We start from the raw sequence: 46,093 nt of genomic DNA, 5'->3' as shown, positions 1-46,093 counted from the left end.
CCGCGGGCCCCTGGCCCCCCCCCCCCGCCCCCGCCCGCGGACGATCCCGGCCGGCGCCGGGCGCCAGCGCGTCGTGCTGGTCCTGCAGGGCGCCGCCACGCCGTTCCAGCGGCGCCTGGCGGCGGCGCTGGAGGCCGAGGGCGCCCGGATCGTCAAGATCAACATCTGCGGCGGCGACGTGGTGTTCTGGCGCCGCCCGGCCATCGCCTTCCGCGGCCGGTTCGAGGATTGGCGCGGCTTCGTCGCCAATGTCCTCGACCGCGAGGGCGTCACCGACCTGGTGCTGTTCGGCGACTGCCGGCCGCACCATGCGGTGGCGGTCGACCTCGCCCGCCGCCGCGGCCTCAAGCTGCATTTGTTCGAGGAGGGCTATCTGCGCCCCGGCTGGGTCACCTGCGAGGCCTGGGGCGTGAACGGCCATTCCGACCTGCCGCGCAGCGCGGCGATGTTCCAGGCCCTGGCGCGGGCGGCCGAGCCACAGCCGCCGGCGGCGCCGGTGCCGTCCTATTTCCTGCACCGGGCGGTGTGGGACGTGCTGTGGACCGTCGGTCTGGTGGCGCTGATGCCGGCCTTCCCGCACTACCGCCACCACGCGCTCGACCACCCGCTGGTGGAATACGCCGGTTGGCTCGGCCGCTGCCTCCGCGCTCCATCGGTCCGGCGGCAGGCACAGCGAGTGATGCAGGGGCTGGCCGGGCAGCGCTACTACCTGCATCCGCTGCAGCTCGACACCGATTTCCAGATCCGCACCCATTCGCCGTTCCGCGACACGGTCGCGGCGGCGGATGAGGTGATCGCCTCCTTCGCCCGCAACGCCGATCCGGGCACCCGGCTGGTGGTGAAGCTGCACCCGCTGGACTTCCGCCCGGTCGCCAAGCGCCGGCAGATCGCGGCGCTGGCGGCGCGGCACGGCGTTGCCGGCAGGGTCGACTTCATCGATGGCGGCGACCTGCAGCAGTTGGTGGACGGCGCCATCGGCGTGGTCGTGGTCAATTCCACCGTCGGCCTGTTCGCGCTCGAGCGCGGCAAGCCGCTGCAGACGCTGGGCACCGCCGTGTTCGACCTGCCGGGCCTCAGCTTCCAGGGCGGGCTCGACCGTTTCTGGGCCGAAGGGCAGCCGCCGCGCGCCGAGCTGCTGGAGGCGTTCCGCCGGGTCGTGGTGGCGCGGACCCAGATCCGCGGCAGCTTCTTCTCGCTCTCCGGCATCGACCTCGCGGTCGACGGCGCCCGCCGCCGCATCCTCGACGGCGGGGTGCAGCCGCTGCGCGAGGCTGCCTGGGCGGCGCAGGCGGGAGAGTGAGCGTGACCGCGCCCACGGCGGTCGTCGTGACCGGCGCGTCGCACGGTCTCGGCGCGGCTTTGGCCCGGCACTATGCGGCGCCGGGCGTGGCGCTGGCCCTGATCGGTCGCAACGCCACCCGCCTGGCCGAGGTCGCAGCGACCTGCCGGCAGCGCGGCGCAGTGGTGGAGACGGCGGAGATCGACGTCCGCGACGGCGCCCGGCTCGGCGAGATCCTGCGCGGCTTCGACGCCCGCCATCCGGTGGCGGTGGTGATCGCCAATGCCGGGGTCGAGGCCGGGCTGGCGCCGGGCCGCGGCTGCGAGCCGGAGGATTCGGTCACGGCGCAGCTGCGCATCAACCTCGAAGGCGCGATCGCCACGGTGTCGCCGCTGATCGAGCCGATGCGCGCCCGCCGCTTCGGCCGCATTGTCCTGATCTCGTCGCTGGCGGCGCTGATGCCGTTGGCCGACCAGCCGGCCTATTCCGCCTCCAAGGCCGGGCTTATGGCCTGGGGCGAGGCGCTGCTGGCCTGGCTGCGGCCGGACGGCATCCGCGTCACCATCGCCTGCCCCGGCTTCATCGCCACCGGCATGAGCGACCGCTACCGCGGCGCCCGGCCATTCCAGTGGAGCGCCGAGCGCGCGGCGAAGCACATCGCCGGCTGTGCCGCCCGCGGTCGCGCCATGGTGGCCTTCCCCTGGCCGCTGGTCTGGCTGATCCGGCTGGGCCGCCTGGCGCCGCGCCCGGTCCGCGCCGCCTTCATCGACCGCTTCCTGCGCTTCGAAATCGACGCCCCGGCAGCTCTCTAGCCTCGGGCTGCAGCGCTCAGCCGTTTGGCGACCGGCGCCTCGTGCAGCAGCTTCTCCCGCTCCTCGGCGATGACCGCGACGGCGCGGTCGATCTGGTCGTGGGTGTGCTCGGAGGTGACGAAGCAGCGCAGCCGGGCGGATTTCTCCGGCACCGCCGGATGCACGATCGGCGAGACGTTGACGCCGCGCTCCAGCAGCCGGTTCGACAGCAGCACCGCCTGCAGCGAATCCCCGAGGATGATCGGGATGATCGCATGGCCCTGGGCCAGGCCGGTGTCCAGCCCGGCGGCCCGGGCCTGCTCCAGGAAATACCGGGAATTGGCCTGCAGCCGTGCCACCCGCCCGTCCGTGTCGGCGATCAGCAGCTCCAGCGCCGTCAGCGCCGCCATGGTCGCCGGCGCCGGCATGCCGACGCTGTAGACGAAGCCCGACGCCATCACCTTCAGATACTCGACCAGGGCCGCCGGGCCGGCGATGTAGCCGCCGCAGGAGGCGAGCGTCTTCGACATCGTGCCCATCCAGATGTCGACCTGCCGCGGGTCGATGCCGCTGGCCTCGGCGATGCCGCGCCCGGTCGGGCCCAGCACGCCCAGCCCATGCGCCTCGTCGACCATCAGCCAGGCGCCAAAGCGCTGCTTGATCGCCACCAGCCGGGGCAGGTCGATGGTGTCGCCGTCCATTGAATACAGGCTCTCGACCACGATCAGCACGCGCTGCCAGCGGTCGCGCTCGGCCGTCAGGATCGACTCCAACGAGTCCAGGTCGTTGTGCGGGAAGGACCGCCGCTGCGCGCCGGACAGCTGGGCGCCGGTGATCACGCTGCTGTGGATCAGCCCGTCATGCACAATCAGGTCGGCCGGCCCGGTGATCTGGCCGATGGCGGCGACATTCGTGGCGTGGCCGCTGACGAAGGCGACCGCGTCCTCGACACCGTGCAACTCGGCCAGGCGCCGTTCCAGCGCCGCGTGGAACGGCCGCTCGCCCGCCACCAGCCGACTGGCCGAGACCGAGGTGCCGAACTCGTCGACCGCCGCCTTCGCCGCCGCGGCCACGGCCGGGTGGCCGTTCAGCCCGAGATAGTCGTAGGAGGCGAAGTTGATCACCTCCCGCCCGGCAATCCGCGACACCGCCCCGGCCCGCTGCTCATGGGTCCGGAAGAACGGGCTGGCGACGCCCAGCAGGTCGGCCGCAGCGCGCTGCATCCGCAAGGTCTCATAGCCCGGCAGGGTCTCGAAGGCAGTGTCGTAGGATCGCGGCTCCGGCGCCACCGGCACCGCGGCCGGGGCCTTGCCGCGCACCTCGGAGATCAGCGACCGCAGCGCGGCGTCCGACAGGCGTCCCTTACTCATCGCAACTCATCCCAGAACCCGGCGGGTGGTCTTGGCCCGGTCGCGGACGGCCTCGCGCACCAGCACGGCGGTGCCCGCCTCCAGATCGGCCTCGACATGCTTGGCGATCAACTGCGCCGCCTCGCCCGGCGGCTGCGCCTCGGGGCTTGCGGCCGGAGCGCCGCCGCGCAGCTTGGCGACGATCCGCGTGCTCAGCTCGCTCAGGGTCAGCCCGGCGCCGATCGACAGGAAGGGCAGGTCGATGCCGTAGCGGTTCTGCATCGCCGCATCCAGCTCCAGCCCCATCAGCGAATCCATGCCCAGCTCGGCGAAGGCGCGGTCGGGGTCGATATCGGCCGGCGGCATGCGCAGAATCCGCCCGATCTCGGCCAGCATGGTCTCGGTCACGATCGCTTGGGCCTCCGCATCGGTCCGCCCGGCGATCATGGCGGCCAGGTCGATCTCGGCCTCGGTGGTCTCGGCCCGGCGGCCGTCGGCCATCCCGGCCAGCCGCGGCGTGGCCAGGATCGGCAGCTCGCGGGTCGCCGCCTGCCAGTCGATCCGGGCGCAGGCCACCACCGCCTCGGTCTCCGCCGGCCGGGCCAGCAGCCGGCCCAGCTGCGCCAGCGCCTCGGCCGCCTTCAGCGACGACCGGCCGATCCGGCGCTTCAGTGCGTCGCCCTTGGCCGCGTCGCGGGCCAGCACCCCGGCATCGGCGATGGCGCCCCAGGACACGGCCAGCGCCGGCAGCCCCTGGGTCCGCCGGGTCCGCGCCAGCGCCTCGAGATAGGCGTTGGCGGCGACGTAGTTGGCCTGGCCGGGATTGCCGATCAGCGTGGTGGCGGAGGAGAACAGCACGAAATAATCCGGCGCCCGGGTGCGGCTGACCAGGTCGAGATGGATGGCGCCCTTGATCTTCGGCGCCAGCACCCGCTCGATCCGCGCCGAATCCAGGTCGCGCAGCAGCCCGTCATCCAGCACCATGGCGGCGTGGATGATGCCGCGCAGCGGGCCGTGCCGGCGCTCCAGCGCCGCCAGCAGCTTCTCGCAGGCGGCCCGGTCGGTGACGTCCAGCCGCTCCGCCGCCAGGGTGACGCCCTGCGCGGCCAGCCGCTCGGCCTCGGCCTTCTCCGTGGGCCCGAGCGTGCCCCGGCGGGAGGCGACGACGATCGTCTTCGCCCCGTGCTCCGCCAGCCACAGCGCAGTGGCGAAGCCGAAGCCGCCGGTGCCGCCGGTGACAAGGTGGAAGCCGGTGTTCTGGGCCTGGAACGGGGCCTCGGCGGCTGGCGCCGCCGGGATCTCGCGCGGCGGGGTGACCACGATCTTGCCGATATGGCCGGCGCCCTGCATCAGCCGGAACGCCTCCTCCGCCTGGTCGGCCGGGAACACCCGGTGCGGCAGCGGGGTCAGGCGGCGCTGCGCGAACAGCCGGTCCAGGTCGCGCAGCAGGCGTCTGGTCAGCCCCGGCTGGGCGTTCAGCAGCTGGTCGGCATCGACCCCGAAATAGGACACGTTGCGGGCGAAGGCGCGCAAGCCCACCGCGGTGTCGGCGACGAAGTCGCGCTTGCCCAGCTCGACGAAGCGGCCGAACGGCTTCAGCGCCCGCAGGCTGCGGCGCATGGCGTCGCCGGACAGCGAGTTCAGCACCACGTCGACGCCGCCCAGCTTCCAGCGGATCTCGTCGGCGAAGGCCAGCGACCGGGAATCCAGCACCAGGTCGGCGCCCAGCAGCTGGGCCAAAGCGCGCTTGTCCTCGTTGCCGGCCGTGGCCACCACCGTGGCGCCGCGCAGCTTGGCGATCTGCAGCGCGGCGAGGCCGACGCCGCCGGCGGCGCCGTGGATCAGCACGCTCTCGCCGCGACCCAGCCGGGCCTGGTGCACCAGCGCGTACCAGGCGGTGATGAAGGCGACCGGCATGGTCGCCGCTGCGGCGAAGTCGACCCCCTCCGGCACCCGCATCGCCACCTGGGCCGGCACCGTGACATGGGTGGCGAAGGCGGCCGGCGCGAAGGCCATCACCCGATCGCCTTCCTTCAGATCGGTCACCGCCGCACCGACGCGGCGGACCGTGCCGGCGCATTCGAAGCCCAGCGTCGGGCCAGCGAAGCCGTCCTCGAGATAATCGTCCGGCAGCAGGCCCAGCGAGAACATCACGTCGCGGAAGTTCAGGCCGCTGGCCGCCACCTCGATCTCGACCTCCTCCAGTCCGGGCGCCCGGCGCTCGGCCGCGATCCAGCCGATCCGGCCCAGGCTGCCCGGGGCGGCGAGGGCCAAGCGGGCGGCGCGGTCTTCCGACGGGGCGTCCTGCGGCGCCGGCCGCACCGCTGCCACCCGGTTGACGAACAGGCCGTCGCGGTCGATCTCGACCTCGGTCTCGGTCAAGCCCACGGCCTCGGCCGATCCGACCAGCCCGGCCAGCGCCGCCGCCGCGGTGTCGTCGGCCAGCGCCGGGACCAGGGTGGCGAAGCGGATGGTGAGGCCGGAATACTCGTTGGCCAGGGTGCGGGCGAAGGCCGCCAGCGCCTCGGCCAGGCCGCGGCCGCCATCGGCCTTGCCGTTCAGCTTGCCGCAACGGGCGACCAGCCACAGCGTGGCCTTGGCCGGCAGGGCTTCGGCCTCCGCCCGCACCGCCAGGATGGCCTTGGTCAGGAAGGTGACCGGGTCGCGTGCCGTGTCCAGCATCAGCGGCAGCAGCACGGTGTCGCCCTCCGCCGCCGCTGCGGCCGGGTCGATGCGCACCGCATGGCCCCGCTTGCGCAGCCGGTCGGCCAGGTCGGCCAGCAGCTCGGTGTCGGCGGGGCGCATCAGGATCGGCCCGGCCGGTGCGGCCGGCATGTCGGCGGCCGGCCGGTCCCAGACCACCAGCTGCGCCGCCGCGCCTCGGGTGCCGACGCGGTGCCGGGCCGCCGGCCGGAAGCCCGCCAGCCCGTCCTGCGATGTCACGCCCTCCGCCATGCCGTCGAGCAGCATGGCGGTCACGGTGTCCGGGATGGTGTCGATGGTGACGGCGACAGCGCCGGGGCGCAGCAGCCCGGCCACCTGCTGCCCCAGCCGCGCCGGGTCTCCGGCCGTCATGGTGCCGACCGACAGGGCTAGGTCGAAGCGGCCCGGCGGCACGGTGGTCTGCTCGTCCAGGATGCGCAGCCCAGGCAAGCGCGGGGTGCGCGCGGCCAGGCCGGCCAGCGCCTTCGGCTCGGGCCCGGTCACCGCCACGGTCAGGGCGCCGTCGCGGACCAGCGGCAGCAGCGCCGGCACCAGCTCGCCCTCGGGATCGACCAGCAACAGCGCCAGGGGTGCCGCGCGACCGGCAGCGAGCGTCCCGACCAGCGCCGCCGCCAGCGGCAGCAGCGGCGAGGCGGCGCGGGCATGCGCCTCGACGCCCTTGGAGAAGTGCAGCTTCTCCCCGCTGCGCAGCGCCGCGACCAGGTCGCGCGACAGCCGGGCGGCCATCACCGTCTCGGCGCCGCGCTCCGGATGAGCGGCCAGGATCGAGCGCAGGATCGTCTGTGGCGACGGCAGGCGGGCAGGGGCCAAGCGCCAGGCACCGTCCTCCTCCGCCGCCAGCTCGAACTCCGCCAGCACCTTCAGCAGCGCCGCGAAGCGCGGAGCCGCGGCCGGGGCCAGGCGCCCGCCGCGGCACAGCCGCTCGATGGTGAAGCGGGCGGATCCCGCCACCGCCCGCACCGCGCGATGCGCCATCGACCGCGCCCAGGCGGTCAGCAGCAGCCAGTCGTCGCCGGCCTCATGCCGATCCAGGAGCCCGGCGACGGCTTGCTCCAGCTCCGCCGCGGCGACGCCGGCGCGGCCGTCGTCCCAGGGTTGCCGCACCGCGCGGTACAGCAGCCCGTCCCCGGCGGCCAGGCGCAGCGCGCTGCGCTGGAACCGGGCGCCGCGCAGCTCGGCCACCACCATGCCCGCCTCGTCCTCCAGCGCGATGTCGACCAGGATCGACCGCGGCGTGGCGCGACGCAGGTCGAGGCGCGCCCGGACGGCGGAAACCGACCGGTACACCCGCAGCGCGGCGAAGCGCACCGGCAGGAAGGCGCCGCCCTCGCCGCCGCCGAGCCGCTCATACAGCGCGAACAGCCCGTGGAAGGTGGCGTCCAGCGCGGTCGGGTGCAGCGCATGCAGCACGGTGTAGAGGCCGTTATCCGCCACCTCCGGCGACAGGTCGACGGTGATCCGCCGCTCGTCATCGGTGGCGATGGCGGCGGCGCGGCGGAAGGCGGGGCCGTAGTCGATCCCGGCCGACGCGGCCGCGACGTAGATCGTCGCTGGATCGACCGGGCGCAGAATGCTGTCGTCCTTGCCACCGTGGTCCGGCGCGGTGGCGACCGGGCTCGGCCCGACCCGGCCGCGGGCCTGCAGCGTCCACTCCTCGCCGGCCATGCGCTGCCGGCTCAGGATCTCGACAGCGCCGGTGTTTGGCGCCAGCCGCAGCCAGGTCTCGCGCGTCGTGCCCTCGGCGATCACCAGGGCCTGGATGATGTCGAAATCCTCGACCTCGACCGCCTCGGCGCCGAACCATTGCCGGCCGGCGGCGACAGCCATCTCCAGCAGCGCCGCGCCGGGCACCACCACCTCGCCCGCCACCTTGTGGTCGGCCAGGTAGGGCAGCAGCTCGGGGTCCAGGAGGCCGTGCCATTCCGGCGTGCCCTCGCCCAAGCGGGCGCCCAGCAGCGGATGCGCCGGCTTGGCCAGCGACAGGTCGATCCGCTCCGGCGTCGCCGCCTGGCGCAGGTCGCGGCGCTGCCAAGGATAGTGCGGCAGGGCCTGGCGCCGGCCCGCCGGCCGGTCGCCGAGCAGCGGCCGCCGGTCGACCGCGCCGCCGCGCAGCAGCACCTGCAGCACCGCCCGCTCGACCGGGTCCGACCCATCCTCTCCCGCCTTGTCCCCCACCTTGTTGTCGAGCGTCGGAAGGATCGCCGCCTCGCGCTCCGCCGCCTTGGCGATGTCGCGCAGATGGCCGGTCAGCACCGGCCGCGGGCCGATCTCGACGAAGATTCCGGCGCCCAGCTCCAGCGCTGTCCGGGCCGCCGCGGCGAACTCCACCGGCTGGCGGATGTTGCGCCACCAGTAATCCGCATCCAGCGCCGCGCCGCCCAGCGCCCCGCCGGTGACAGCGGAGATGAACGGGATCCGGCCCTCGGCCGCGACCGTGTCGGCCAGCGCCGCCCGCAGCGGTGCCTCGATGGGCGCGGTCAGCGGCGAATGGAACGGGTAGTCGACGCCGACGCGCTGCGCCGCCACCCGGCGCTGCTTGGCCAGCTTCAGCAGCACGTCGATCTCGTCCTTCAGGCCGGAGACGGTGACGCAGACCGGGCTGTTGACCGCGGCGACCACGGTGCCGTCCAGGCCGGCCTCGGCCAGCACCCGTTCGGCCTCGTCGCGCGACAGCATCAGCACCGCCATCGTGCCCAGGCCGCGCAGCTGCTCCTGGCAGCGGCTGCGCCAATGGATGATCCGGACCGCCTGGTCCAGCGTCACCATGCCGGCCGCCAGCGCCGCCGCCACCTCGCCGACGCTGTGGCCGATCACCATGGCGGGCGTCAGGCCCTCGGCGGCCAGCGCCGCGGTCAGCGCCGCCTGCACCGCGAACAGCAGCGGCTGCGCGGTCGAGGTCGCCGACAGCCGCTGTTCCAGCGCCGGGTCCTGCAGCGCCTCCGCCGGCGACCAGCCGGCCAGGGCGGCGTAGCGCGCATCGATCTCGTCGAAGGCGTCGCGGAATGGCCGGCTGGCGCGATAGGCGCGCAGGCCCATGCCGGCGAATTGCGAGCCGTTGCCGGAGAAGGCGAAGCAGATCGCGCCGGCATCCGCCTCGCCGCGGGCCGACACCAGCTGCGCCGCCCGCTCGCCCCCGGCGAAGCGCCGCAGCTCGGCCGCCGCGTCGGCGCCCAGCGGCAGCGCCAGGCGGTGCGGCAGCAATTCCCGTTCGTGGGCGGCATGCCGGGCGATCCGGCCCGCATCCGCCAGCTCCAGCGCCTCGGCATAGCGCCCGGCCAGGCTGCGCAGCGCCTCCTCGCCATGGGCCGACAGCAGCAGCGCGCGGGCCGGCGCCTCGGCCGCTTGCTCCGGTATCTCGTCCGGCCGCGGCGCCCGCAGCACGGCATGGGCGTTGGTGCCGCCGAAGCCGAAGGAGGAGACGCCGGCGATCAGCGGCCCGGCTGGCAGCGCCACCGGGCTGCGCGCCGGCAAAAGGTTCAGCGCCTCGAACGGGATGTCCGGGTTGATGCTGTCGAGATGCAGCGTCGCCGGCAGCAGCCGGTGCTCGATCGCCAGGATCGCCTTGATCATCCCGGCCAGGCCCGAGGCCGGCTCGAGATGGCCGATATTGGACTTGACCGACCCGACCGGCAGCGGCGCGTCCCGCCGTTGGCCCAGGGCCCGGCCGATCGCCTCGGCCTCGGCCGGGTCGCCGACCCGCGTGCCGGTGCCGTGCGCCTCGACGAAGGCGAGGTCGTCCGGGTCGATCCCGGCCTCGCCGTAGAGCTGCTCCAGCAGCCGGCGCTGGGCGTCGGTGGAGGGCAGCGACAGGCCGACGGTGCGGCCGTCGGAATTGACCCCGGTCGCGTCGATCATGACCCGCGGCGGCCGCCCGTTCGACACGGCGGCGTCGAGCCGGCTCAGCACCAGCACGGCGCCGCCCTCGGCCCGGACATAGCCGTCGGCCGCGGCGGCGAAGGGCCGGCACAGCCCGGTCGGCGACAGCATGCCGGCGCGGGAGAAGCCGTAGAAGGCCTGCGGCGCGCCCAGGATGTTGACCCCGGCCACCACGGCGGTGTCGATCTCGCCCCGCGCCAGCGCCCGCACCGCCGCGTCGAGCGCGACGAGGGAGGAGGAGCAGGCGGTGTCGATGGTCAGGCTCGGCCCGCGCAGGTCGTAGATGTAGGAGATCCGGTTGGCGATGATCGAGGCGGTGTTGCCGGTCATGAAATGGGTGTCGATGCCGCCGGCATCGCCGATGATCCGGGTATAGCCGTCGACCGAGGAGGCGCCGACGAACACGCCGACCGGCTGGCCGGCGAGGGTCGAGGGCGGCAGGCCCGCATCCTCCAGCGCTTCCCACACCAGCTCCAGCAGCAGCCGCTGCTGCGGGTCCATCTGCTCGGCCTCGCGCGGCGCGATGCGGAAGGCGCCGGCGTCGAAGCCGTTCGGGTCCGCGATCAGCCCGGCGGCCAGGGTGTAGCTGCGGCCCGGCTCGCCCTTCCGGGGGTGGTAGAACCGCTCGATCGCCCAGCGGTCGCTGCCGATTTCGGAGATGCTGCAGCGTTCCTGCAGCAGCAGCGACCAGTACTTGTCGAGGTCGGCCGCGCCCGGCAGCCGGCAGGCCATGCCGATCACCGCGATGGAGTCCTGGGATCTCAAAGGGCCTGCTGGCATGTCGGTTTTCTTTCAACGATTCGGCATGGGCGGGCGGGAAGCGGACCGCAGCGGCAGCCTACTTTACCGTAGGAATCGAGCTACGAAACCTGCAATCGATGGCGACTTCCATGAGATCATAGATTTTAAATCTAAGAATCGTCCGTAGGAACATTCGCCGGCGCAGGTTCATCCGAACAGCAGCGCGTCGGCCGCTTCCAGCCGGACGACGTCGTCCTCGCCGAGATAGGGTCCGGTGCGGACCTCGATCAGCTCGAGGTCGATCTTGCCGGGGTTCTCGAGCTTGTGGTCGGTGCCGATCGGCAGGTAGACGGCCTCGTTCTCGCGCAGGATGCGGGACTGGCCCTCCATGGTGACGCGGGCGGTGCCGGAGAGCACGACCCAGTGTTCGGAGCGGTGGTAGTGGCGCTGCAGGGCGATGGCCTGGCCGGGATGGATCAGCACGCGCTTGACCTGGAAGCGGTCGCCGGCATGCAGCGACTTGACGGTGCCCCAGGGCCGGTAGATCTCGCGGTGGATCACGGCCTCGGGCCGCTTGGCGGCCTTGAGCCGGTCGGTGATGGCCTTGACGTCCTGGACCTGGTCCTTGGCGGCGACCAGCACGGCGTCGTCGGTGGCGATGACGATGGCGTCGTCGAGGCCGATCACGGCGGTGAGGATGCCGTCGGAGCGGACCAGGCAGTTGCGCGAGGACAGGGTCAGCGCATCGCCCTGGGTCAGGTTGCCGTCGGCGTCGCGGTCGCCGACCTCCCACAAGGACGACCAGGAGCCGACATCGGTCCAGCCGATCGAGGCCGGGACGATGCCGGCGTGGTCGGTCTTCTCCATCACCGCATGGTCGATCGAGATCGACGGGGCCTGGACGAAGGCGGCGGCATCGAGGCGCAGGAAGGTGAGGTCGCGCGAGGCGGCCTTGAGCGCGGCGTCGGCGGCGGCGAGGACCTGGGGCGCGTGGCGGGCGCATTCGGCCAGGTACTGGCCGGCGGTGAACAGGAAGATGCCGGCGTTCCACAGGTGGCGGCCTTCGGCCAGGAAGCGCTCGGCGGTCTCGCGCGGCGGCTTCTCGACGAAGCGGGCGACGGTGCGGGCGCCCGGCGCCTCGGCGATGGCATCGCCGGGCAGGATATAGCCGTAGCCGGTCTCGGGCGCGGTCGGCTGCATGCCGAAGGTCATCAGATGGCCGGCGCGGGCGGCCGGGGCGGCGGTGGCGATGGCGGCGCGGAAGCCCTTCGGATCGGCGATGTGGTGGTCGGCGGGCAGCACCAGCATCAGGGTGTCGGGGTCGCGGTCGGCCAGGAAGCGGGCGGCGACGGCGACGGCGGGCGCCGTGTTGCGGGCCGAGGGCTCGAGGATGATGGCATCGGGGAAGACGCCGATCTGGCGCATCTGCTCGGCGACGATGAAGCGGTGGTCGTCGGCGCAGATGAACACCGGCGGGGCGAAGCCGTCGGCCTCGCCGACCCGGGCCACCGTCTCCTGGATCATGGTGCTGTCCGACACCAGCGGCAGGAACTGCTTGGGATAGCCGGCCCGCGACAGCGGCCACAGCCGCGTCCCCGAACCGCCGGATAACACCACCGGCACCACCGCTTGATCGATCCGACTCATGATCTGCTCCAGATTCCAGGGGCTGAGTTTCTATCAGCCATCGGGCTTGTGAATTCAACACTCACAAACCCATCAAAACCCTCGAAAACTTCCGCGGTTCCGGACTGCCTGAGGCCGCCTCGAGACGGCATCATAGGATATTATGGCGAGAGGGACCTGCGGAACCATTCTCCGGCGTTGGATGGATGGGGTTTCCGCCACTGGATGGACACGAAATCAGGTTTCGTGTCGTTATGATTTGAATTTGGGTGCGCTGCAGCATAGTCTTCGATTCCGAGCGGCGCGTCCAGTCGCCCGTTCGAATCCCAGGTTTCCTCGGTCGAAGGATCGTCGGCAATGAAGATTCAAGCCTTGGTCGCAGCTGTGATTCCTGATGCCCCCGGCTCGGCGATCGATCCCAACGAGCTGCAGGATCTGATCGACGCCGCCGACTGGGACGGCGTCAACGCCCGGTCGGCGGAGTCGCGAGACGGGGTGGTCGGCGCGCCGCAGGCCCGGCGCACCACCCTGCTCGACCGGCTGTACAGCGTGGCCCGGGATGCGGAGGAGGATTTCGACCCCGTGGCCGCGACCAAGGCGGCTGCGGCGCTTTGCCTCTCCCAGCACAACCACGTGCTGTCGCCGCTGGACCAAGCGGCGATCGGCGGCGTCTTCGTCGAGGACGGCATGCTCCATCTCTGGGGCATCAACCAGCTCGATCCGTCCCAGCCGGTCGATCTCGGCCTGGTGGTCGACGGCCGCCGGATCTTCGACGCGCGGACCGACCCGGCCACCGGCCGCATCGCCTTCGCCGCCACCCGCCTGCACGGCCGGCACCGCTCGCTCGGCTTCGAGCTCGACGGCACGGTGGTGTCCGGTCCGGCCTTCACCGCCTTGTCCTTCTGGAAGGACCCGGACGCGCTGAACGAGCTGGCCGACCACCTGGTCGACATGGTCAACCGCACCGGCTATCTCGGGGCGCGCTACACCGCCAAATGCCACCTGCCGAAGACCATGGCCCGGCTCGACGCCGCGGGCGACGACAAGGTCAAGGGCCGCATCCCGGAATTCGTCCGCTACATGGCGAACCGGTACGACTGCGACACCAAGAACCTGGTCGGCTACCAGGGCACGGCGCAGTGGATCATCTCCGACGTCATGGAATATGCCGACCGGCGCAGCATCTTCTGCATGACCAACGAGATCCACGAGGCGCTGTCCGAAGGGGTGTTCAACAAGCGCGCCCTGAAGAACGACGTCTCGCTGGCGCTGTTCTCGTTCTGGCGCCGGCACTACCAGCACATCGACATCTTCAGCGACGAGGGGCTGCGCAAGGTCCAGTACAAGTTCGCCACCGCGCCCTTCATCAGCGACAAGAACAACCAGCTGCTGATCTCCAAGGCGCTGAAGGAGCGGCTGAGCGCGGTGGTCGACGCCTATCGCAGCCGCGCTTTGCCCTGGAGCTGGTACTGGCTGTTCCGGCATGAGGACGAGGGCACCACCCACAAGATGATGGAGGCCGGCTACGCCGTGACCCTGTCGTTCAAGGAGGTGCTGGCCGACCTGATCGAGCAGAACCGCTGCTCCTTCAACCCGCGCAACTGGATGTCCTACTGGGGCTCGACGCCGCAGGAGGTGGCGGGCCACTTCACCCGCTTCGACCTGGCGCTGATCTCGCTCCTGAACGGCCGCGCGGTGCCGGAGGAGCTGATCGCCGAGCGCGGGCCCGAGGTGCTGCGCCGGCAGCTGATCGACCAGGTCTACAGCCGGTCGCCGCGGCTCGCCGCGATCTCGGCGGTGGCGCCCGATCTGGCCTCGGCGCCCGAGGCGGAACCGGAGATCGAGCGCATCGACCTGGTAGTGATCGGCCACGCCAACGCCACCGGCCTCGGCCGCAACCTCAACATGTTCGTCGAGGCGCTGTCGGGCTTCGACCCGCTGGTGTTCAACGCCGATGACGGCCAGTGCGTCAATCCGGAGGGGCGCTGGCGCGAGGACATGAACCTGCGCGCCCGGGTGGTGGTGCTCTGCGTCAACGCCGACCGGGCGCCGGAGATGATCGCCCGCTTCGCCTCGATCTGTGAGGACGCGCACATCATCGGCTTCTACCTGTGGGAGACCGACACGCCGCCGGAGACGCATCTGCTCGGCGCCAATGCGGTGGACGAGATCTGGGCCCCGTCGGATTTCGTCGCCGACGGCTACCGCAAGATAACCTCGACCCCGATCAGCAACATCCGCAAGGGCTTGGCTCATCCGCCGGCCCGGGTGTTCAGCCCGTTCCTCGACCGCTTCCGGCGCAGCCCCAGCGAGCTGATCTTCCTGTCCCTGGCCGAGTTCGGCTCCTCGATCGTGCGCAAGAACCCGCTGTCGGTAGTCAAGGCCTTCCAGCAGGCCTTCGCCGAGGGCGACGAGGAGGTTCGGCTGCTGCTCAAGATGCGCGAGATCGACCCCGGCCACTGGAGCAATTTCGACGGCTACTGGGAAGAGGTGGAGGAGCGGATCACCGGCGACAGCCGGATCGAGATCGTCGAGGGCAACCTGACCGATGCGGAATACTGGTCGCTGATCGACTCCTCGGACGTCTTCGTCGCGCTGCACCGGGCCGAAGGCTTCGGCTACGGCATCGCCGACGCGATGATGCTGGGCAAGCCGGTGATCGTCTCCGACTATTCCGGCACCACCGACTTCTGCGAGGCCGACAACGCCTTCCTGATCGGGGTCGACGTGGTGCCGACGCCGCCGGAGCAGATGCGCAGCAAGTCCTATGTCGGCCATTGGTGCAGCCCGCGGGTCGACCAGGCGGCGGCGGCGATGCGCGCCGTCCTGAGCGACCGCGAGGCCGCGAAAGCCCGGGCGCTTAAGGGCCAGGCGCGGATCTTCGCCGATTACAGCTTCGAGGACTGGCAGAGTGGCCTGTCGACCCGGATCCGCGACCAGCTGGCGCGGCAGCGCTGAACCACGGTCGTCCCGGTTCCTTCTCCCTGTCGGGGAAGGGGCCGGGTCCGGGACAATGTCTTTCCTGATCCTCGCGGCCTATGCCGCGCTGTCGGCCTTCCAGGCGGCGGTGATCTGGTCCGGGCTGATCGTCTGGACCGGCTCCCGGACGTCGCCGCGGCGCCGGTGGCGACACTGCTCGGGCTGGTGCCGGGGGCCGGCACCATCGTCGCCATCCTGGCCGCCGGCTCGACCCGGGGCTGGCCGTGGTTCGGCTCGACCGCGCTGTTCTGCAGCCTGCTGGCGCTATGGGTACATGTGACCCTGCACCACGCCATGTCGGCACTGTCCACGCCCGAAGGGGAGTAGCAGGCTCTCCCGTTTGCGAGCTTCTCGGAAAATTCCCACACCGTCATTGCGAGCGTGGCGAAGCAATCCAGGGGCCGCTAGCTCCGGCCCCTTGGATTGCTTCGTCGGCTGCGCCTCATCGCAATGACGGTTTTGGCTTCGGAGAAGCCCGCCTCAGGCGGCGCCGGCCAGGGGCACCGGCCCGAGCACGCCGGCGGCGAAGGCTTTGTCCAGCTCCTCGATGGCGCAGATGATGTGGTAGAAGCTGCTGGCCGGCGCCGGCTCCTCGACGAAGCGGCCGTCGGGCTGCAGCTTGTCGCGCCACAGACCGGCCACCGGCACGTCGAAATAGGTGAACAGCGCGGTCACGCCGGCGGCGATCCGGCCGCGCCACAGCGCCTTCTCCGCCTCGGTCTCGGCGGCGCCGGCCAGCGCCACCGCCGCCTTGATCCGCTCGGTCTGCGGCCACAGCCGGGCGCCGGAATCGATCGGCGCGCCGTCGTCGAGGATGGCGTTGACGGCGACGTTGCGCACCGGGTCGACGCCGGTCTCCTCGGCCGCCCCGGCCATCCGCCGCGCGGCGGCGACGGCGTCCGGCCGGCCGCGCAGCGTGCCCCAGCGCACCAGCAGCCAGGCCCATTCGAACAGGTGGCCGGGCTCGACGATGCGGCCGTCCCGGCCGGGCGCCGGCTGCCACTCGCCGTCGAAGAACTCGCGCAGATACCCGGTCTTCGGGTCGATGAAGCGCGACAGGGCCAGGTCCGCGATCTCGTCGGCCAGCGCGTTCCAGGCCGCCTGGTCGGGGCCCTGGCCGAGCTCGACCCAGGCCAGCGACGCCTCGAACAGGTGCATATGCGGGTTGGCCAGGAGCGGCAGCTTGCGCGGCGCCGCCTCCTCGAAGCCGCCCAGCGGATGCTTCAGCGTCGCCTCCAGCCGCTGCCGCAGCCGCGTCGCCGCCGCGGCCAGCGGCGCCGGGTCGGCGACCACGGTGCTGGCGACGGCCAGCGCGAACAGGGCGAAGGCCTGATCGTACAGCACCACGGTGTCGTCCAGCGTCGCCCCATCCGGCCCGACCAGGGTGCGGAAGGTGCCGTCCGGCCGCTCATAGGCTTTGCGGAAGAATTCCAGGCCGTGCTCGACGGCCTGGCGCGACGGGCCGGTCCAGCCCAGCCGGCCGGCGACGGCGAAGGTGAAGACCTGCCGTGCCTGCACCCGGGCGCGGCGCGGCTCGATGCACGGGCTGCCGTCGAGCGCCAGCCGCTCGTGGAAGCCGCCGCGCCCGCGGTCGGCACCGGTCTCCCACCAGATCGGCAGCGCCTCCGTGGTCAGCCAGGTCATCAGCCGGTCGCGCAGGCCCTGCAGAGTCGCCATTTGCTCGGTCGGGGTGGTCATCATCGGCTCCAGCAGCAGGTCTTGGTCATCGAGTCTCAGCGGGTCAGATGGTCTGATTGTAAGCGCCGACTTCGGGATTCTCACGCAGCACCCCGTCGACGGCCTTGAACATCTCGTGCAGCCGGTCTTTCGACACCGGGCTCTCGACCACCACCACCAGCTCCGGCTTGTTGGAGGAGGCGCGCACCAGGCCCCAGGTGCCGTCCTCGGTGGTCACCCGGATGCCGTTGACCGTGACCAGGTCGACGATGCGGTGGCCGCCCAGCCCGCCATTGGCGGCGATCTCGCGGAAGCGCTTCTCCACCCGCTCGACCACCTCGTACTTCACCTCGTCGGCGCAATGCGGCGACATGGTCGGCGACCCCCAGGTCTGCGGCAGGGCGCGGTACAGATCGGCCATGCCCTTCCCCGGATTGCGGTCCATCATCTCGCAGACGGCGATGGCGGTGACCAGGCCGTCGTCATAGCCGCGGCCGATCGGCGGGTTGAAGAAGAAATGGCCGGATTTCTCGAAGCCGGCCAGGGCGTTCAAATCGCGCACCCGGCGCTTGATGTAGGAATGGCCGGTCTTCCAGTAGTCGGTCTTGGCGCCCTGCGCCTGCAGCACCGGGTCGGCCGCGAACAGCCCGGTCGACTTGACGTCGACCACGAACTGGGCGCCGGGGTGCAGCGCCGACAGGTCGCGCGCCAGCATCACGCCGATCTTGTCGGCGAAGATCTCGTTGCCCTCGTTGTCGACCACGCCGCAGCGGTCGCCGTCGCCATCGAAGCCCAGGCCGAAATCGGCCCCGGTCTCGCGCACCTTGGCGGCGATGGCGTGCAGCATCTCCATGTCTTCGGGGTTGGGGTTGTAGTTCGGGAAGGTGTGGTCCAGCTCGACGTCGAGCGGGATCACCTCGAGGCCGATCGCCTCCAGCACGCGCGGCGCGAAGGCGCCGGCGGTACCGTTGCCGCAGGCGGCGACGACGCGCAGCTTGCGCTCGATCCTGCGGCCCTCGGTCAGCTCGCGGACATACTGCTCGGCGAAGCCCTCGACGAAGCGGTAGCTGCCGCCGTTGCGTGGCTCGAAGGCGCCGGACAGCACGATGTCGCGCAGCCGGCCCATCTCCTCCGGCCCGAAGGTGACCGGGCGGCTGCAGCCCATCTTCACCCCGGTCCAGCCATTGTCATTGTGCGAGGCGGTGACCATCGCCACGGCCGGGACGTCCAGCGCGAACTGGGCGAAATAGGCCATCGGCGAGACCGCCAGGCCGATGTCGTGCACGGTGCAGCCCGCCGCCATCAGCCCCTGCGCCAGGGCGATCTTGATGGCCATGGAATAGCCGCGGAAATCGTGGCCGACCACCACTTCGGGCTTGACCCCGGCCTCGTGCAGATAGGTGCCGAGGCCGAGGCCCAGCGCCTGCACGCCCATCAGGTTCAGCTCCGGCGGCTTGTCCGAGCCGGGATGCCCGAACCACCAGCGGGCGTCGTATTCGCGGAAGCCGGTCGGCTTCACCAGCGGCGTGGTCTCGAAGGCGTAGGTGTTGGGAACCAGCGATGCGGAGGGCTTGGGCAACATCGGGAGATCCTCGGGGCGGCAGGAGGGGGCAGGCATAGGAGGTCCGATCGCCGACCCGGTGGTCCCGGATCGGCGGCAACGGCGAAGGCACGCCTTCGGATCGGATCGATTGTTGGTTTCAGCCGGGACCCAGCGGTGCGGCCGGGTCCCGGGTCAACGCCTTTAGGCGTTCAGCGCTTCGCGCACCGGCTTGGACGGGCTGAACACCACCTTCTTCGAGGCGGCGATGGTGATCGGCGCGCCAGTGGTCGGGTTGCGGCCTTCGCGCTCCGGCCGGATCGCGACCTTGAAGCGGCCGAAGCCGGAGATCGAGACCTGATCTCCGCGCGCGGCCGAGTCCGTGATCGCCTGGAAGATGCTGTTGAGGATGCGCTTGGCCTTCACGCGCGACAGCTTGTGGTCCTGGGCCAGCTGTTCGATCAGCTCCGAGGTGTTCATCGACGATCCTCTAGGTGGAAATGGGTGCCGCGCACCCGGTGGAAGGCATGGGGACGTCCCCATGCCCGTGGCGCATGCTCGGGCGAGCATGTCGGGACAGACGGGCGGACGTCAGGGGAGCGGCACGGGCAGCTCGTCATCCTCGTCCTCCTCGTCATCGATCAGCGGCTCGTCATCCGCGGCGAAGTCATCGGCCTTGAACGCCAGGATGGTGTCGCGCACCGAATCATAGGTGGTCAGCCGGGCGTCGGACAGGATCGCCCCGGTGTCGGCGAAGCGGCGCAGCAGGCGCGGCCGCTTGGTGGTGAAGACCAGCATCGCCTCGCGCCGCCGGGCGTCGACCAGGCGCTCGCACCAGTCGCGGAAGCCGGGCGGCCCGCCGATCACCGATTCGTCGGCGAGATAGATGTCGAAGGGCAGGGCGTAGGCGGTGGTGAACAGAAGGCGGCTGCGCTTGTCGCCGGTATAGGCCGAGAACGGCTTGTCGAAATCGGCGCCGATGCCGCTATGCGCCTCGACGAAGCGGATCACCTCGGTGGCGTCGGCGCCGTAGATGCGGGCGGTGAACCAGACATTCTCGCGCCCGGTCATGGTGCTGACGAAGGGGCCGGCGGTGCCGACCAGGAACGACACCCGGCCCTGGCGCAGCACCCGGCCCGAATCCGGCGGGATCGACCCGGCGATCAGGCGGATCAGGGTCGATTTGCCGGCGCCGCGCCGGCCCAGGATGCCGACGGTCTTGCCCGGCTCGAACACCGCGCTCAGCTCGTCGAGGACGAGCTTGCTGTGGCCGCTGCCATGCGACCGGTAGCGCTTGCTGACGCGGTCCAGCACGATCATTTCGCGGCCATCCGGCGGCGGCGCGACGCCCGCTCCAGGATCAGGCCGAGGAAGATCGAACCCAGCGCCCAGGACAGCAGATAAGTCTTGTCCAGGCATTCCGTCGGATAGGTCAGGTAGAAGCCGGTGCGGAACCATTCCACGCCGTGCAGCACCGGGTTCCAGACCAGCCAGTCGCGGATCTGCGTCGGCATGTAGTCGGGCACGTAGAACACGGCGCTGAGGAACAGCAGCGATCGGCCGAACACACCATAGACCACCGCCCACAGCCGGAAGAAAGCGCCGATCACACCGTTGACGATGCCGACGCCGATTGCCGTGGCCGTGATCACCAGGAAGGCGGAGACCACCTTCAGCGGCTGGATCGGTGCCGCCTCCGGCACCCCCATGACGATGTGGATGAAGCTGAACAGCAGGATCGCCACCACGGCGAGCTGCAGCGTCTCCAGAAGGGCGCGGGCCACCAGCAGGTCCAGCGGCTTCACCAGCGGCACGCCCTTGCTCAGCCCGCCGCCGCGCAGCGCCGTCATCGCCTTGGACGAGATGTGCATGAAAACGAAGTACGGGATCATGCCGGTGCCGAGGAACAGCAGCATGCTGGTGCCGAAATCCGCCTGCCGGCCGATGGCGGAGAACACCGCCATCATCATCGTCAGCTGCAGCATCGGCTCGAGCATCTCGAGCAGGTAGCTGAGGCGCGAATGCTTGGCATGCATCCGCATCTCGCGCAGCATCAGCGACACCACGACCCGGACCTGGACTGCCAGGGCCGTGCCGAAGCGGGGCCGCGCCAGAGCGGTCATGGCGCGGCTCCGGGCTGGCGGGCGATCATCGGCGTCATGCTGTCCGCCTCAGATCATGTGGTCGCGCACGGAGTGCACCGTGAGCATGGTGATGGCCCAGGCCACGAAGGCGATCAGGAACACGATCAGCACGTCCTCGACCCGCTCCGGATACAGCGCGTACTCGGCCAGCTGCGGCTCGACATAGGGCATCAGATAGGTGCGGTCGGACATGGCGCTGCTGCGCACCTGGTCCAGCGCCGTCAGCATGTTCTGGTAGCTCTGCTGCGCGAATTGCAGCTCGAGCCGGATGTCCTCGTAATCCGACAGGGTCGCGGCATAGCCCTCCTGGGACGGCTTGTCGCCGCCCGGGGCGGCGCCGGCGCCGAGCTCGCCCTCGATCTTGTTCAGCTGGTCCCGGGTCGCGGCGATGTTGTTCTTCAGCACCTTCATGGTCGGCGCGTCCGGCGCCATGTGGGTCGACAGCGAGGTGAGTTGCGCCTCCATCTGCGCCAGGCTGGTGCGCAGCTGCAGCGACAGGCCCAGGGTCGAGGACGCGCTGGTCGACAGGTCCGGGGTCTGCTGCACGTTGCGGAACTGGCGCAGCTTGGCGGTGACCTCGCGCAGCCGGTCCTCGGCGTTCTTGACGTCGCGCTCGGCGAAGCGGACCGAATCCTCGCGGGAGCGCTCGGCGATGCGGTTGACCAGGTCCTCGCTGGAGGCGATCAGCGCCTTGGCGACGCGCAGCGACTCCTCGGCCGTGAAGGCCCGGACCTGGACGATCGAGATGCCGGTCGACACGTCGAAGCTGGCGTCGACCCGGTTCTGCCAGTACTCGACCAGCTTCTCGATCGGCACGGTGGGGTCGAGCCGCGCCAGATAGTCGGCACCCTTGTTGCTGTAGATCGCGCGCAGGTCGACGGTCTTCAGCAGGTCGTTCACCGCCTCGCGGCTGGTGATGTAGTCGGCGACGATGAAGTTGTCGCTGAACGCCGACAGCCGCGCCGACTGGCCCAGCGCGGCGCCGACCAGATCGGTGGTCGCCGACGAGGCCGAGGCGTTCGAGGATTTCACCGCGAAGCGGAACTCGGAGACGTACTGGTCGGCGGCGACATAGAGGTAGTAGGCCGCGCCCAGCGCGGTCGGCAGCACCACCATCAGCAGCAGCGACAGCCAGAACCCGGCCGAAAGCCTGGCCCTCCGGTTGGGCAGCCGCAGCGTCTCGGGCTGGGCGTCGAAGCGGCGCTCGAGGGGCGTGCGCCGGGCCGTCGGCGGCGGCGCGGACCGCACCGCCGGCACGTCGCGGAAGCCGGCCACCAACTCGTCGGCCGGCGGCCGCCGGCTGGGCAGCGAGGTGATCTTGGCCTCGGCCGGAGCGGGCTCGGTCTCGGCCGGCGCTTCCACCTCATGATCGAGCGAATCCCCGCCGCGCCGCGCCGCCATCCGGGCGCGGGCCGCGCGCAACTCGGCGATGGTCCGGCGCGACGCCGGGGCATCCTGGGATGCGTCCGGCGAGTCCGGGACCGAGGCCTGCTGGTCCAGCTTTTCGGAGAGATCTTCCGAGGGATTGTCCGGTGTCTTGCCCAAGCCATACCTCTCACGAGAGTCGGGGCGGCTGCGCTTCCGTTCGCTGCACCGCAGCATAGCAGACGGAAGGCATCGAGGAAACCTGCGAAACCGCCAAACCTTTTCGCAGCGTTCCGGATTCTTCAGCGAAACCTTTGGTCAGCATCCGCCAGAACCGGCGTCGCGGTTGCGGCCGCCGCCTCCGCCGCGGCCTGCGCCCGCGACCCGGCCGGCAGCAGCCGCCGGTACATCTCGCCCAGCCGGGCGCGGTAGCGCTCCGGCGAATAGAGAGCCGCCTGCCGGGCGCCGCGCTGCGCCAGATCGCCGCGCAGCTCGGCATTGCCGTCGAGCTCGCGGATCGCGTCCGCCAGCGCATGGGTGTCGTAGGGGTCGACCAGCAGCGCCGCGTCGCCGGCGACCTCCGGCAGCGCGCCTTCGGTCGAGGCCAGCACCGGCGTGCCCAGGCGCATCGCCTCCAGCACCGGCAGGCCGAAGCCTTCATACAGCGACGGGAAGGTCACCGCCTTGGCGCCGCGGATCAGGCTGACCAGCAGCGGGAAGGGGGCGTAGTCGATGCGCAGCACCCGGTTGCGGGTGAAGGTCAAGGTGTCGACCTGCTCCAGGTAGCGGATGGTCGAATCGTTCAGCAGCTTCAGCTCCTGGTCGGTCTTCCAGGCCATCTTGCCGATGATCACCAGCGGCGTCTTGATCTGGCTGGCCAGGTAGCCCTCGATCAGCCGGCCGATGTTCTTCTTCGGCTCGATCGCGCCGAAATAGAGCAGGTAGCCCTTGTGGGTCAGGTTGAAGGTGCCCTCGACCTCGCGCTTGACCGCCTCCTCCGGCTTCTCGGCGTATTTCGCCGGGATGTCGACCGCCTGGTAGGTGTTGGTGATGCGCTCCTCGGGAAAGCCGAACAGGTCGACGATGTCGCGCTTCGAGGTCTCCGACACCGTGACGATGTGGTCGGCCTTGCGCAGCAGCATCCGCACCAGCCGGTGGTAGCGGCGCTTGTTGTCGAGCGTGGTGTAGGGCAGCCGCAGCGGCACCAGGTCGTGGATGGTGTAGATGTTGCGGGCGCCGGCCATGCGCAGCGGCAGCGGATAGGTCCAGTGCATCAACTGCGGCGTGTCGCGCAGCGTCACCGTCATCCGGTTGCGGTAGATGGCGAAGTGCCGGTAGGCGCGGTTCCACAGGTCCGGCACCGAGCTGATCTGGTCGTAATACGGCATCCGCGACCGGTAGGTCCTGGCGATCACCTTGCCGGTGATCGGCACCGGCTTGGCCCGCACCCCCGCCGGCGAATGGATCAGCTCGTTGACGTAGCGCAGGAACTCCAGCCAGCGCGACGGCTCGCCGACATTGGTGGGGTCGAAGAAGGCGATCTCGCGCAACAGCTGCTGAGTGCTCGGCGCCGCCTTGCCGCCATACAGCACCTCGGTGCGGTAGCCGAGATTGTGCAGCTCGTAGCTCAGGTTGCGGGCATAGGTGGCCACCCCGGTGCCGGTTTCGAGGCCGAGATTGTAGCCGTCGATCATGATGGTCTGAGACGTCACGGCGTGGTCCTGCTGTCCTGCGACTCGAAGCGAAGGCTCCGACACCCCGATGGCGGTGCGCTGTATCGCAACACAGCTACGACCGCACCGCCATCAGAGATTTGGCGTGCCCCTATAGATATAAAACCTAAAGACGTCTATGAAAACCGAAATTTGAGGTTCGCAATCCTGGATGCCGCGCCGTGCCTTGGTTTCGAGACTCAAATGTGAAAATGCGAGCGCACGCAGCATTGGCTTTCGCGTTTGAAATCTGATATGCACCCAAGCATTCGCGCCACGGCGCACAGCTGAGAGACGACGGATCCATGACCTGGCGACTGGCTTGGCTCGTTCCTGCCGTTCTCGCGCTCCCCGCCTGTGGCGAGCTGCCGAGCAACGGTCCCCTGGCGGGCCAGATTCTGGCGTCGGGCGAGAAGGCGTCGGCTGCGGAGGTGGCCAAGGAGGTCGACACCCGCTACGCCATCGTCGATCTCAATGAGACCACGATCGCGGCGTTCAGCCGGGCGCCGCGGCCCAGCCTGATGCAGCGCTTCGGCGACAATGCGCCGGCGCCGTCGCAGCAGATCGGCATCGGCGACACCGTCTCGGTGTCGATCTGGGAGGCGGGCACCGGTCTGTTCGCCGCCGGCGGCGGCGCCGTGGCCCCGACCGGCGCCGACGGAGCGCACAGCGTCACCTTGCCGCCCCAGGTCGTCGACCAGCGCGGCAACATCTCGGTGCCCTATGCGGCGACGCCGATCCGTGCCATCGGCCGCACTCCGACCCAGGTCGCCGATGCGATCGAGAAGGCGCTGACCAGCCAGGCCAGCCAGCCGCAGGTGATCGTCACGGTGCCGGAATCGAGCTCCGCCTCGGCCTCGGTGCTGGGCGACCAGACCGGCGCGGCGCGGGTGCCGCTCAACATCCGGGGCGAAAGGCTGCTCGACGTCGTCGCCCAGGGCGGCGGCATCCGGTCGCAGCCGGCCGAGACCTTCATCACCCTGACCCGGGCCGGGGCGTCGGAAACGGTCGGCCTTCCCACCATCCTGCAGAACCCGACCGAGAACATCTACATCCAGCCCGACGACACCATCTACATCACCCGCCGGCCGCAGACGTACACAGCGCTGGGCGCGGTCAGCAGCTCCGGCGAGCTGCCGATCGACCAGGATCCGTTCACCTTGGCCCAGGCGGTGGGCCGGTCCGGCGGGCTGGCGCCGAACGCCGCCGATGCCAGCGCCGTCTTCATCTTCCGCTTCGAATCGCGGCCGGTGTTCCAGTCGATGCGGCCGACCTCGCCGCTGCTCGCCTCGCGGCAGCCGGTGCCGGTGGTCTATCGCCTCAGCTTCGAGGATCCGCGCGGCTTCTTCTACGCCCAGCAGTTCCCGGTGCGCCCCCGCGACATGATCTATGTCGGTACCGCATCGTCGGTCGAGTTCCTGAAGTTCCTGTCGGTGGTGCGCGGCGCGATCTCGGTCGGCACCCCGGCGACCACGGTGGTGTCGGGCGGCTGATCGTCGCCGCGGGGGGAGGCGGCGTCATGCCGGTCGTGCCTGAGCTGATCGGCCTGGCCGGCGGCGCCGTCGCCTGGGAGGCGGTGGACGCCCTGGCCCGGCCGCGGCGGGGGATGTTCGGCGGCAGCCGCGCCGCCATCCCCGGCCGGGCGGTCGTCTTCCTGCTGCTGCTCGGCGCCTGGCTCGGCCTGTTCGGCCGCTTCTGGTTCGCGCTGGTCGCCAGCCTGGTCACCCTCGCCGTCCTGGTGGCGATCTCGAACGCCAAGCGGCGCAGCCTCTACGAGCCGCTGGTGTTCTCGGACTTCGCCTTCATCCTGCCGATGCTGCGCCACCCGAGCCTGTTCTACATCGAGCGGCGCGAGGGCCTGGCCCTGGTCGGCGGCGCCGCGCTGCTGGTCGCGGTGATCGCGGTCTGGGTCGGGATCGAGCCTCGCAGCATTCCCGTCCCGGTACAGCTGGCGCTGCTGGCGGCCGAGGCGGCGCTGCTCGGCCTCGCGGCCTTCGCCGTCCCCTGGCCGCGGGCCCTGACCTTCGCCGATCCCTGCGACCCGCGCGACACGGTCCGGCGCTTCGGCCTGGCGCTGTCGCTGCCGACCGCCTGGCTGCGCTGGCGGAGCGAGGGCCGGCGGCCCCTGCCTGAAATGCCGCCGCCCGCACCCGGCGCGGATGTCGACGCCGTGGTCGTGGTGCAGTCCGAATCCTTCATGGATCTGCGCCGCATCGGCATCGCGACGGAGCTGCCGGAGTTCGACCGGCTCCGGCCCCGCGCCGTGGCGCACGGCCTGCTCGAGGTGCCGTGCTTCGGCGCCTACACGCTGCGGCCGGAGATCGCGGCGATCACCGGGCTCGGCGCGGCGGAGCAGTCCTTCGACGGGCTTCACCCCTATCTGCGGCCGCGGCGCTTCGCCCCGGCTTCGCTGGCGGCGGCGCTGCGCGACCAGGGCTGGCGCTCCGTGTTCCTGCATCCCTATGACGAGCGCTTCTTCCGCCGCAACGAGGCCATTCCAGCGCTGGGCTTCGAGCGCTTCATCGGCCGGCGCGACCTGCCGGATGCCGAGCGCAGCGGCTACTACATCTCCGACGCCGCGGTGGCCGGGGTGATCGAGGACGAGCTGCGGCGGGCGGGGGACGACGGGGTCAGGCTGTTCCTGGTCTGCGTCACCATGGAGGCGCACGACCCCTTCCGCCCGGGCCGGGTGCCGGGCCTGGACGAGCCCTTGCCGCAGTACCTGCACCATATCGGCCACGCCGATGCGATGCTGGCCCGGCTGGCGGCGCATTTCGACGTGGCGGCGGAGCGGGTGCTGCTGGCCTTCTACGGCGACCACGCGCCGGTGCTGGCCGAGGTCGATCCGGAGCGCGAGCGGCGCACCGATTTCATGATCCTGGATTGCGGCCGCGCCGCGGCTCGGCCAGGCGGCGAGGGCATCGCTCCGGTCCAGTGGCGGCCGGAGCGGATCAACCGCTTCATCCGCTCCTGGCTGGCCGGTGGCGATCGCGACGCCTGATCCTGCGGTCAGCACATCGGCGTCGGGAACTTATTGCCGGCACCGACCGTCCTGGCAGGAGCAGCGGCTTCCTGGAGATGGTCCATGCTGACCCTCGATCGGCGCTTCGCCTTCCGCGGCCAGGGCGTGGCCTGGGGCACGTTCGGCGACGGGCCGCCGCTCGTGCTGCTGCACGGCACGCCGTTCTCGTCCCAGGTCTGGCGCCGGATCGCGCCGCTGGCCGCGACCCGGCGGCGGGTCTACCTCTTCGACCTGCTGGGCTACGGGCAATCGGAGCAGCGCGACGGGCAGGACGTGTCCCCGGCCGTGCAGACCCTGCTGTTCGCCACCCTGCTGCGCGAATGGGGGCTGGAGCAGCCGGAGGTGCTGGCCCATGATTTCGGCGGCATGACCGCGCTGCGGGCCCATTATCTCGAAGGCTGCCGCTACCGGCGACTGACCCTGGTCGATCCGGTGGCGCTGCCGCCATCCGGCTCCCCCTTCTTCCACCATGTCGCCGCGCATGAGCAGGCCTTCGCCGGGCTGCCGGACTACGCCCATGACGCCCTGCTGCGGGTCTATATCCAGGGCGCGGCGCGCAATCCGCTGACCGAGGAGGCGATGGCGATCCACATGCGGCCCTGGCAGGGCGAGGTGGGGCGCCCCGCCTTCTACCGGCAGATCGCGCAGATGCACGACCGCTACCTCGAGGAGATCGAGCCGTCCTACGGCCCGATGGAGTGGCCGGTCGAGATCCTGTGGGGCGAAGAGGACCGCTGGATCCCGATCGCCCAGGGCGAGCGCCTGGCGGCGAAGCTGACCGGCGGCGCGCTGACCCGCGTGCCGGAGTCCGGCCATCTCATGCAGGAGGACGCGCCGGAGGCGATCGTCGCGGCCCTGTTCCGGGGGATGTGATCCCGCCTCAGAACCTCAGCAGATGCTGTATTTCCGGCGCACATCTTCGACGACGTCGTCGAAGATGTTGAAGTGCCGGTCCCAGGTCGGCGCCTTGAAACGCGCCAGCCGCGCCATCTGCGCCTGGCGGCGCGGCGAGTTCGGCCTGGCGTATTCCATGATCATGTCCATCCAGCCGGGGCCGTCCAGCGGGTCGAGATATTCCGGGATGCCGCTGCCCAGCTCGTGGAACACCGGCAGGTCGGAGCAGATCACCGGCATCGAGCAGGACAGGCCTTCGACCAGCGGCAGACCGTAGCCCTCGGCGAAGGACGGGAACAGCACGGCCCGGGCGCCGATCATCAGGCGGTGCAGCACCGCGTCGGGCACGCGGCCGCATTCGATGACATGGTCCGAGATCTGCTCGCAGCGCTCGATCATGTCGATGACGTTCTCGTTCTCCCAGCCGCGGCGGCCGACGATCACCAGCTTCGGCGCGTCCTTGCCCAGCTTCTGCACCAGAGCGCGCCAGACCTGCAGCATGAACAGGTGGTTCTTGCGCGGCTCGATGGTGCCGATGATCAGGAAATAGGGCTCGCTCTCCAGGTCGTTGAGCTTCTGCGGCGCGAAGCGGCGGTCGACCCCGAGCGGCGCGACGAAGACATCGTCCATGCCGCCATGGTGGCGCTCGACATGCTTCAGCAGGTCGCGCTTGGTCTGCTGCGAGTTGACGATGGTGGCGGCGGCGGTGGTCGAGATCGCCTCGATCCGGGCGACGTGCCGCGCGGCATAGCCGGGGCGGACATATTCCGGATGGTCGATCGGGATCAGGTCGTGCACCAGGTAGATCGGCGCCAGCTTGCGGCGCGCCACCAGGCGCTGCAGCGTTGCCGGCTGGTGCAGCCCCTCATGCGAGACGTTGACGTAGATCGCCTGCTGCCGCCGGGCGCTGATGCTGATCATGCGCGACAGCAGCCCGCGGGCGCCGAGCAGGGCGTCCATGCCGAATTGCAGCAGGGGCGCCGACGGCCGCGGCGCCGGGGCCGGCAGGGCCGCTGCGTGGCCGTGGCTGAACTGCTCCGCCGGCACGCCGATGAAGCGCGCGATCCGGTCCGCCTCGCTGCCGCGGATGCGGTGGGCGCCGAAGCTCCAGCGCTCGAGCCGGCTGGCGATGAACTGGGCGAAGGCGGGGGTCGAGAGCTGCCAGTAGCGCGAGCGCCAGCGAGCGATGAACTGGACGTCGCCCGGATAGCGATCCAGCATATGCCGGCCATAGGTCAGCTCCACCCGGTCGACGCCGGTCGGCGTGGCGCTGCCGGATCGGCGCACCAGCCGGGTCGCGTCGAACAGGATCTGGTCCTGGGCCATAACGCCTGCTCCTCATCCAAGCTGTCGTCCGGCCGCCGGAACCCGGCGGCGCGGTCATCAGGGGGCACATCGTCCGAACCGAAACCTTCCGGGACGTTGCGCTCCCCCTGGCCCGCCGGTGTCCGGATCGTGGGATCCTCTCCGGCGGCGCGACGGTGTTACGACGACCGCCTGTGCATGAACCCGAAACCAAGTTCGGATAAGCTATCATCACTCTCATGGAAACAGGAAACCTTTTTTGCATTGCAAAACAATCGACAAGATGAGGATTAAAATCTGTAAAATCCAAGCGACCCGAAACCCTGCGGTGAGGCTTCGCACGCGGCCGATTTTATCGCGGCCCCGTGCCTCCGGCGGCGGAATGCGGTAACTAGGAGGCGAATCACGTCTCCCCAGATCCCGCAGGCGGCATCGCCGTCCCGTCCTTGCCCATCGGAGAGATCGGAATGAGCCTGTCCATCGCCCAGCGCCTGCATCGCCTGGACGCCCGCATCGCCGAGATCCTGTGCTGGCGGGAGCGGGCGAACGAGCCGATCGGGGAATGGCGTTGCGACGGCCGTCCATTGTCGCTCGGCGATCCCTGGCCGCACCGGGAAGGCGTACTCGCCTTCACCGCCGAGGCCGAGGTTCCGGCCGCCTGGCCGCTGGACGAGACCAGGCTTCATCTCGATGTCGGCGGCGAAAGCCTGCTGACGCTGCATGAGGACGGCACCGGAACGACCCGCTTCGGCCTCGACGTCAATCACCGCGAATTCCCGCTGCGCGCCCGCCGGATCCGGATCGAGACCGAAAGCGTGCCGCGCCTGCCCTTCGGCCAGCCGGTGCATCACCCCCGCCTGGCCGAGGCCCGGCTGGTCTGGATCGACCCGGCGGTGCACCGCCTGGCGCTGCTGCTGCGCCAGGTGTGGGAGACGGCGACGGCGCTGGCGGAGCACGAGGCGGTGCCGCATCTGCTGGCGGCGGCCGAGGCGGCCATGCGGTCGCTCGACTGGCCGTCGGCGACCGGCGCCTATCTCGCCCGCACCGCGCCGCTGCCGCAGCAGCAGGCGATCTGGCGCCTACCGCCGCTCGACCCCCGGCCGCCGGCGCTGGGCGAGGCGGAGCGGGCCTCGGCCGTCGCGGCGCATGACGGGCTGGTGGTGGCGCTGCGGGGGCTGAAGCAGCGCTTCCCGCCACAGGGTCGCCTGGCGATCACCGGCCACGCCCATATCGACCTGGCCTGGCTGTGGCCCTATGCCGAGACAAGGCGCAAGGCCCGGCGCACCTTCCACACCGCGCTGCGGCTGATGGAGCGGTTCCCGGACTTCGTCTTCAACCAGTCGACCGCGGCCTATTACGCCCAGGTCGAGGCGGACGACCCGGACCTCTTTGCCCAGATCCGCGAGCGGGCGGCGGAGGGGCGCTGGGAGACGATCGGCGGGCTGTGGGTCGAGCCCGACACCAACATGCCGACCGGCGAGAGCCTGGTGCGCCAGGCGCTGTACGGCCAGCGCTATTTCGAGCGCGTCTTCGGCCGCCGGCATACCGTCTGCTGGCTGCCCGACTGCTTCGGCTTCTCGCCCGCCTTGCCGCAGATCCTGCGCCAGGGCGGCATGGACAGCTTCTTCACCATCAAGGTGAACTGGTCGGAGACCAACCGCTTCCCCTATGACCTGTTCCACTGGGAAGGCCTCGACGGCAGCCGGGTCCTGGCCCACACCTTCGACAACCCGATCCAGGGCTACAACGGCACCATCCGGGCCGATTGCGTGCTGCCGACCTGGCGCAACTTCCGGGGCAAGACGGCGCATGACGAAAGCCTGCTCGCGGTCGGCTTCGGCGACGGCGGCGGCGGGGTGACGCCGGAGATGCTGGAGCGCCAGGCCCAGTTGACGGATTTCCCGGCGCTGCCGGAGCTGCACCCGGCCCGGGTCGAGGAGTTCTTCGGTCGCATCCGCGAGCGCGCGGCAGAGCTGCCGGTCTGGCTCGGCGAGATCTATCTCGAGCTGCACCGCGGCACCCTGACCAGCCAGGGCCGCACCAAGCGCCTGAACCGGCAGGCCGAGCGGGCGCTGATCACGGCCGAGGTCGCCGGCAGCCTGGCGACGCTGCTCGGCGGCCCCGCCTTCGGCAGCCTGGAGCCCGCCTGGCGCGGCCTGCTGAAGAACCAGTTCCACGACATCCTACCCGGCTCCAGCATCCGCGAGGTCTATGAGGATGCGGAGCGCGAGCTGGCGGCGGCGCGCGACGCCGGGCTCGACCGCCAGGCCGAGGCGATGGCGGCGATCGCCGCCGCCCTGCCGGCGGGCGGCACCGCCGACGCGCTGGTGGTGGTGAACCCCGACCTGTCGCCGCGCCCGCTGCGGCTGGAGCTGGAAGGAGAGGCCGTCGCGCCTGATCTCACGGTCCCGCCGCTCGGCATCGTCGTGCTCGACCGGGCGGCGCTGCAGCCGGCACCCGGGCTCTCGGCGGGGTGGTCGGCCACGGGCAGCCATCTCGAGAACCGTTTTTTGCGGGCGGAGATCGGCGCCGACGGCACCATCACGCGCCTGCTGCACAAGCCGACCGGCCGCGATGCGCTGACCGGGCGCGGCAACCAGCTGTGGCTCACCCCGGCCGACAAGCCGCGCAGCTGGGACGCCTGGGACATCGAGGCCGACTACGACCGCCAAGGCTTCGAGCTGACCGGGCTGGAGTCGTCGGAGCTGGTCGAGGACGGGCCGGACCGGGCGGCGCTGCGGCTGGTCCGCCGGTTCCGCGACTCGACCATCACCCAGACCCTGACGCTGTGGGCCAATTCACCGCAGCTCGACATCCACACCCGGCTCGACTGGCACGACCGGCGGGTGCTGCTGCGCGCCCTGGTGCCGGTGGCGGTGCGGGCCGAGACGGCGAGCTTCGAATGCGCCTTCGGCGTGGTGCGGCGGCCGACCCACCGCAACACCTCCTGGGACCAGGCCAAGTTCGAGGTGCCGGGCCACCGCTTCGCCGACCTGTCGGAGCCGGGCTTCGGCGTCGCCCTGCTGAATGACGGTAAGTACGGCCACAGTGCCCTCGGCAATGTGCTCGGCCTCAGCCTGCTGCGGGCGCCGATCTATCCCGACCCGCTGGCCGACGAAGGCGTGCAGGAGTTCACCTATGCGATCCTGCCGCATGCGGGCGACTGGCATGAGGGCGGGGTGCGCGAGGCGGCGGAGGACCTGAACCAGAAGCTGCTGGCGCTGCCGGCGCGCAACCTCGCCGCCGGGCTGCACACGCCGCTGATGGTTTCCGGCGTCAGGGCCGGGCTCGCCGCGCTGAAGCCGGCGGAGGAGGGCGACGGGCTGGTGCTGCGCCTCTACGAGCCGGCCGGCGCCCGTGGTCCGCTGTCGATCACCGTGCCGGAGGGTTGGCGCCTGGGTGAGGCGGTGTCGCTGCTGGAGGAGCCCGCGGAGCGAGACCGGGCGCACGACTTCGAGCCGTTCGAGCTGCGAAGCTGGCGGCTGCGGTCGGGGCGCTGATGAGGAAGACGGAGCGCCCGGCCCGGGTCATGTCCTTGGGGGGAGGCCGGGCCGGGCACGGCGCCGGCTGCTGACGGGCGGCGCGACCGTGATCCGGCCACGGTCGGCCTCGCCTGTCCACTTACGGATCGGCAAGGCGACTCAGCGCCGCTGCTTGGGCTTCGCCGGGGCCGAGCGGCGATCCTCCCCGGCACCGGCGGTGCCCGGGTTGAAGGATGGCGGGTCGCTCGCATCCATGCTCTGGTTCGAGGCCTCGTCGACCTTCCGGCTGGCCGCCTTCCGGTCCCGCGGCGGCTGCTCGTCGATGGGCTTGCGGGGCGTCGTCATGCTGTCCTCCTCGCTGCCTCGGAAACGGAACGGCAGCGGGCGGACAGCAGTTCCGTCGGCGGCGTTCAAATAGGGGGGCCGGCAACCCTGGATGGGCCGCGCCCTTCGGTTCAAGCTGATCTCCAGGTGCCTCGTCGATCACGGCGCCCGGCCCGGTCCGGAGCTTCCCCCACCACGCTTCGGGCCGGGCTCTCTTCGTATCAGCCCGCGCCGGCGATCGGGTACTTGGCCTCGAGATAGGCCAGGTAGGGGGTGGGGTCGAGGCCGCGCCCGGTGGCCGCCTGCAGGATCTCCTCCGGCGTGCGCGACCGGCCGTGGCGGTGCACCGCGCGGTTCAGCCAGAGCCGCAGCGGCGCATAGTCGCCGGCCTCCAGCCCGGCCGCCACCGCCGGGTCCCGCTCCGCCGCCGCGAACAACTGCGACGCCATGACGTTGCCCAGCGTGTAGGTCGGGAACGACCCGACATAGCCGGTCGACCAATGCACGTCCTGCAGCACGCCGCGGGCGTCGTCCGGCACCTCCAGGCCGAGATCGGCCCGCATCCGCTCGGCCCAGGCGGCGGGCAGGTCGGCGACGGCGAGGTCGCCGGCGATCACCGCGGCCTCCAGCTCGACCCGCAGCATGATGTGCAGGTCGTAGGTCAGCTCGTCCGCCTCGACCCGGATCAGCCCGGGCCGGATCAGGTTGACCGCCTGCCAGAACTCCGCGGCCGAGACATCGGCGAGCTGCTCCGGGAAGGCATCGCGCAGCAGGCCGAAATTCAGCTCCCAGAAGCGGCGCGACCGGCCGACCCGGTTCTCCCACAGCCGCGACTGGGATTCATGCAGGCCGAAGCTGGCGCCGCCGACGGCGTAGAGGTTGACGATGTCGGTCGCCAGCGCCGACCGGCCGATCTCCGGGTCGATGCCCTGTTCGTACATCCCGTGCCCGGCCTCGTGCAGCGCCGCGAACAGCCCGGCCGGCAGGGAGTTCGGCCGGTAGCGCGCGGTGATGCGGACATCGTCGCGGGTGAAGGAGATCTCGAACGGATGCACCGTCTCGTCCAGCCGGCCATGGCCGTAGTCGAAGCCGACCCGCTCGGTCAGCGTCCGGGCGAAGGCCTTCTGCCGGTCCACCGGATAGTCGCGGTCCAGGAAGTCGCGCCGCGGCGGCGGCCGGTCCAGCACCCGCTGCATCAGCGGCAGCAGGCGGTCCCGCAGCGTGGCGAAGAGCGGCCGCAACCGGGCCAGGGTCATGCCCGGCTCGTACTGCGCCACCAGCGCGTCATAGGGATGGTCGGACCAGCCCAGCGCATCGGCGATCCGGCGCTGCAGCGCGAAGCTGCGCTCGAGATACGGCCGGAAGGCCGGGAAGTCGGAGCGCGCTCGCGCCGCGGCCCAGGCGGCCTGCGCCTCGGTCTTCAGCAGCGCCGCCTCGTGCAGCAGCGGCTCGGGAATGCGGTCCAGCGCGGCGATGCCCTCCTGCATCGCGGCCACGGCGCGGCGGCGCCGGCTGCCCTCGGGCTCGTCCGCCACCGCGTCGCGGGCCGCGGCCAGGGCGTCGCGCATCGCCGGGCCGGTCGCGATCTGCCGGGCCAGCGCCGTCAGCGTGGCGATCTGCCGGCCGCGCGCCGCAGTGCCGCCGGCCGGCATCTGGGTGCGGGCATCCCAGACCAGCAGGTTGACGGCGTTCAGCACGTCGTTCAGCCGGCCGGATTCCTCGGCGAAGCGGTCATAGCCCATGGGCGGCTTCCTTGTGCGGCAGCGGCGCGGCGGCGGGCGCCCGGTCCAGCAAATGGCAGGCGGCGGTGCCGGTGTCGGTCGGGCGCGGCAGCGGCGCCTCCACCCGGCAACGGTCGAAGGCGTGCGGGCAGCGCGGGTGGAACGGGCAGCCGGAGGGCAGGTCGACCGGGCTGGGCAGCTCGCCGCGCGCCGCCGGCACGCGATGGCGCCGGGCGGGGTCGAGATCGGGCGCCGCGGCCAGCAGGGCCTGGGTGTAGGGGTGCTGCGGCGCCGCGAACAGCGCCTCGGTCTCCCCCGTCTCGACGATGCCGCCGAGATACATCACCGCCACCCGGTGCGACAGGTGGCGGACCAGGCGCAGATCGTGCGCCACGAACAGCACGGTCAGGCCCAGGCGCTGCTGCAGCTCCAAGAGCAGGTTCACCACCTGGGCCTGGACCGAGACGTCGAGGGCGGAGACCAGCTCGTCGGCGATCAGGCATTCCGGCTCCACCGACAGTGCCCGGGCGATGCCGATGCGCTGGCGCTGGCCGCCGGAGAATTCATGCGGGTAACGGTCGGCGGCCTCGCGCGGCAGCCGCACCAGGTCCAAGAGCTCGGCGATTCGGGCCGGGATCTGGGCCTTCGGGCGCATGCGGTGCACCGACAGCGCCTCGGCCAGGGTCTGGCGCACCGTCATGCGCGGGTTCAGCGAGCCGCGCGGATCCTGGAACACCATCTGCACCCGGCGGTTGAAGGCGCGCCGCTCGGCCCCCTCCAGGGCCCGGATGTCGACGCCGTCATAGCGCAGCGCGCCCTCGTCCGGTTCGATCAGCCGGACGATGCAGCGGGCCAGGGTGGATTTGCCGCTGCCGGATTCGCCGACGATGCCCAGCGTCTCGCCGCGCTTGACCGACAGGTCGATGCCGTTCAGGGCATGCACCGCCGGGTGGGGACGCCGACGCAGCGCGTCGGCCACCGTGCGCTCCAGCCGGAAGCGCTTGGTCAGCCCGGCGATCTCCAGGATCGGCGCGCTCATGCGGCGCCCTGGTCGAAGAAGAGGGGCGCCGCGGCGACGCGCGCGCTCTCGAAGCAGGCGACCGCGGCGTCCGGCCCCACCGGCTCCAGCATCGGCCGCTCGGCCCGGCAGCGCGGCGTGGCGAAGGCACAGCGCGGGGCGAAGGCACAGCCGGGCGGCCGCTCGGTCAAGGGCGGTGGCGCGCCCTCGATCGACCGCAGCGGCAGCCGCGGCCCGCCGCCGCGCGGCACCGAGCCGAGCAGGCCGAGCGTGTAGGCGTGGTGCGGCCGCTCGAACACGGCGGCGACCGGCCCGGTCTCCACCACCCGGCCGGCATACATCACCGCCATGCGGTCGCAGCTCTGCGCCACCACGCCGAGATCGTGGGTCACCAGGATCACGCTCATCCCCAGCCGGTCGCGCAGCTGCAGCAGCAGGGTCAGGATCTGGTCCTGGATGGTGACGTCCAGCGCCGTGGTCGGCTCGTCCGCCAGCAGCAGCTTCGGCTCCGAGGCCAGCGCGATGGCGATCATCGCCCGCTGGCGCATGCCGCCGGAGAACTGGTGCGGATAGTCGTCGAGCCGCCGGGCGGCGGCCGGGATGCCGACCAGATCCAAGAGCTCGCGCGCCCGGTCGCGCCGCGCCCGGCGGCCGAGATCGGTGTGCGTGCGCAGGCTCTCGTCGATCTGCAGCCCGATCGGCAGCACCGGGTTCAGCGCCGTCATCGGCTCCTGGAAGATCATGGCGATCTCGCCGCCGCGCACCCGGCGCAGCGCCGCCTCCGGCAGCGCCATCAGGTCGCGGCCCTGCCACAGCACCCGGCCGCCGACCCGGCCGGGCGGCCGCACCAGGCCCAGCACGGCGCGCAGGGTGACGCTCTTGCCCGAGCCGGATTCGCCGACCAGCCCCAGCACCTCGCCGGCGCGCAGGTCCAGGTCGACGCCGGCCACCGCCGCGGCCTCACCCCCGCCAGCCGGAAACGTCGCGGTCAGGCCGCGGATCGACAGCACCGTCTCGCTCATGAATCGGGCCGCAGCAGGTCGGCGACGCCGTCGCCCAGCAGGCTGAAGCCGAAGCCGGTGACGACGATGGCGATGCCGGGGAAGATGGTGATCCACCAGGCCTGGGACATGAAGTTCTTGCCGTCGGCGATCAGCAGGCCCCATTCGGCGGCCGGCGGCTGGGCGCCGAGGCCGAGATAGCCCAGGCTGGCGCCCAGCAGGATCGACAGCGCCATGTCGGTCATCCAGTACACCAGCACCGGCGAGAGGGTGTTGGGCAGCAGGTGGCGCAGGATGATGCGGGCGTCGCCATAACCCATCACCCGCCCGGCGGCGGCATAGTCCAGCCGGTTCTGCACCTTGATCTCGGCGGCGATCAGCCGGGCATAGAACACCCAGCCGACGGCGCCGACCGCGATGTACATGTTGAACAGCCCCGGCCCCAGCACGGCGACGATGGCGATCACCAGCACCAGGAAGGGGAAGGTGATGACCACGTCGACGATGCGGCCGAAGATCGGCTCCCAGATCCCGCCGTAATAGCCGACCAGCGCCCCGACCGCGGTGCCGAACACCACCGGGAACAGGGTGGTGAACAGCGCGATCTGCATGTCCAGGCGATAGGCCCAGATCACCCGGCTCAGGATGTCGCGGCCGAAATTGTCGGTGCCGAAGGGATGGGCCCAGCTCGGTGGCTGCAGCAGGGCGCGGTAGTCGAAGGCGGCCGGGTCGTAGGGCGCCACCAGCCCGGGCGCGATCGCCAGGACCAGGCTGACGCCGAGGATGACGAGGCCGGCGACCAGGGCGGCGGAGGGGCGCCGCCGGGCGTGGGCCGGGGCCAGGCCGATCGCGGTCACGCCTTCACCCGCGGGTCGAGCGCGGCCTGCACCAGGTCGGTCGCCAGGAACACCAGCGACACCAGCACCGCCATCGCCAGGGTCAGCCCCTGCACCACCGGGTAGTCGCGGCCATAGATGCTGTCGATCATCAGCCGGCCGGCGCCGGGGATGGCGAACACCGTCTCAGTGATCACGGCGCCGCCGATCAGCGTGCCGACCGACAGGCCGAACAGGGTGACGGTCGAGATCAGGGCGTTGCGCAGCACGTGCCGGCCCAGCACCAGCCTCGGCGCCAGGCCCTTGGAGCGGGCGAAGTCGACATATTCCGCGCCCAGCACCTCGATGATCGAGGCCCGCAGGTTGCGCATCAGCACGGCGGACAGGCTCAGCGCCAGGGTCAGGGCCGGCAGGAACAGGTGCCAGATCCGGTCGCCCCAGTCGTCGCCGTAGCCGCCGACCGGGAACCAGCGCAGCCCGGCGGCGAACACGGTCAGCAGCACCAGGCCGAGATAGAAGATCGGCATCGACAGCCCGATCTGGAAGGCGCCGCGGATGGCGGTGTCGGCCGCCCGCCCGCGCCGCATCGCGGCGACGAAGGCCAGCGGCACCGCCATCAGCAGGGCCAGCAGCGCGGCGAAGCCGGTCAGCGCCAGGGTCACCGGCATCCGCTCCAGGATCAGGCGCATCACCGGCACCTTGAGGTGGATCGATGTGCCGAGATCGCCCTGGACGATCCGCTGCAGGAACAGCAGGAACTGCGCCGGGATCGACCGGTCGAGGCCGAGCTGGGCGTTCAGCCGCGCCACGTCGGCATCGGTGGCGCGGTCGCCCAGCATGGCGCTGGTCGGGTCGCCCGGCAGCAGCCGGACCAGAACGAAGATCACCACCAGCACGAAGAACAGGGTCGGGACCAGCTGGATCAGCCGCTTGGCCACATGGTTCAGGTTCGGCACGAGGGGTGTCTCCCGTCTCGGCGGAACTCCATCGGCCTGACCGGCCCCTGCCTTCCACTCTCCCCCTCCCCCCGCGGGAGGGGGTAGGGGGAGGGGGTGTCGATCGAAGAGAGCGGTCGCGGAGTGATCAAGGCGTGCGGCCACGCCGACGCGATCGTCCCGCATTGGTTCTGGCGGCGCCAAACCCCTCCCCCAACCCCCTCCCGCAAGGGGAGGGGGAGGTTTGAAGGGCTGGCTCGGCTCGTTTGATCTCGACCGCGATGCATCACTTCGTCAGATACGCCCCGGCGAAGATGTTGTTGCCGAGCGGGATCTGAACGAAGCCCTGCACGTTCTTGCGCAGCGCCACCGGATAGGGCGTCTCATACAGGTACAGGATCGGGCCGGACTCGGCGTAGATCTTCTGGATCTGCGCGTATTCCTCGGCCCGCTTCTTGGCGTCGCTCTCCTTCTGCGAGGCCTCGAACAGCGTGTCCACCTCCTGGTTCTTCCAGCCCGAATGCAGGGCGTCGATTACCGGCGAATAGGCGAAGTAGGAGGTGATCTGGCTGGGGTCGTTGATGTCGTTGGTCCAGGCCGACATCCGCATCGAGAAGTCGCCCTTGCGGTAGCGGTCAGTCCGGGTGGCGTTGTCGAGCTGCTCGATCTCCAGCTTCACCCCGATCGCCGCCCACATCTGCTGCACCGCGGCGCCGATGCCGAGCTCGTCCTGGTTGCCCGCTATCGCCATGACCTTGGTGGTGAAGCCGTCGCCGTAGCCGGCCTCCTGCAGCAGCTGCTTCGCCTTGGCGGCGTCATAGGGGTACAGCGGCGTGTCGCCGGAATGGTACAGCGTGGTCGACGACATGAAGGAGGTCTGCGGCGTGCCGACGCCGTGGGTGACGATCTGGATGATCGCGTCCTTGTCGATGGCGTAGTTCAGCGCCTGCCGCACCTTCTCATTGGCCAGCGGGTTGTCGCTGCCGTCGGTCAGCTTGGGCCGGACATTCATGGTGATGTACTGCACCCGGGTCGACGGGTAGAGCTGCATCTGCAGGTCGGCATCGCCCTTCAACTCGGCGACCCGCGCATAGGGGATGAACTCGGCGCCGTCCAGCTCGCCCGACTGCAGCTTCAGGATGCGGGTGGCGTCGTCCGGGATGATCTCGAAATCGATCGCGTCGAGATAGGGCAGGGGCTTACCGTCCTCGCCCGGCTTCCAATAGTAGGGGTTGCGCACCAGCCGCATCGACGACCCGCGCTCCCACTTGTCGAACATGAAGGGGCCGGACCCGACCGGGTGCTCGGCGAAGGCATGCGCCTTCTCGTCGTCGGTGGCGCCCGGTGTCGCCTCGAAGGCGGCCTTCGGCAGGATCGCGGTGTTGAAGGTCGACAGCGCGGCGATGATCGTCGGGTCCGGATGCTGCAGCTTCAGCACCACGGTCGTCGGGTCCTGCACCGTGACCTCGCCGATCGAGGCGATCAGGCTGTTCCAGATGCCGTTCTTCGGGTTGCGCGCCCGGTCCAGCGACCATTTCACGTCCTCGGCCGTGATCGGCTTGCCGTCCGAGAACTTGGCGCCCTCGCGCAGGGTCAGGGTGACCGACAGGCCGTCGTCGGAGACCTTCCAGGCGGTGGCCAGGCCGGGCTCCACCGACATCCCGTCAGCCGAGGGCTGCAGCAGCGTGTCGTAGAGATTGGTCAGGATCCAGATGTCGACATTGGCGTCGTTCAGCACCGGGTCCAGGAACAGGCTGTCGGCGTAGCGCCCGTACCGCATCTCGCCGCCGCGCTCGACCGCCAGCGCCCCCGCGCTCGTCCCTGCCAGCAAAACCGCCGCCACGGCTGCCTTCAGCAGCATCCTCATCGCGACCTCCACTGTTGTTTGAAGCCCTCCCGGGTCGCCATGTGTTCTGGCGTATTAGTACGCTAACGCCAGGGCAGCGAGAGAGTCAATCAACGTCGGATGCACCTGATACGGAAACAAATGCAACATCTTGGACGCAATTCGGAAACTGCGTTGCCGTCGCGCGAATGAGTGTGCTAGTGGACTGATACAGGAGAATTCCGCTCTATGAAGCTGCAGATCGACCGCGAGCTGCCGGTGCCCCTCGGGCTCCAGGTCAAGGGCCTGATCGAATACGGCATCGCCTGCGGCGAGCTGAGCCCGGGCGAGCGGCTGCCCTCGGTGCGCGAGCTGGCGGATTCGCTGGCGGTGGCGCCGATGACGGTGGCCCTGGTCTATCGCGGCCTGCGCGAGGCCGGGCTGATCGAGACCCGCCGCGGCCGCGGCAGCTTCGTCGCCGAAAGCGGCGAGCCGCGGCGGCGGCCCCGCACCGAGATCGCCGAGATCCAGCGCCGGCTCGACCACCTGATCGACGACGCCGTGGCGATCGGGCTGACCCCGGCCGACCTGACCGGCATGGTCCAGGCCCGCCTGTCGCAACGCCGCCCGCGGCGGCGGGCGCGCAGCGTCGTCATGCTCGGCCTGTTCCGCGACGCCACCCGCGCCTATGCCGCTGCGATCCAATCCCGGCTGCCGCCCGGCACAACAGTGCAGCCGCTGACCATGGACGAGCTGCGTGGCGACGAATCGGCGCGCCTCCGGGCGGCGGAGGCCGAGCTGGTGGTGACCTTCCCCAACCGCCAGCGCGAGGCCGCGGCGCTGCTGCCGGACAGCCGGGTGATGGCGATCCGCTTCATCCCGTCGGAGGAGACGCGGCGGGCCCTGGCCGGGCTGGACCCGCTGGCCCGCCTGGGCATCGCCTCGCGCTTCGCCGATTTCCTGCCGATCATGAAATCCGGGGTGCAGCGCTTCGCCCCGCATGTCCGCCAGGTCGCCGGTGCCGCGCTGGGCACGCCGGCGCTCGACGCCGTGATCGACCAGTCCGACGTCATGGTGCTGTCGACCGGTGCCGAGAGCGTGCTGCCCCGGCTGCGCCCCGGGGTCAGGGCGATCGAGTACCGGCACAGCCCGGACCCGGTGGATGTCGACCAGCAGATCGTCCCATTGCTCTCGCCCGAGGCCGAGGGCATCGCCGAACCGCAGGAGGCCGTGCCATGAAGATCAGCGAGATGAACTGGAGCCAGGTCGAGGCCTGGCTCCAGCGTGACGACCGCGCCGTGCTGCCGCTGGGCAGCACCGAGCAGCATGCGGGCTTGAGCCTGTCGGTCGACAGCATTCTCAGCGAGCGGGTCGGGGTCGAGGCGGCGGAGCCGCTGGGCGTGCCGGTGTTCCCGGTCGTCGCCTACGGCATCACCCCCTATTTCCTGGCCTATCCCGGCACGGTCAGCCTGCGGGTCGAGACCTATGCCCGGCTGGTGCAGGACATCCTGGACAGCCTGCACCGCGCCGGCTTCCGCCGCATCCTGATCGTCAACGGCCATGGCGGCAACCAGCCGGCCCAGTCGGTGGCGACCGAATGGATGACCAGCCATCCGGGCGCCGCGGTGAAGTTCCACAACTGGTGGAACGCGCCGGAGACCTGGGCCAAGGTGCAGGCGATCGACGCCCAAGCCTCGCACGCCTCCTGGATGGAGAACTTCCCCTGGACCCGGCTGGCCGGGGTCGAGCTGCCGACCCAGCGCAAGCCGATGATCGATTTCGCCCGGATGCGGGTGATGGACCCTGAGGCGGTGCGGCGCTATCTCGGCGACGGCAATTTCGGCGGCTACTACCAGCGCCCGGACGAGGAGATGCAGGCGATCTGGGACGTGGCGGTGGCCGAGACCCAGGCCCTGATCGAAGGGCCCTGGGCATGAGAGAGACCCCGCCGATCCTGGTCTGGGGCGCCGGCGCCATCGGCGGCACGGTGGGCGCCGCCCTGCTGCGCGCCGGGGTCGACGTGCTGTTCGTCGACCAGGTTGCGGAGCATGTGGCGGCGATCAACGAGCGCGGCCTGCGCATCACCGGCCCCATCACCGAATACACGGTGCCGGCCCGCGCGGTCACGCCGGACGCGGTGACGGGCGAATTCGACCGCATCTTCCTCTGCGTCAAGGCGCATCACACCGCCGCCGCGATCGAGGCCGCGGCGCCGCATCTGGCCCGCTGCGGCTATGTCGCCTCGCTGCAGAACGGGCTGAACGAGCGGGTGATCGCCGCAAAGGTCGACAAGGCCCGCACCCTCGGCTGCTTCGTCAATTTCGGCGCCGACTACCTCGAGCCCGGCGTGATCCTCTACGGCGGCCGCGGCGCGGTCGTGGCCGGCGAGCTGGACGGCCAGCGCACGCCGCGGATCGAGCAGCTGCACAGCCTGCTGCGCCGGTTCGAGCCGCAAGCGGTGCTGACCGACAACATCTGGGGCTATCTCTGGGGCAAGCTGATCTACGGCGCGCTCTTGTTCGCCACGGCGGTGACGCCGGACTCGATAGCCGACGTCCTGGCGGCGCCGCGATACCGGCCGGTGCTGACCCGGCTGGGGCTGGAGGTCGGCGCCGTCGCCGCGGCGGAGGGGATCCGGCCCGAGGCGTTCGACGGCTTCGACCCCACGGCCTTCCGTCCCGGCGCGCCGGCGGAGGCGACCACCCGATCCTTCGACGACATGGTGGCGCACAACCGCAAATCCGCGAAAAGCCATTCCGGCATCTGGCGCGACCTGGCGGTGCGCCGCCGGCCGACCGAGGTCGACGCCCAGCTCGGCCCGATCGTCGAGATCGGGGCGCAGCACGGCGTGCCGACCCCGATCACGGCGCGGCTGATCGCGCTGGTGCACGACATCGAGGCCGGGCGGTGCGAGATGGCGCTGGCCCTGCTGGACGAGCTGGAGGCCGTGACGGCCTGATCCCGTAGGTTGGGTTCGCGGCCGCGAACCCAACATGGTGCGACCGGAGCGGTTCTGTTGGGTTCTCCCCGGCGAACCCAACCTACAGGAGGGCTTCTCGTGACCCAGGACTTCACCGGCCGGACCGTGATCGTGACCGGCGCCGCCCATGGCTTCGGCCGGGCCATCGCCGCCGCCTTCGCCGGGCGCGGCGCCCGGGTCTGGGCCTGCGACGTGCTGGCGGAGGAGCTGGCCGAGACCGGGCGGCTGATCGGACCGCAAGGGTCGGTGCGCGCCGTCGACGTCACCGACCGCGGCGCGGTGCAGGCTCTGGTGGCCGAGGCCGAGGCGGCTTCAGGCGCCGTGGACGTGCTGGTCAACAATGCCGGCGGCGTGCTCGGCCAGGTCGGCCGGCCGATCGAGGAGATCGGGCCGGATGCCTGGCAGGCGATCTTCGACGTCAACCTGTCCGGCGCGTTCTGGTGCGCCCAGGCGGTGGCGCCCGGCATGAAACGCAAGGGCGGCGGCCGCATCGTCAACATCTCCAGCGGCGCCGGGCTGGGCATCAGCCTGACCGGGATCCAGGCCTATGCCAGCGCCAAGGCCGGGCAGATCGGCCTGACCCGGCAGCTGGCGCATGAGTTGGGGCCCTGGGGCATCACCGTGAACAATGTCGCGCCCGGCTTCGTCCGCTCCAACCCGACGACCGAGCGGCAATGGGAGGCGATGGGTGAGGCGGGCCAGGCCCGGCTGATGGGCTCGATCGCGCTGCGCCGGCTCGGCACGGTCGACGACATCGCCAATGCCGTGCTGTTCTTCGCCTCCGATTCGGCCGGCTGGATCAGCGGCCAGGTGCTGAGCGTGGACGGGGGCAAATGAACGCGATCGAAACCCTGCTGCTGGACCGGTTCGAGCGGTCTGTCGAGGAGCTGAAGCAATACTGCTCGATCCCGAGCGTCAGCACCGATCCCGCCTACCAGCCGGAGGTCGAGCGGGCGGCCCGCTTCGTCGCCGACCGCATGGAACGGGCCGGGCTGGAGCGCGTCGAGATCCTGCCGACCGAGGGCCATCCCGCGGTCGTGGCGGAATGGTGCCACGCCCCGGGTGCGCCGACCGTGCTGGTCTACGGCCACTACGACGTGCAACCGCCCGACCCGGTGGAGCTGTGGACCTCGCCGCCCTTCGTGCCGGAGATCCGCGACGGCCGCCTCTACGCCCGCGGTGCCTCGGACGACAAGGGGCCGTCGCTGATCCCGATCCTGGTGGCCGAGGCCTTCCTGGAGCGCGACGGCCGGCTGCCGGTGAACCTGAAGTTCATCTATGAGGGCGAGGAGGAATGTGGCAGCGCCCATCTCGAGGCGCTGGTCGAGGCCGAGGCGAAGCGGCTGGCCGCCGATGTGGTGCTGTCGGCCGATGGGGCGATGTGGCGGCCCGACCTGCCGACCGTCACCGTCGCCAGCCGCGGCATGCTGGCGCTGGAGCTGGAGCTGCACGGCGCCGGCAAGGACCTGCATTCCGGCCGGCACGGCGGCAGCGCGCCCAACCCGCTGCCAGCCCTAGCCCGGCTGCTGGCGTCGCTGCATGACGAGGCCGGCGAGGTCGCGGTCCAAGGCTTCCACGACGGCATCACCCCGCCGAACCCGAAGCTGATCGAGGCGATCCAGGCCTCCGGCTTCGACCCGCAGGGCTATTTCGCGGCGATCGGCGCGGCGCCGCCGCAGCCGATGCCCTCGGCCGAGGAGCTGCTGGTCCGGCAATGGCTGAAGCCGACGCTGGAGCTGAACGGCATCACCGGCGGCTATGGCGGGCCCGGCACCAAGACGGTGATCCCGGCCAAGGCCGGTGCCAAGATCTCCTGCCGCCTGGTCGCCGGCCAGGACCCGGAGCGGGTCTTCGCCGCGATCGACGCGCATCTGCGCCGGCACGCCCCGGCCGGCTGTCGCCTGGAGATCCGCCGCCACGGCCCGGGCTCGCCGGCCTTCGCCATCCCGGCCGACCATCCGGTCCTGGCGTTGACCGAGTCGGTGCTGGGCGAGCTGTTCGGCCAGCCGCCGCTGCGGGTGGCGATGGGCGCGACCATCCCGATCGGCGCGGTGTTCCGCCGCGTGCTGGGGATCGAGACGGTGTTCTTCAGCTTCTCGACCGCTGACGAGGACTACCATTCGCCGAACGAGTTCTTCCGGCTGGAACGGTTTCGCGACGGTCTGGTCGGCTGGGCCCGCCTGCTGCCGCGCCTGGCCGGGCATAGCCCGGGCTGACCACCGGCAGCGTCACGCGACGCCGGCTGTACAAAGCCGTGCCGTTTGCCCCACAACGCCCTCGGAGCAGTCGAACAGGGCGCGCACCACATGGCACGTCAGGACAGCGCCGATATCGCCGGCGGCACGCGCGACCGGATCAAAGCGGTCGCCGCGGAGCTCTATGTCCTGCGCGGGCATGAGGGCTTCAGCTTCGGCGACATCGCCGCCGCGATCGGGACCACCCGCGCCAACATCCACCATCACTTCGGCAGCAAGCAGCAGCTGATGCGGGAGCTGATCGAGGATATCGCCTCGAACGCCGAATCCCGCATCGAACGCTACTGGCGGGCCGGCAGCGCCCCCTTCGCCGAGCGGCTGGCGATGCAGCTGGATGATCTGCGCCGCTACTACGACCGCTTCAACCGGGGCGACCGCGACCGCAATGTCTGGAGCCCGCTGTCGCGGCTGCGCCACGACCTGCCGACGCTCGGCGACGAGGCGGTGGCTGCGCTCGAGCGCGTCAACCGGACCTACGACCTCTGCCTTCGTCACGCGGTCGGGGAGGCGGTGAAGGCGGGCCAGCTGCGGCCGGGCACCGATGTGGAGGACGTCGTCCGGGTGCTGCGCGTCACCCTCCTGTCCTGCCCGCCGATGACCCAGGATTCCGGCCGGTTCGAGGAGATCGAGCTGCTGTTCCGGGCGCTCGGCCGTCTGATCAGCGCCGCCGGTGAGCCGCAGCGCTGATCATC

The 46,093-nt window shown here is 71.0% G+C and carries 32 protein-coding genes; 14 read left to right on the top strand and 18 right to left on the bottom strand.

All coding sequences use genetic code 11. The annotated features are described in order from the left end of the window. A partial coding sequence (locus AAHM41_RS13665) for a capsule biosynthesis protein (RefSeq protein ID WP_342237098.1) occupies nt 1-1,300 on the top strand: 1,300 nt, incomplete at its 5' end. Between the two features lie 2 nt (nt 1,301-1,302). After that, nucleotides 1,303-2,091 carry an SDR family NAD(P)-dependent oxidoreductase gene (locus AAHM41_RS13660; protein ID WP_342237097.1) on the top strand — a complete coding sequence of 263 codons (789 nt, stop codon included), beginning with the start codon at nt 1,303-1,305 and terminating at the stop codon, nt 2,089-2,091. Here the strand turns inward: AAHM41_RS13660 and AAHM41_RS13655 are convergent. The 3 genes from AAHM41_RS13655 to AAHM41_RS13645 form a co-directional block, all read right to left on the bottom strand. Beyond that, the gene (locus AAHM41_RS13655; RefSeq protein WP_342237096.1) at nt 2,088-3,440 is read right to left on the bottom strand and encodes an aminotransferase class I/II-fold pyridoxal phosphate-dependent enzyme; all 1,353 of its coding nucleotides are present in this window, start codon (nt 3,438-3,440) and stop codon (nt 2,088-2,090) included. The genes AAHM41_RS13660 and AAHM41_RS13655 overlap by 4 nt on opposite strands. Before the next feature lie 6 nt (nt 3,441-3,446). Next, on the bottom strand, nt 3,447-10,784 hold the full coding sequence (locus AAHM41_RS13650; RefSeq protein WP_342237095.1) for a type I polyketide synthase: 7,338 nt from the start codon (nt 10,782-10,784) through the stop codon (nt 3,447-3,449). A 183-nt stretch (nt 10,785-10,967) separates the two neighbouring features. Further along, a complete protein-coding gene (locus AAHM41_RS13645; RefSeq protein ID WP_342237094.1) occupies nt 10,968-12,407 on the bottom strand; it encodes a mannose-1-phosphate guanylyltransferase/mannose-6-phosphate isomerase in 1,440 nt (479 codons plus the stop codon). Nucleotides 12,408-12,743: 336 nt separating this feature from the next. Between AAHM41_RS13645 and AAHM41_RS13640 the strand changes: the two genes are divergently transcribed. Both AAHM41_RS13640 and AAHM41_RS13635 read left to right on the top strand, forming a co-directional pair. Continuing rightward, a complete protein-coding gene (locus AAHM41_RS13640; protein ID WP_342237093.1) occupies nt 12,744-15,344 on the top strand; it encodes a glycosyltransferase family 4 protein in 2,601 nt (866 codons plus the stop codon). A 165-nt stretch (nt 15,345-15,509) separates the two neighbouring features. Beyond that, the gene (locus AAHM41_RS13635; protein WP_342237092.1) at nt 15,510-15,692 is read left to right on the top strand and encodes a hypothetical protein; all 183 of its coding nucleotides are present in this window, start codon (nt 15,510-15,512) and stop codon (nt 15,690-15,692) included. A 153-nt stretch (nt 15,693-15,845) separates the two neighbouring features. Here the strand turns inward: AAHM41_RS13635 and AAHM41_RS13630 are convergent, their stop codons facing one another. The 7 genes from AAHM41_RS13630 to AAHM41_RS13600 all read right to left on the bottom strand — a co-directional run bounded on the left by AAHM41_RS13630 (nt 15,846) and on the right by AAHM41_RS13600 (nt 23,803). Then, nucleotides 15,846-17,063, bottom strand: a complete 1,218-nt coding sequence (locus tag AAHM41_RS13630; RefSeq protein ID WP_342237091.1) for an AGE family epimerase/isomerase — start codon at nt 17,061-17,063, stop codon at nt 15,846-15,848. Nucleotides 17,064-17,106: 43 nt separating this feature from the next. Beyond that, nucleotides 17,107-18,624, bottom strand: coding sequence for a phosphomannomutase/phosphoglucomutase (locus tag AAHM41_RS13625; RefSeq protein ID WP_342237090.1), 1,518 nt, complete (start codon nt 18,622-18,624; stop codon nt 17,107-17,109). Nucleotides 18,625-18,786: 162 nt separating this feature from the next. Continuing rightward, nucleotides 18,787-19,062 carry an HU family DNA-binding protein gene (locus AAHM41_RS13620; RefSeq protein WP_342237089.1) on the bottom strand — a complete coding sequence of 92 codons (276 nt, stop codon included), beginning with the start codon at nt 19,060-19,062 and terminating at the stop codon, nt 18,787-18,789. A 111-nt stretch (nt 19,063-19,173) separates the two neighbouring features. Next, nucleotides 19,174-19,902 (bottom strand): ABC transporter ATP-binding protein, encoded by a 729-nt coding sequence (locus tag AAHM41_RS13615; RefSeq protein ID WP_342237088.1) that lies wholly within the window; start codon nt 19,900-19,902, stop codon nt 19,174-19,176. Further along, the gene (locus AAHM41_RS13610; RefSeq protein WP_342237087.1) at nt 19,899-20,705 is read right to left on the bottom strand and encodes an ABC transporter permease; all 807 of its coding nucleotides are present in this window, start codon (nt 20,703-20,705) and stop codon (nt 19,899-19,901) included. The genes AAHM41_RS13615 and AAHM41_RS13610 overlap by 4 nt, the downstream gene beginning before the upstream one ends. A gap of 48 nt (nt 20,706-20,753) precedes the next feature. Continuing rightward, nucleotides 20,754-22,271: a hypothetical protein gene (locus AAHM41_RS13605; protein WP_342237086.1), complete on the bottom strand. Its 1,518-nt coding sequence runs from the start codon at nt 22,269-22,271 to the stop codon at nt 20,754-20,756. Nucleotides 22,272-22,393: 122 nt separating this feature from the next. After that, nucleotides 22,394-23,803, bottom strand: coding sequence for a glycosyltransferase family 4 protein (locus tag AAHM41_RS13600; protein WP_342237085.1), 1,410 nt, complete (start codon nt 23,801-23,803; stop codon nt 22,394-22,396). A gap of 305 nt (nt 23,804-24,108) precedes the next feature. Between AAHM41_RS13600 and AAHM41_RS13595 the strand changes: the two genes are divergently transcribed. From AAHM41_RS13595 to AAHM41_RS13585, 3 genes are all read left to right on the top strand, one after another. After that, nucleotides 24,109-25,296, top strand: a complete 1,188-nt coding sequence (locus AAHM41_RS13595; protein ID WP_342237084.1) for a polysaccharide biosynthesis/export family protein — start codon at nt 24,109-24,111, stop codon at nt 25,294-25,296. Between the two features lie 26 nt (nt 25,297-25,322). Continuing rightward, complete coding sequence (locus AAHM41_RS13590) at nt 25,323-26,804, top strand: LTA synthase family protein (protein WP_342237083.1); 1,482 nt, start codon at nt 25,323-25,325, stop codon at nt 26,802-26,804. 84 nt (nt 26,805-26,888) lie between these two features. Then, entirely contained in the window at nt 26,889-27,698 is an 810-nt protein-coding gene (locus tag AAHM41_RS13585; protein ID WP_342237082.1) for an alpha/beta fold hydrolase, read from the top strand. 15 nt (nt 27,699-27,713) lie between these two features. Here the strand turns inward: AAHM41_RS13585 and AAHM41_RS13580 are convergent, their stop codons facing one another. Continuing rightward, the gene (locus AAHM41_RS13580; protein ID WP_342237081.1) at nt 27,714-29,045 is read right to left on the bottom strand and encodes a glycosyltransferase family 4 protein; all 1,332 of its coding nucleotides are present in this window, start codon (nt 29,043-29,045) and stop codon (nt 27,714-27,716) included. 446 nt (nt 29,046-29,491) lie between these two features. Between AAHM41_RS13580 and AAHM41_RS13575 the strand changes: the two genes are divergently transcribed. After that, on the top strand, nt 29,492-32,524 hold the full coding sequence (locus AAHM41_RS13575) for an alpha-mannosidase (protein WP_342237080.1): 3,033 nt from the start codon (nt 29,492-29,494) through the stop codon (nt 32,522-32,524). 141 nt (nt 32,525-32,665) lie between these two features. Here the strand turns inward: AAHM41_RS13575 and AAHM41_RS13570 are convergent, their stop codons facing one another. The 7 genes from AAHM41_RS13570 to AAHM41_RS13540 form a co-directional block, all read right to left on the bottom strand. Then, nucleotides 32,666-32,851: a hypothetical protein gene (locus AAHM41_RS13570; RefSeq protein WP_342237079.1), complete on the bottom strand. Its 186-nt coding sequence runs from the start codon at nt 32,849-32,851 to the stop codon at nt 32,666-32,668. 200 nt (nt 32,852-33,051) lie between these two features. Continuing rightward, on the bottom strand, nt 33,052-34,572 hold the full coding sequence (locus tag AAHM41_RS13565; protein WP_342237078.1) for a carboxypeptidase M32: 1,521 nt from the start codon (nt 34,570-34,572) through the stop codon (nt 33,052-33,054). Beyond that, a complete protein-coding gene (locus AAHM41_RS13560) occupies nt 34,562-35,590 on the bottom strand; it encodes an ABC transporter ATP-binding protein (protein ID WP_342237077.1) in 1,029 nt (342 codons plus the stop codon). The genes AAHM41_RS13565 and AAHM41_RS13560 overlap by 11 nt, the downstream gene beginning before the upstream one ends. Continuing rightward, nucleotides 35,587-36,591 carry an ABC transporter ATP-binding protein gene (locus AAHM41_RS13555; protein WP_342237076.1) on the bottom strand — a complete coding sequence of 335 codons (1,005 nt, stop codon included), beginning with the start codon at nt 36,589-36,591 and terminating at the stop codon, nt 35,587-35,589. Before AAHM41_RS13555 ends, AAHM41_RS13560 begins: the two co-directional genes overlap by 4 nt. Then, nucleotides 36,588-37,427 carry an ABC transporter permease gene (locus AAHM41_RS13550; RefSeq protein ID WP_342237075.1) on the bottom strand — a complete coding sequence of 280 codons (840 nt, stop codon included), beginning with the start codon at nt 37,425-37,427 and terminating at the stop codon, nt 36,588-36,590. Before AAHM41_RS13550 ends, AAHM41_RS13555 begins: the two co-directional genes overlap by 4 nt. Beyond that, nucleotides 37,424-38,362: an ABC transporter permease gene (locus AAHM41_RS13545; RefSeq protein WP_342237074.1), complete on the bottom strand. Its 939-nt coding sequence runs from the start codon at nt 38,360-38,362 to the stop codon at nt 37,424-37,426. The genes AAHM41_RS13550 and AAHM41_RS13545 overlap by 4 nt, the downstream gene beginning before the upstream one ends. A 265-nt stretch (nt 38,363-38,627) precedes the next feature. Beyond that, on the bottom strand, nt 38,628-40,208 hold the full coding sequence (locus AAHM41_RS13540) for an ABC transporter substrate-binding protein (protein WP_342237073.1): 1,581 nt from the start codon (nt 40,206-40,208) through the stop codon (nt 38,628-38,630). 207 nt (nt 40,209-40,415) lie between these two features. On the opposite strand from AAHM41_RS13540, the gene AAHM41_RS13535 reads away from it, so the two are divergent. The 6 genes from AAHM41_RS13535 (at nt 40,416) to AAHM41_RS13510 (ending at nt 46,088) form a co-directional block, all read left to right on the top strand. Then, on the top strand, nt 40,416-41,405 hold the full coding sequence (locus tag AAHM41_RS13535; RefSeq protein WP_342237072.1) for a GntR family transcriptional regulator: 990 nt from the start codon (nt 40,416-40,418) through the stop codon (nt 41,403-41,405). Further along, on the top strand, nt 41,402-42,103 hold the full coding sequence (locus AAHM41_RS13530) for a creatininase family protein (protein ID WP_342237071.1): 702 nt from the start codon (nt 41,402-41,404) through the stop codon (nt 42,101-42,103). The genes AAHM41_RS13535 and AAHM41_RS13530 overlap by 4 nt, the downstream gene beginning before the upstream one ends. Further along, nucleotides 42,100-43,125, top strand: a complete 1,026-nt coding sequence (locus AAHM41_RS13525; protein ID WP_342237070.1) for a ketopantoate reductase family protein — start codon at nt 42,100-42,102, stop codon at nt 43,123-43,125. Before AAHM41_RS13530 ends, AAHM41_RS13525 begins: the two co-directional genes overlap by 4 nt. A 99-nt stretch (nt 43,126-43,224) precedes the next feature. Continuing rightward, nucleotides 43,225-43,983: an SDR family NAD(P)-dependent oxidoreductase gene (locus AAHM41_RS13520; protein WP_342237069.1), complete on the top strand. Its 759-nt coding sequence runs from the start codon at nt 43,225-43,227 to the stop codon at nt 43,981-43,983. Continuing rightward, on the top strand, nt 43,980-45,362 hold the full coding sequence (locus AAHM41_RS13515) for a dipeptidase (protein ID WP_342237068.1): 1,383 nt from the start codon (nt 43,980-43,982) through the stop codon (nt 45,360-45,362). The genes AAHM41_RS13520 and AAHM41_RS13515 overlap by 4 nt, the downstream gene beginning before the upstream one ends. Before the next feature lie 90 nt (nt 45,363-45,452). Further along, the gene (locus AAHM41_RS13510; protein WP_342237067.1) at nt 45,453-46,088 is read left to right on the top strand and encodes a TetR/AcrR family transcriptional regulator; all 636 of its coding nucleotides are present in this window, start codon (nt 45,453-45,455) and stop codon (nt 46,086-46,088) included. Nucleotides 46,089-46,093: the final 5 nt, after the last annotated feature.

The organism is Inquilinus sp. OTU3971 (genome assembly GCF_038440215.1).
Note: the sequence above shows the minus strand (reverse complement) of the source record. Positions and strands in the feature narration are given on the sequence as shown.

Excerpts from the sequence above, each read along its gene's own strand:
- AAHM41_RS13655 (WP_342237096.1), bottom strand. The coding sequence starts at position 3,440 with ATGAGTAAGGGACGCCTGTCGGACGCCGCGCTGCGGTCGCTGATCTCC.
- AAHM41_RS13645 (WP_342237094.1), bottom strand. The coding sequence starts at position 12,407 with ATGAGTCGGATCGATCAAGCGGTGGTGCCGGTGGTGTTATCCGGCGGT.
- AAHM41_RS13640 (WP_342237093.1), top strand. The coding sequence starts at position 12,744 with ATGAAGATTCAAGCCTTGGTCGCAGCTGTGATTCCTGATGCCCCCGGC.
- AAHM41_RS13630 (WP_342237091.1), bottom strand. The coding sequence starts at position 17,063 with ATGACCACCCCGACCGAGCAAATGGCGACTCTGCAGGGCCTGCGCGAC.
- AAHM41_RS13625 (WP_342237090.1), bottom strand. The coding sequence starts at position 18,624 with ATGTTGCCCAAGCCCTCCGCATCGCTGGTTCCCAACACCTACGCCTTC.
- AAHM41_RS13620 (WP_342237089.1), bottom strand. The coding sequence starts at position 19,062 with ATGAACACCTCGGAGCTGATCGAACAGCTGGCCCAGGACCACAAGCTG.
- AAHM41_RS13615 (WP_342237088.1), bottom strand. The coding sequence starts at position 19,902 with ATGATCGTGCTGGACCGCGTCAGCAAGCGCTACCGGTCGCATGGCAGC.
- AAHM41_RS13610 (WP_342237087.1), bottom strand. The coding sequence starts at position 20,705 with ATGACCGCTCTGGCGCGGCCCCGCTTCGGCACGGCCCTGGCAGTCCAG.
- AAHM41_RS13595 (WP_342237084.1), top strand. The coding sequence starts at position 24,109 with ATGACCTGGCGACTGGCTTGGCTCGTTCCTGCCGTTCTCGCGCTCCCC.
- AAHM41_RS13590 (WP_342237083.1), top strand. The coding sequence starts at position 25,323 with ATGCCGGTCGTGCCTGAGCTGATCGGCCTGGCCGGCGGCGCCGTCGCC.
- AAHM41_RS13585 (WP_342237082.1), top strand. The coding sequence starts at position 26,889 with ATGCTGACCCTCGATCGGCGCTTCGCCTTCCGCGGCCAGGGCGTGGCC.
- AAHM41_RS13580 (WP_342237081.1), bottom strand. The coding sequence starts at position 29,045 with ATGGCCCAGGACCAGATCCTGTTCGACGCGACCCGGCTGGTGCGCCGA.
- AAHM41_RS13575 (WP_342237080.1), top strand. The coding sequence starts at position 29,492 with ATGAGCCTGTCCATCGCCCAGCGCCTGCATCGCCTGGACGCCCGCATC.
- AAHM41_RS13570 (WP_342237079.1), bottom strand. The coding sequence starts at position 32,851 with ATGACGACGCCCCGCAAGCCCATCGACGAGCAGCCGCCGCGGGACCGG.
- AAHM41_RS13565 (WP_342237078.1), bottom strand. The coding sequence starts at position 34,572 with ATGGGCTATGACCGCTTCGCCGAGGAATCCGGCCGGCTGAACGACGTG.
- AAHM41_RS13560 (WP_342237077.1), bottom strand. The coding sequence starts at position 35,590 with ATGAGCGCGCCGATCCTGGAGATCGCCGGGCTGACCAAGCGCTTCCGG.
- AAHM41_RS13555 (WP_342237076.1), bottom strand. The coding sequence starts at position 36,591 with ATGAGCGAGACGGTGCTGTCGATCCGCGGCCTGACCGCGACGTTTCCG.
- AAHM41_RS13540 (WP_342237073.1), bottom strand. The coding sequence starts at position 40,208 with ATGAGGATGCTGCTGAAGGCAGCCGTGGCGGCGGTTTTGCTGGCAGGG.
- AAHM41_RS13535 (WP_342237072.1), top strand. The coding sequence starts at position 40,416 with ATGAAGCTGCAGATCGACCGCGAGCTGCCGGTGCCCCTCGGGCTCCAG.
- AAHM41_RS13530 (WP_342237071.1), top strand. The coding sequence starts at position 41,402 with ATGAAGATCAGCGAGATGAACTGGAGCCAGGTCGAGGCCTGGCTCCAG.
- AAHM41_RS13525 (WP_342237070.1), top strand. The coding sequence starts at position 42,100 with ATGAGAGAGACCCCGCCGATCCTGGTCTGGGGCGCCGGCGCCATCGGC.
- AAHM41_RS13515 (WP_342237068.1), top strand. The coding sequence starts at position 43,980 with ATGAACGCGATCGAAACCCTGCTGCTGGACCGGTTCGAGCGGTCTGTC.
- AAHM41_RS13510 (WP_342237067.1), top strand. The coding sequence starts at position 45,453 with ATGGCACGTCAGGACAGCGCCGATATCGCCGGCGGCACGCGCGACCGG.